This window comes from Desemzia sp. FAM 23990 (genome assembly GCF_045528485.1).
Classification (GTDB): domain Bacteria; phylum Bacillota; class Bacilli; order Lactobacillales; family Carnobacteriaceae; genus Desemzia.
Window position 1 is genome coordinate 1 of sequence record NZ_JBGQQW010000027.1, and the last position, 52020, is coordinate 52020.

At 39.3% G+C, this 52020-nt stretch carries 50 protein-coding genes and 1 rRNA gene; 11 read left to right on the forward strand and 40 right to left on the reverse strand.

The genetic code is table 11. The annotated features are described in order from the left end of the window. Window positions 1–360, reverse strand: a 16S ribosomal RNA gene (locus tag ACEN4I_RS10665); the annotation flags it as partial. 660 nt (window positions 361–1020) lie between these two features. Between ACEN4I_RS10665 and ACEN4I_RS10670 the strand changes: the two genes are divergently transcribed. Together ACEN4I_RS10670 and ACEN4I_RS10675 are read left to right on the forward strand one after the other, a co-directional pair. After that, complete coding sequence (locus ACEN4I_RS10670) at window positions 1021–1509, forward strand: hypothetical protein (protein WP_131832597.1); 489 nt, start codon at window positions 1021–1023, stop codon at window positions 1507–1509. A 163-nt stretch (window positions 1510–1672) separates the two neighbouring features. Beyond that, window positions 1673–2029 (forward strand): hypothetical protein, encoded by a 357-nt coding sequence (locus tag ACEN4I_RS10675; protein ID WP_407102961.1) that lies wholly within the window; start codon window positions 1673–1675, stop codon window positions 2027–2029. 110 nt (window positions 2030–2139) lie between these two features. On the opposite strand, the gene ACEN4I_RS10680 is transcribed toward ACEN4I_RS10675, so the two are convergent. The 5 genes from ACEN4I_RS10680 to ACEN4I_RS10700 form a co-directional block, all read right to left on the reverse strand. Continuing rightward, window positions 2140–2349, reverse strand: coding sequence for a helix-turn-helix domain-containing protein (locus ACEN4I_RS10680; protein ID WP_407097664.1), 210 nt, complete (start codon window positions 2347–2349; stop codon window positions 2140–2142). 10 nt (window positions 2350–2359) lie between these two features. Then, on the reverse strand, window positions 2360–2851 hold the full coding sequence (locus ACEN4I_RS10685) for a DUF2975 domain-containing protein (protein WP_407102960.1): 492 nt from the start codon (window positions 2849–2851) through the stop codon (window positions 2360–2362). Window positions 2852–3650: 799 nt separating this feature from the next. Then, entirely contained in the window at window positions 3651–4973 is a 1323-nt protein-coding gene (locus ACEN4I_RS10690) for an NCS2 family permease (RefSeq protein ID WP_407102959.1), read from the reverse strand. 172 nt (window positions 4974–5145) lie between these two features. After that, window positions 5146–5568: a lipocalin-like domain-containing protein gene (locus ACEN4I_RS10695; protein WP_407097661.1), complete on the reverse strand. Its 423-nt coding sequence runs from the start codon at window positions 5566–5568 to the stop codon at window positions 5146–5148. 26 nt (window positions 5569–5594) lie between these two features. Then, window positions 5595–6113 (reverse strand): cupin domain-containing protein, encoded by a 519-nt coding sequence (locus tag ACEN4I_RS10700; protein ID WP_407127742.1) that lies wholly within the window; start codon window positions 6111–6113, stop codon window positions 5595–5597. 326 nt (window positions 6114–6439) lie between these two features. Here ACEN4I_RS10700 and ACEN4I_RS10705 point away from each other — a divergent pair, with 326 nt between their 5' ends. After that, window positions 6440–7420 (forward strand): ornithine cyclodeaminase family protein, encoded by a 981-nt coding sequence (locus ACEN4I_RS10705; RefSeq protein WP_407127746.1) that lies wholly within the window; start codon window positions 6440–6442, stop codon window positions 7418–7420. A 62-nt stretch (window positions 7421–7482) separates the two neighbouring features. Here the strand turns inward: ACEN4I_RS10705 and ACEN4I_RS10710 are convergent, their stop codons facing one another. Next, window positions 7483–7848 carry a YccF domain-containing protein gene (locus ACEN4I_RS10710; protein ID WP_407102957.1) on the reverse strand — a complete coding sequence of 122 codons (366 nt, stop codon included), beginning with the start codon at window positions 7846–7848 and terminating at the stop codon, window positions 7483–7485. 280 nt (window positions 7849–8128) lie between these two features. Here ACEN4I_RS10710 and ACEN4I_RS10715 point away from each other — a divergent pair, with 280 nt between their 5' ends. Then, window positions 8129–8731: a hypothetical protein gene (locus ACEN4I_RS10715; protein ID WP_407102956.1), complete on the forward strand. Its 603-nt coding sequence runs from the start codon at window positions 8129–8131 to the stop codon at window positions 8729–8731. 295 nt (window positions 8732–9026) lie between these two features. Here the strand turns inward: ACEN4I_RS10715 and ACEN4I_RS10720 are convergent, their stop codons facing one another. From ACEN4I_RS10720 to ACEN4I_RS10740, 5 genes are all read right to left on the reverse strand, one after another. Further along, window positions 9027–9686: an undecaprenyl diphosphate synthase family protein gene (locus ACEN4I_RS10720; protein WP_407102955.1), complete on the reverse strand. Its 660-nt coding sequence runs from the start codon at window positions 9684–9686 to the stop codon at window positions 9027–9029. A 152-nt stretch (window positions 9687–9838) separates the two neighbouring features. Continuing rightward, entirely contained in the window at window positions 9839–10765 is a 927-nt protein-coding gene (locus ACEN4I_RS10725; protein ID WP_079650593.1) for a 2-dehydropantoate 2-reductase, read from the reverse strand. A 40-nt stretch (window positions 10766–10805) separates the two neighbouring features. Continuing rightward, on the reverse strand, window positions 10806–11852 hold the full coding sequence (locus tag ACEN4I_RS10730) for a PTS transporter subunit IIC (protein ID WP_407097658.1): 1047 nt from the start codon (window positions 11850–11852) through the stop codon (window positions 10806–10808). A 459-nt stretch (window positions 11853–12311) separates the two neighbouring features. Continuing rightward, the gene (locus ACEN4I_RS10735; protein WP_407102954.1) at window positions 12312–12989 is read right to left on the reverse strand and encodes a uracil-DNA glycosylase; all 678 of its coding nucleotides are present in this window, start codon (window positions 12987–12989) and stop codon (window positions 12312–12314) included. Between the two features lie 135 nt (window positions 12990–13124). Further along, entirely contained in the window at window positions 13125–14303 is a 1179-nt protein-coding gene (locus tag ACEN4I_RS10740) for a NupC/NupG family nucleoside CNT transporter (RefSeq protein ID WP_407102953.1), read from the reverse strand. 274 nt (window positions 14304–14577) lie between these two features. Here ACEN4I_RS10740 and ACEN4I_RS10745 point away from each other — a divergent pair, with 274 nt between their 5' ends. After that, window positions 14578–14799, forward strand: a complete 222-nt coding sequence (locus ACEN4I_RS10745) for a hypothetical protein (RefSeq protein ID WP_407102952.1) — start codon at window positions 14578–14580, stop codon at window positions 14797–14799. 85 nt (window positions 14800–14884) lie between these two features. On the opposite strand, the gene ACEN4I_RS10750 is transcribed toward ACEN4I_RS10745, so the two are convergent. The 22 genes from ACEN4I_RS10750 to ACEN4I_RS10855 all read right to left on the reverse strand — a co-directional run bounded on the left by ACEN4I_RS10750 (window position 14885) and on the right by ACEN4I_RS10855 (window position 40375). Further along, window positions 14885–16813 (reverse strand): carbohydrate-binding domain-containing protein, encoded by a 1929-nt coding sequence (locus ACEN4I_RS10750; RefSeq protein WP_407102951.1) that lies wholly within the window; start codon window positions 16811–16813, stop codon window positions 14885–14887. Further along, entirely contained in the window at window positions 16813–17496 is a 684-nt protein-coding gene (locus ACEN4I_RS10755; RefSeq protein ID WP_407102950.1) for a DUF4956 domain-containing protein, read from the reverse strand. Before ACEN4I_RS10755 ends, ACEN4I_RS10750 begins: the two co-directional genes overlap by 1 nt. Next, window positions 17489–18217, reverse strand: coding sequence for a polyphosphate polymerase domain-containing protein (locus tag ACEN4I_RS10760; RefSeq protein ID WP_407102949.1), 729 nt, complete (start codon window positions 18215–18217; stop codon window positions 17489–17491). The genes ACEN4I_RS10755 and ACEN4I_RS10760 overlap by 8 nt, the downstream gene beginning before the upstream one ends. A gap of 178 nt (window positions 18218–18395) precedes the next feature. Further along, window positions 18396–19634 (reverse strand): sensor histidine kinase, encoded by a 1239-nt coding sequence (locus ACEN4I_RS10765; RefSeq protein WP_407102948.1) that lies wholly within the window; start codon window positions 19632–19634, stop codon window positions 18396–18398. After that, window positions 19631–20305, reverse strand: coding sequence for a response regulator transcription factor (locus tag ACEN4I_RS10770; RefSeq protein ID WP_407102947.1), 675 nt, complete (start codon window positions 20303–20305; stop codon window positions 19631–19633). The genes ACEN4I_RS10765 and ACEN4I_RS10770 overlap by 4 nt, the downstream gene beginning before the upstream one ends. Before the next feature lie 205 nt (window positions 20306–20510). Then, complete coding sequence (locus ACEN4I_RS10775; RefSeq protein ID WP_407102946.1) at window positions 20511–20951, reverse strand: VOC family protein; 441 nt, start codon at window positions 20949–20951, stop codon at window positions 20511–20513. Next, on the reverse strand, window positions 20948–21703 hold the full coding sequence (locus tag ACEN4I_RS10780) for an NAD-dependent protein deacylase (protein ID WP_407102945.1): 756 nt from the start codon (window positions 21701–21703) through the stop codon (window positions 20948–20950). The genes ACEN4I_RS10775 and ACEN4I_RS10780 overlap by 4 nt, the downstream gene beginning before the upstream one ends. A 534-nt stretch (window positions 21704–22237) precedes the next feature. After that, window positions 22238–24184 (reverse strand): polysaccharide biosynthesis protein, encoded by a 1947-nt coding sequence (locus ACEN4I_RS10785; protein ID WP_407102944.1) that lies wholly within the window; start codon window positions 24182–24184, stop codon window positions 22238–22240. A 47-nt stretch (window positions 24185–24231) separates the two neighbouring features. After that, on the reverse strand, window positions 24232–24972 hold the full coding sequence (locus ACEN4I_RS10790) for a CpsD/CapB family tyrosine-protein kinase (protein ID WP_407102943.1): 741 nt from the start codon (window positions 24970–24972) through the stop codon (window positions 24232–24234). Further along, window positions 24962–25729, reverse strand: a complete 768-nt coding sequence (locus ACEN4I_RS10795; protein WP_407102942.1) for a YveK family protein — start codon at window positions 25727–25729, stop codon at window positions 24962–24964. The genes ACEN4I_RS10790 and ACEN4I_RS10795 overlap by 11 nt, the downstream gene beginning before the upstream one ends. Next, window positions 25722–27224, reverse strand: coding sequence for a lipopolysaccharide biosynthesis protein (locus ACEN4I_RS10800; RefSeq protein ID WP_407127744.1), 1503 nt, complete (start codon window positions 27222–27224; stop codon window positions 25722–25724). The genes ACEN4I_RS10795 and ACEN4I_RS10800 overlap by 8 nt, the downstream gene beginning before the upstream one ends. A 16-nt stretch (window positions 27225–27240) precedes the next feature. Next, a complete protein-coding gene (locus ACEN4I_RS10805; protein ID WP_407102940.1) occupies window positions 27241–28623 on the reverse strand; it encodes a hypothetical protein in 1383 nt (460 codons plus the stop codon). Between the two features lie 32 nt (window positions 28624–28655). Then, window positions 28656–29852: a glycosyltransferase gene (locus ACEN4I_RS10810; protein ID WP_407102939.1), complete on the reverse strand. Its 1197-nt coding sequence runs from the start codon at window positions 29850–29852 to the stop codon at window positions 28656–28658. 67 nt (window positions 29853–29919) lie between these two features. Continuing rightward, the gene (locus ACEN4I_RS10815; RefSeq protein ID WP_407102938.1) at window positions 29920–30951 is read right to left on the reverse strand and encodes a glycosyltransferase family 2 protein; all 1032 of its coding nucleotides are present in this window, start codon (window positions 30949–30951) and stop codon (window positions 29920–29922) included. Window positions 30952–30962: 11 nt separating this feature from the next. Next, window positions 30963–32186: a glycosyltransferase family 4 protein gene (locus ACEN4I_RS10820; protein ID WP_407096551.1), complete on the reverse strand. Its 1224-nt coding sequence runs from the start codon at window positions 32184–32186 to the stop codon at window positions 30963–30965. 42 nt (window positions 32187–32228) lie between these two features. Beyond that, window positions 32229–33428 carry a DegT/DnrJ/EryC1/StrS family aminotransferase gene (locus ACEN4I_RS10825; protein ID WP_407102937.1) on the reverse strand — a complete coding sequence of 400 codons (1200 nt, stop codon included), beginning with the start codon at window positions 33426–33428 and terminating at the stop codon, window positions 32229–32231. A gap of 66 nt (window positions 33429–33494) precedes the next feature. After that, window positions 33495–34526, reverse strand: coding sequence for an ATP-grasp domain-containing protein (locus tag ACEN4I_RS10830; protein ID WP_407102936.1), 1032 nt, complete (start codon window positions 34524–34526; stop codon window positions 33495–33497). Next, the gene (locus ACEN4I_RS10835) at window positions 34523–36103 is read right to left on the reverse strand and encodes a hypothetical protein (RefSeq protein ID WP_407102935.1); all 1581 of its coding nucleotides are present in this window, start codon (window positions 36101–36103) and stop codon (window positions 34523–34525) included. The genes ACEN4I_RS10830 and ACEN4I_RS10835 overlap by 4 nt, the downstream gene beginning before the upstream one ends. Further along, the gene (locus ACEN4I_RS10840) at window positions 36100–37749 is read right to left on the reverse strand and encodes a hypothetical protein (protein ID WP_407102934.1); all 1650 of its coding nucleotides are present in this window, start codon (window positions 37747–37749) and stop codon (window positions 36100–36102) included. Before ACEN4I_RS10840 ends, ACEN4I_RS10835 begins: the two co-directional genes overlap by 4 nt. Then, the gene (locus ACEN4I_RS10845; RefSeq protein WP_407102933.1) at window positions 37688–38701 is read right to left on the reverse strand and encodes a 1-aminocyclopropane-1-carboxylate deaminase/D-cysteine desulfhydrase; all 1014 of its coding nucleotides are present in this window, start codon (window positions 38699–38701) and stop codon (window positions 37688–37690) included. The genes ACEN4I_RS10840 and ACEN4I_RS10845 overlap by 62 nt, the downstream gene beginning before the upstream one ends. A 22-nt stretch (window positions 38702–38723) precedes the next feature. Then, window positions 38724–39689, reverse strand: a complete 966-nt coding sequence (locus ACEN4I_RS10850) for a GNAT family N-acetyltransferase (RefSeq protein WP_407102932.1) — start codon at window positions 39687–39689, stop codon at window positions 38724–38726. Next, the gene (locus tag ACEN4I_RS10855; RefSeq protein ID WP_407102931.1) at window positions 39686–40375 is read right to left on the reverse strand and encodes a sugar transferase; all 690 of its coding nucleotides are present in this window, start codon (window positions 40373–40375) and stop codon (window positions 39686–39688) included. The genes ACEN4I_RS10850 and ACEN4I_RS10855 overlap by 4 nt, the downstream gene beginning before the upstream one ends. Before the next feature lie 634 nt (window positions 40376–41009). Between ACEN4I_RS10855 and ACEN4I_RS10860 the strand changes: the two genes are divergently transcribed. The 5 genes from ACEN4I_RS10860 to ACEN4I_RS10880 all read left to right on the forward strand — a co-directional run bounded on the left by ACEN4I_RS10860 (window position 41010) and on the right by ACEN4I_RS10880 (window position 45885). Beyond that, window positions 41010–41810 carry a hypothetical protein gene (locus ACEN4I_RS10860; protein WP_407102930.1) on the forward strand — a complete coding sequence of 267 codons (801 nt, stop codon included), beginning with the start codon at window positions 41010–41012 and terminating at the stop codon, window positions 41808–41810. A gap of 270 nt (window positions 41811–42080) precedes the next feature. Continuing rightward, window positions 42081–42899, forward strand: coding sequence for a DUF3100 domain-containing protein (locus tag ACEN4I_RS10865; RefSeq protein WP_407096559.1), 819 nt, complete (start codon window positions 42081–42083; stop codon window positions 42897–42899). Beyond that, window positions 42886–43347: a hypothetical protein gene (locus ACEN4I_RS10870; protein ID WP_407096560.1), complete on the forward strand. Its 462-nt coding sequence runs from the start codon at window positions 42886–42888 to the stop codon at window positions 43345–43347. The genes ACEN4I_RS10865 and ACEN4I_RS10870 overlap by 14 nt, the downstream gene beginning before the upstream one ends. Before the next feature lie 15 nt (window positions 43348–43362). Next, window positions 43363–44565 (forward strand): M20 family metallopeptidase, encoded by a 1203-nt coding sequence (locus ACEN4I_RS10875; RefSeq protein ID WP_407096561.1) that lies wholly within the window; start codon window positions 43363–43365, stop codon window positions 44563–44565. 792 nt (window positions 44566–45357) lie between these two features. Beyond that, window positions 45358–45885 carry a DUF421 domain-containing protein gene (locus ACEN4I_RS10880; protein WP_407096562.1) on the forward strand — a complete coding sequence of 176 codons (528 nt, stop codon included), beginning with the start codon at window positions 45358–45360 and terminating at the stop codon, window positions 45883–45885. A gap of 36 nt (window positions 45886–45921) precedes the next feature. Here ACEN4I_RS10880 and ACEN4I_RS10885 read toward each other — a convergent pair whose 3' ends face one another. The 4 genes from ACEN4I_RS10885 to ACEN4I_RS10900 all read right to left on the reverse strand — a co-directional run bounded on the left by ACEN4I_RS10885 (window position 45922) and on the right by ACEN4I_RS10900 (window position 50542). Beyond that, window positions 45922–46779 (reverse strand): AAA family ATPase, encoded by an 858-nt coding sequence (locus ACEN4I_RS10885; protein ID WP_407102929.1) that lies wholly within the window; start codon window positions 46777–46779, stop codon window positions 45922–45924. 64 nt (window positions 46780–46843) lie between these two features. Beyond that, the gene (locus ACEN4I_RS10890; RefSeq protein ID WP_407096564.1) at window positions 46844–47815 is read right to left on the reverse strand and encodes a diaminopimelate dehydrogenase; all 972 of its coding nucleotides are present in this window, start codon (window positions 47813–47815) and stop codon (window positions 46844–46846) included. A gap of 110 nt (window positions 47816–47925) precedes the next feature. Then, on the reverse strand, window positions 47926–48300 hold the full coding sequence (locus ACEN4I_RS10895; RefSeq protein WP_407096565.1) for an iron chaperone: 375 nt from the start codon (window positions 48298–48300) through the stop codon (window positions 47926–47928). A gap of 337 nt (window positions 48301–48637) precedes the next feature. Continuing rightward, window positions 48638–50542, reverse strand: coding sequence for an endonuclease MutS2 (locus ACEN4I_RS10900; RefSeq protein ID WP_407102928.1), 1905 nt, complete (start codon window positions 50540–50542; stop codon window positions 48638–48640). Between the two features lie 375 nt (window positions 50543–50917). Between ACEN4I_RS10900 and ACEN4I_RS10905 the strand changes: the two genes are divergently transcribed. Beyond that, window positions 50918–51115, forward strand: coding sequence for a helix-turn-helix domain-containing protein (locus ACEN4I_RS10905; RefSeq protein WP_407102927.1), 198 nt, complete (start codon window positions 50918–50920; stop codon window positions 51113–51115). Between the two features lie 115 nt (window positions 51116–51230). On the opposite strand, the gene ACEN4I_RS10910 is transcribed toward ACEN4I_RS10905, so the two are convergent. Further along, window positions 51231–51596, reverse strand: coding sequence for a type II toxin-antitoxin system PemK/MazF family toxin (locus tag ACEN4I_RS10910; RefSeq protein ID WP_407096568.1), 366 nt, complete (start codon window positions 51594–51596; stop codon window positions 51231–51233). Continuing rightward, window positions 51586–51816, reverse strand: coding sequence for a type II toxin-antitoxin system PemI/MazE family antitoxin (gene mazE, locus ACEN4I_RS10915; protein WP_407096569.1), 231 nt, complete (start codon window positions 51814–51816; stop codon window positions 51586–51588). The genes ACEN4I_RS10910 and mazE overlap by 11 nt, the downstream gene beginning before the upstream one ends. Between the last annotated feature and the right edge of the window lie 204 nt (window positions 51817–52020).

Below are 52020 nucleotides of genomic sequence, written 5' to 3' on the forward strand. Positions count from 1 at the left end.
CCTCCCGTAGGAGTCTGGGCCGTGTCTCAGTCCCAGTGTGGCCGATCACCCTCTCAGGTCGGCTACGCATCATCGTCTTGGTGAGCCATTACCTCACCAACTAACTAATGCGCCGCGGGTCCATCTACAAGTGACAGCCGAAGCCGTCTTTCTTCCCAATGCCAGGAGGCATTAAGATCTATGCGGTATTAGCATCCGTTTCCGAATGTTATCCCCCGCTTATAGGTAGGTTACCCACGTGTTACTCACCCGTCCGCCACTCTTCTTTCTCGGTGCAAGCACCGATAGGAAGCGTTCGACTTGCATGTATTAGGCACGCCGCCAGCGTTCGTCCTGAGCCAGGATCAAACTCTCATAAAAGTTGCAGACCGAAGTCTGCTTATTTTAATGATGCTTGTAGCTCATTAATTGATTGCTAGCGAATAAATATTCACTAATTTGTTTGTTTTGGCACTTGCCAAAACTTCCTTACACGTTTGGTTCGTCTTACTTTGTTTAGTTTTCAAAGGTCTAATTTCGTTTGCGTCGTCTCCGCGACAACTACTTAATAATATCAGAGCAGCAATTGCTTGTCAACAACTTTTTTGAAATTGTTTTTTCTTATTTGGCTTTATTTAAGCCGTGTTGCCGTGACAACTTCTATATATTATCATCGATTTAAAAAATCGTCAATGGTATTTTTATACTTTTTTTGTTTATTTTTACATTCTATTTACTTTCATTTTACACCAATTATCGTTTTATAATATAGTAGAAACTTGATCACCTCTCTTTCTCATTTTTATTTAATTTCGTTGAATACAACTTATATTTCTTTTAAAAGTTCTCATTATTTTTATTCCTATATTCTAACTATCCGTTTTCTTATTAATGGAATGAGAGTGCTGCCAACGCAAATCACTTAAAATGAGTTTCACATTAAAAATAACTAAAAATCAAGTTTTTAGTTCTCATAGTTACTTTTCTAGCATAAGTATCGTGATATACTAACTTTTGGTAAATTACGAGGAGGAATAAAATATGTTAAAGAAACTAATGGGTCCACTAGCAGTAATCTCACTTGCTCTTTTTGCTTGCGGCAATGAAGAGGCTGACAACACAACAGATGATGTTTCTGAAAGCTCTGACTCTACTGTAGCAAGTCCTGATGAAATCATGAACCAGATCACCGAAAGCAGTTCAGCAGATGAACGTTCATCTGTAGCTCTGGATTTTAGTTCTGGTGTGGAATGGATGGATGCTGGTTATACTTCTTCTCCTTCTGAAGACGGTAGTTATTTAGTAACTGGTTACCTTGAAGGCGGAGATAAACTTTTCTTAGTTCAAGATGGTGAAGTTCTTGAAGAAGTCGCGTTATCTGATTCATTAGATTTTGAATATGCTATGGAACCTATCACTGAAACTCAGGTTTACTATTTTGTAGCAGATAATCGTTTAGAAGTTGGCCAAACAGATGTCAACTTAGATGAAGTTGACCGCGCTGAAAAGATTACATTTGCAGTAGAATAATTATTCTGTATTAATTTGCATAAAACAGTTCTCTCTTTTTTAAAAGGCAGAGGACTGTTTTTTATTTTAAAGGCATTCTTTCCACAAAATAGCTTCATAATATGAGTAGTCTTTACTTTATGCTATTATTAAGATGACAATTAACGATAAGGTGGTAGACTATATGCGAATCATCGGAATCCCTATCCTCTCTATTTTTAATACGATCGTTTCTATCTTACTAGCACTCCTAATGTATGGATTGACTCAATTAACTTTAGGTGTAGGCAATGGTGCCAGCGATAATTCTGCATTGGTTGGATACCTCTTTATCGCTTTAGCTATTATGGCACTCCTTTGGCTTGGTCTTTATCAGGTATATAAATACAATAGACAGTTGTGGCTTTTATTATTTGCTGCTGTAGGTATTATTTTAACTGTATTAAATTTTCGAGTGATTTGGTTTGTTCTCTTAATGTTGATTTACTTCACAGGTATTCTGCTGATCATTAGAGATAAAAATTTCAACGAAAAAGTATAAAAATTTAAAACCAGTGCCTTTCTCTTTTATAAAGAGACGCACTGGTTTTATTTTTTTGAACCTATCTCTGTTGCCATGTACTTCAAACATCGGACTTGCCGTGTCCACTTTTATTCATCCAGTGCGTATTCCAAGATATCTCCTGGTTGACAATCTAAAGCTCTGCACAAAGCTTCCAATGTTGAAAACCGAATTGCTTTGGCTTTTCCATTTTTCAAGATGGAGATATTCGCCATCGTTATCCCTACTTTTTCTGAAAGTTCGGTTACGCTCATTTTTCTTTTCGCCAGCATTACATCAATATTGATTCTAATGGCCATATTTTCCACCTCAGACTGTTAGTTCATTTTCAGATTTTAACTCAATAGCTTTTTGTAAAAGTATTTGAAGAACTGCAGCAAACAAGGCAACGACTAATGCAGCAAAAGCTGGTATCATTCCTACAATGACTAAACCAGGTGCATCATCCCATTGTGCTACAGCGAAAACCAATGGTGAGATCAGAATATAGAAACCACAAATGATTAGGGCACATTTTTTGATTTTCTTTAAAGCCGCTACAGATAATAAAGAAAAGGCTTTGTCGTGGTCAATATATGTTAACAGTTTAAATGCTTGATACAATGACGCATAATAAGGGATCATCGATAAAGTCATTCCAACCAGAACCCCTAGAATAATATACCCTAATCTAGCTCCCTTCAAAGCTTCTGCTATTGCCACTGTCCCAATCTGCAGCCATAAAACAACTGCTAATGCTAAAACCGGCACCCCCATCAATACAACTGCTATTTTTAATAAGATTGTAGATCCGTTTTTCATCAGACACGCCTCCTTATATTTCTTGAAGTTATCTTACCACATTTTTATCGTTTATCAATAAATATATATTGAATTTGAATAAATCTAAAGAATCTTTATTTGATCTTAAACAATTTTTCTTTTTTTACAAAAAGGATATTGCTGCAAACTATGTTACCGACTCATTTCTGCAAATTAAATCCATGTTCTGGCAAAATTTCCAACATACTTCTGCAGCTGGCAAAGATATTGTGTGACATATCAGAGCATACGGCTCTTTATGTAAAAGGAATTCCAAATTGTGGTCATCAGGAGTTGGCTACTAATGCTTTGTTGCACCATATTCGTGAATATCATCTTTTATTTTCATTAAGACGGATGAATATAGCTTATATTTATGAGTGATGTAGCGGAACTTTTTTGGAGCGGAAGATTCGCCCATCGTTGCAGAATGTGTATCAAGCAATAAGTACTGGGAAATTATCGCTATTATGTGTGAGTAGTTTGGTGGAAGTTGTAGTGCTTGGGGCGGGTGGCGTGTTTCGAGGACTATATCACGGGAACATTTGGTGCGATATGGTAGATGAGAGCTTATTTTGGACCATAAGTGGTCCAGTCATTTGATGATATGGTTGATGAGATAGGTATCAAGTACCATATAAATAAAAAGCGAGTATCGATATAGTATTTGAAGCCCTTCTCACTGCAGTTCCGCTTCAAAAAATATGTGCACAAGCTTGAAAAGTAGTATTAAACAATAAAAAAGCCAGCTGAACGAGCCTTTCTAAAAACAAGACCACGTTCAGCTGGGATTCGACTTTTATATAAAGTTCAGTACAAAGTATAAAATAAAGACAATAGACAGCAACACGGTAGTACCGGTCAATTCTTTTGTGTCATTTTTGACCACTTTCAAAAGCGTGTATGAAATGAAGCCAAATGCTATGCCATCAGCAATGTTAAAGGTTAATACGGTCATGATGATCGTAAACAATGCTGGAAAGGCATCTGAGAAGTCGTCAAAAGGGATTTTTTTGATATTTCCCTGGATCATGCTTGCTCCAACAATAATCAAAATCGGCGCAACAGCACTCATTGGGATAAGAGTCAATATCGGCAGGATAAATAAAGCTGGAATAAATAACAGACCCGCTGTCAGCGAGGTCAGCCCGGTTCTTCCTCCAGCTGCCACACCTGTTGCACCTTCAGCAGTAGTGCTAGTCGAGTTGCACCCTAGTACAGCAGAAGTTAACGTAGAAATCGCATTTGATAAAAAGGCTTTTGGCATCTTTTTTCGATCGGGCAGCATACTGAGCTGCGAACCCAAGTTTTGAAATAAGACCATCATTAGTAGTGCAAAAACGGCTATCCAAAAATCAAGCGTCGCCATGATGCTGAAATCAAATTGTCCGACTCCTTCTAAAAATGGGGTTAAACTAAATGAAAAATCCGTTAATTCAGACAGATTGACGACTCCTGTGACAATACCGATCAAAGTACCCGCTAAGATACTGATCAAAAAGTTAGCAGGGACTTTTCTTTCAAATAAAATGACTGCGATCAGCAATGTCAATAAAGTTGTTAACGGAAGAGGTTCACTGAGATTTCCTAAAGCAACTAAAGTTCCCTCATTGCCTACGATTATCCCACCGTCTTTCAACCCTAGAAACATAACGAAAAATCCGATAGCTACGCTCATACCTGAAACTAAGGTACCTGGAATGGCTGAAGCTAATTTAGGGGCTAATTTAGAGGCCGCAATCAGCGTGAACAAAATCCCTACTACCAGCACTACCGTCAGTGCTTGCGGACTCGTCAGTCCAAAAGCCCCCACCAATGTAAAGGCAAAAAATGCATTATCGCTCATTCCGGGTGTAATGATCAAAGGAGAATTTGCTAGAAAAGCCATCAGTAAACAGCCAACCACAGCACTGAAGACTGTTGCTACAGTTACTGCGCTGTAATCCATGCCTGTCGTACTTAATACAGAAGCGTTGACCGCAATAATATAGGATATCGAGATAAAACTTGTCAATCCAGCTAGTATCTCGGTTTTGATCGTAGTCTTTTCTTCTGGAATATGAAATTTCCGATTGGTAAACTCTTTTAAAGACCATGTTGTTTCGTGTTGTTTTCCACTCATGCTCGTGCCACTTCTCCTTTAATTTTGAGACTCATTACTCTTAAAACTAAATAAAGCTAGTTGACCCTTTTATTGATTCCATTATATCTGACAATGACTTGCAAGAGCGTAATTATTGGAAAATATTTAAAAAAAGAGCTGAGACACTATCATCTCAGCTCCTAAATCTGCTTTAATTCTCTACCGGTTTCCAGACTAATTGACGTTCTGGATGTTTTACATTTGTTAAGTATAAATTGCCATTTTCCGTTTTCACTTTACGCGGTTGCTTAGATCCCACATAAGAAGAGATCAAACTGACTTCTACGCTGGTTTCCAGAATTTCTTTCTCTTCATCGATCACAAAAGAGCCCGTATAAGCGTGATATCCTAAATCTGACATTTTTTCTTCCGCTTCTGTCAAAAACTGAAGAGTCGTGTCCTTATTTCTAACCACAGCCATAATATGAACAGAAATTCGATTTTCGGAGGTAAATAGAATAAAACCTTTAGCGTTTTTTCCAAGAGGATAAATAATTTCTCCATTCTTATCTTCTGATTGAAAAGAAACCAATTCCCATGTTGTATCTGCAATAATTTCTTGAATTTTTCCCATTGTCTATTTCCTCCTCAAAACCTTTGTTAATGGATGATAAATTTATCCCAATACTCTATGACTCCCCCTTGTATTTTTTCAACCGGGTCATATTGAGGGATACCCAGACGGGAAATCCTAGTTTTCATTGCTTCATAGTCCTCTTCATCACCAGTTTGCATGTCCGGTTCTTTACCTTCCGGATAGGCGCCGACAATTTGAAAATCATCTGTGGATTCGATCAATTTATGGGCTACTCCAGCTGGCAACAATACCACATCTCCGGTTTTAAAAGGATACACTTCCGCATCCGGTCCGCCTAGTTGAACTTTGGCTTCTCCAGAAATGCACGCTAATACTTCATGCGTATTTGAGTGGAAATGATGGTACTTAAAAATGCCGCCTACCCATCCATTAGAATAGCCGTTTTTTTCTAAAAAGGCTTGTACGTTTTGCCCTCTGTCTTCAGAGTGCACTAATTCTTTCACTACACCAGGATAATATAAAACAGGTAACGAATTATTTGGAAACGGTGCATTTTCTGCGATATCAAATGTTTCTACCATTGCTGCAATCTCCTTCCTTTTTCGTTTAACCTTATTATAAGGAATCTCTTTCTATTAGTCGAAGGATTCATTTGGTAAATGGGCTCGGTTGATGGAGTCAGGTGTTTTATTTCAACTAGACGATACGCTGAGCAGACGGGTCCTCGGCCGTCTAAAAAAAATACCATTAGCTTTACCATTTCCATGCTATAATAGACACATCAGGTGTTATGCAACACATACAAAAAGCAGTCGAATGTAGCATACAGTTTCTATCATTTTTACGGAGAACCTTTTCTCTGAATTAAAAAGGAGGAGTTATTCTGGAAGAAAAGAACACACTTTTAATCAATCAAAGTACGATCAAAGAATTATTAGATGTTGGAGATTTTAATGATATTGTACATAAAACATTCCAAGGTCTCGGTGACGGAACGGTCATCAATCCTCCTAAATTAACATTAGATTTAGGAGAAACGGGTGGTTTCCCTTCCTATGAAGGGTTTATGAACGCCATGCCTGCTTACATTGGATGGCAGGATATTGCCGGATTGAAGTGGGTCGGCGGCTTTTTAGGAGAGCGTAAAAAAGCCGATCTTCCTTACATTACAGCTATGATTCTGCTCATCAATCCTCATTTAGGCACCTTTACAGCTGCTTTAGATGGAGCTTATATCACCAATATGCGTACAGGAGCACAAACAGCGAATGCGTTACGCTATTTAGTCAAAAAACCGTCTATTACTATAGGAATGTTCGGTGCAGGTATGCAAGCTAGTACCAATATTCTTACTATTTCAAATTTATTTGATATCTCAGAATTGATCGTCTGGAATCATCGTCGTTCGTCTGCAGAAAAATTTGCAGAGGATATGAAAGATGTCGTCAGTGGAAAGATTCGCGTTGTTGATGATGCAGAAGAAGCTAGTCAAGCAGATGTGTTGATTACCGTAACTCCAGCTCAAGAACCGATCATCAAAACTGAGTGGGTCAAACCTGGAACGATTGTTTTTCCTCTGGGTTCATTCCAAGAAATCGAAGACGACTTGATTCTGAAAGCAGATAAAATCATTGTTGATCATGTCGAACAAGCTCTTCACCGCGGCGCTTTAAAACACTTGACGAATGAAGGCAAATTATCAGAAGACAATATTTTCACCACATTAGGCGAACTGGCTCTTGAAAAAACATCTGCCGGCGACTTGTCCAATGACATTACAATTTGTATCCCTATCGGAACTGGCGCGATGGATGTTGCTATTGCAGGTGTAGTGTACAAACGAGCTCTTGAAAAAAATCTAGGTGGTTCTTTCGATTTTGAAGGATAATCGTCAAAACCCAGCAGGGAAATGAATGTTCATTTCCCTGCTGGGTTTATTTTTTTATTTCATTATGTGCGGTAAATCTCTGAACCGACTGGTAACAGGGCTAACTTGGCATGCTTGAAGTGTTGCATCCCAAAAGGAGTCCCCACGATGGTCATACAGAAAATAATTCCTAATACGATTTCTTCCCCAACAATTGCAAAACCGCCAAGTATTAACCAAATAATATTGATGAACAAGGATGTTCCGCTGTCACTGAAGCGAATATCTTTTCCGAAAGGGGCCGCCGCCATTTTAGCAAATTTAAAACATTGTCTACCGATTGGAATCCCTACAATCGTAATGGACCATAAAATTCCTAAAATTCCCCATGACAGAAAACTGATAAACCCGCCTAAAATGAACCAAACTACATTTCCTAATACTTTCATGCATACTCTTCTCCTCTATAAATACCGCTATTCTATTGACTACACTATTCATTATAGAAAAAATTACATGGAATGGCATCGGTCTAAATGATGATTTTTTTCTTGTTGAAAGTAGGTCTTTAGACAAATTTATTTTTCAATGTCCCGATTTTTTCGATAGTCACTTCTACGGTTTCTGGATTTGATTGTGTAGTGCTCTTAATTGAGATAAAATAAGAATGATCAGTTGTTCATCAAACATGACTTGATTCTTAAACTACTCAAAAAGGAGCTCCCTCTTATGAACACACATAACATTGAGAAGCAAAACAGCCATTTAAACCTAGAAGATCCATTCGTACAACACATTTTCTCTCTTTATGATGACTATGCAGAAGTTCCTTACATCTCTCCAAAACGTGATCTAGAAGAGTGGTTGGATTTGGCCGAGATCGGCTCTGAAAAATTGGTTCCTAAACGCAACATGATTCGTTACGAAGAAGACCTTTTACCGGGACACTTGATTTTATTGTGGCGTATCAATTTTGGCACTTTTACCAATATAAGTGTCTACCCGAAATATTTCGAATACGACTACGGTATCAATGGCCCTCAAGCTCTAGACGAAGTTTTAGAGAAAGAATATGCGGCAGAACTTTCCGCAATGGACTCTTTGGATCATCTGAATGCAGCTCAATTAAAAGCCATTTTAAAAAAATTGGAAATAACGGGTTATTCTAAGTTGAAAAAATCTGAATTAATAGAGTTGAGTCGGAAACAATTAACTGAAGAACAGATTGCCCCGCATTTTAAAGTTAGAGGTTATGTTCTGACCGAAGCAGGTAAGCATATCTTAGTGAAACATCCTGAAGCAGTCGATCGTCACCCTAAGAAGAAATATTAGTATTTTCATAGAGAGGCGGCCACCACGTGAATAACGGTGGCAGTCTCTTTTTTTTGCGCGTGTAACGTAAAAAGGTTAGCTCTTTATTTTCAAGTAAGGTTCATTGAATTAGTATTAGACTAGATAGCTCTGATGTGCGCTCTCAGCGACATTCGGTACTTTTCTATCATCCCAAATGGTTCTGATACAGGATCTCAGCGACATTTGAGGCTTTAAATCGACTCAAATGGCTCTGACGCTATTCTTTTTACCAAAAAAGGTTGCCTCATTTTTGAGGCAACCCTTTTTAGATACATCATCCGCCTAATGTAATATCTTGGTCTTGATACCATTTCAAAGCACTGTGCACTTGTTCAATATTGTAATCAGGCCAAAGCTCATCGACAACATAAAAATCTGAGTAAATAGATTGGGTTGGTAAAAAGCCGCTTAGTCTTCTTCTTCCTCCCCAGCGAATAATTAAATCCATTCGAGAGATTTCTGAAGAAGCGATTTTTTTCACGATATCTTCTTTAGGATCAAAATCGGCTTGTTGAGTAGGGTAATTCAAATCCCAATTCCAACCATAATTAACCAGGAAATTGATTTTAATCAACCCCTTGCCAAATTTAGTCCGTTTGGTATAAGGCAGCAACTCTTCAGGGAACATTTTTGATTCTGTATTACCGATGACCAATAAATCGGCATCTCGGTCTTTCAATTGATTTACAGCATCTATGCAGGCTTGTTGAAAAGCTTTCGTTTGTTCTGAAGGACGTTTGGTGTTATCCACTGTAAAACCATAGAAAGTCATTTCTTTGATGCCCAATTCTAATCCCAAATGGTACAATTCCAGACCCGGCATAATCCCGTGCTGGTAACCTTCTTGCTTACCGAGGCCTTGGTTTTGTGCCCATCTTCTATTGCCATCTGGAATGATCCCGATATGACCAGGTAATCTTTTATATTTTGCCATTTACCACGCACTCCTTCAAAAAAATAGTTCTATTCCTATTATACGCATACTTTTTATGATTACCTAATAATGTGCGTTACTTGCAACATCCTTCCCTATTCTATTAAAAAAGGCAAGTCACAGAGAATGATCTCCTGACTTGCCTTGTCTATTTAACGTTCGATTCCTAAGATATCTTCTTTAGCATGGATCAGTTGAGTGATTTGTTTGCTGTAGGGTGCTTCAAATCCTTGTTTTTCGGATTCTTTAGCAACTAAACCATTTAAGAAGTCAATTTCAGTTGGGCGTTTATTCGATAAATCTTGGTGCATCGACGGGTAGTGTTCACCAACTTTTTTGGCCACCACTTTTAAGTAAGCCACTGTTTCATCTATATCCAGGTGTACTCCTTCCGTCTCAGCAACACGAGAGAATTCTTTTACAATTCCTGAAACCAAGTCATCAGTTTGAGAATTTTCAAAAAGTTCTTTGATATTGCAATCCAAGACAGAACATAAAGCATTCATCGTCCCATTCACACACGCTTTTCGCCAAGTCGTAAAGTGTACATCTTGACTGTATACTCCATTTAAACCGCATTCTGCCATCATTTTAACGACTTCACGAGTCCCTTGTTCTTCACTTTCATCAGCGTTTTGAACTTCAACCGGGCCTTCTCCCATAAAATGAGTCTTTCCGGGAGCGTCGATTCCACCAGTCCAGACAGTTGTTCCCATAATGATATTCTTTTTAGGAATATATTCTGAAATTGTATTGGCATGTCCTAACCCATTCAATAAACAAACTACTTTAGTATCATCTGTTAACAGGTGTTTGATCTGTTCCAACATATGTCTTAAACCCATTGATTTTGTGAAGATAAAGACTACATCAAATGTATCCTTGATTTCATCGGGTTTTCCGACGGGAATAGAAACAGTATCCTCTTTTCCATTTAAGGTAACAGATAATCCATTTTCACGAATCGCTTTAATATGGTCTTCCCAAAAATCTAATAGTGTAACGTTATTTCCGCCTTTTTGCATCATGTAACCAAATCCGCATCCTAAAGCTCCTGAACCTGCAATTGCTATTTTCATTCTAAAATCCTCCAATAATCTTTATCTGATTCATTATAAATTAATTTGAAGCGGGAATAAATTTAAAAATTTCATCTTCATAAACATGCATCACTTTGTTGCACAGTATGTCGATCAAGAAGCCTCCTACAAAAGGTATGATAAAGTATGCTAAGGCAACACTTACCAAACTACTTCCCATATTAAACGCTTGTATTGGTCCAACTAAACCGACGATTCCAAAACCTGCTGTTTGCGGTGTTCCTTGAATCGTTAACATGTACACTCCAATCCCTGAAACGATCGCGTTTAATACAATAGGCACCATGATTTTAGGGTATTTGATCAAATTAGGGATCATCATTTTCATCGCACCCAGTAAGATAGCTAACGTTGTTCCAGATTGGTTGATACGTAACGAACCGATAACCAAGATAGCAGTACAAGCGGCTACTCCAACTGCAGCTGCTCCAGCTCCTAATCCCGCAACACCAATGGCAATTCCGATCGCTACTGTTGAGATAGGCGAAATAATAAGAATAGCAAATGCTACCGAGATTAAAATAGTCATCAGCAATGGTTGCAACGTTGTGAAACTATTGATCAAGTTCCCAACAGTAGAAGTCACCATGCCGACGTAAGGAAGTATGATCAAACCAATCGTTCCTACCCCTGCTCCCACAATGATCGGCATAAGAATCAGTGTCAATGAGCCTAATCGACCTTGCAGTAAACGAGTCACATATACAGCGATAGCTGAGACGATCATCACATTGATCAAATCACCGATCCCCACTAATTGTACTCCTGCTTCAGTGACTTTATAAGCCCCTGACCCTAAAAAAGTTGCAGCTCCTATAATGACACTTTCCATTCCGTTCATTTTGAATTGCATGGCTACCAGAACACCAATAATAGCTGGAGTAATAAATTGCATAATCGTAACAACACTTGACAATAATACAAATACAGAACCGTATGGAATAAGGGCTTTAAAAACAGAACCTAGTATAGCATTAGCAATCAGTCCAATAACGATCCCTGAAGCTGTTCCTCCTAAAACTTTGTTTAAATAATCTTTGGCTGTATATCTCATATTCTCTTCCATCTCGATCAACCTCTCTAAATTTTTATAAACTGAATAATGAATAAAAAGCCTAATGACTAATTAATAATTTCACAAATCTTTTTAACAAGGTAATTTTATCACAATGTATGAAATAATTCAATCTCAAATATTTCTTTCTTCTTCATTAAGCTCTCATTTTTCAAAGTTTTAAAAATTTCATTTGCCAGCAAACCATGTATTCTTTCCTTTTAAACATATTGGTCTAGGACGATTAAGACATATTCTCCCTTTTTTATTAAACCTATAACGATTATCGGTACATTGTGTATATTTTAACAAATAATGAGAATTCTTTCATATATACTCGCTTTTATATGTGAGTTTTTTTAGAAACATTCAAGTCATTTAAAGAAAGCATTCAAAAATACTGCATATAAAAAGAGATTTCTTATCAGAGCTATGCCACCCACAAAGAAATCTTTTTTCATATTTAACTAGTTATTTGTTTTCATGCCTGTCCATGTTTTCCAACCATTTTTTCACTGCATGCATGTCTTCATGAATCTTTGACTCTAACTGTCGATTGTAAAAGATACTGGCAGGATGGTAGGTACATAAAACTGGATACTTTTTGTCAGTCCACTGATAAGCAGTATCTTCAAGATCTGCTAAATATTGAACCGATGTCATCAGCACTTTTCCGTGAAGATCTTTTACTGCAGCTTGTTTTCCAAGCACTCGCTCAATGGCGGATGTTCCCAGCAAAATAATCAACGGTGCATCGATATGACTGATTTCATAGTCAGTCAACGGCGCGTGTGCCAATACTTCTTTACGATTTGGTTTGCGATTGTACCGCTTTAGTTCTTCCAAACCAGTACGTTTATTGAGTTTTAAGCGGTCTTTGAATGGTCGACTATGAAAAACACTGGTAATATACGTATTTTCTCTGGATAAACCAGCTGTCTCCAAAGATCTCATTAATTCGATTCCAGCTCGTCCTGCAAATGGCGTATCTTCAACTGCCGTTACTTCAACTGCACCTGGAGCTTCTCCAATCAATAATGCTTTAGGGTGTTCTGGGCCTTCCCCGCGGATAAATCCTTCTACAGGAAATCCTGCAGCTCGTTGCTGTGCTAAATTTAATAACTCAGTCGGCAAAATTGTTTTCAACATCTGATCACCTTCCTTACTTCACTTTCAGATTAGCACATTTCCACCTCAAAAAACATTGTTGCAGTCTGACAGAACCCAAAAAAGAGGCTAAGACATTTTTTGTCTTAACCTCTTTCGAAATCTCAGCTGATATTATTATAAAAACAATCCGATAAACATTGCCGATAATACCGGTACGATAAAGCCACCCAGCATTCCTCTAAATGCTAAATTGGAAAGATCATTTTTTCGATTTGGGGCAAATACAGTCAATCCTGTTACACAAATCGCAATACTAGAAAAAGCTCCAAAGCTTCCGACAGCAATGGATAACATCGCTACAGCTCTGTCCGACAATTCTCCCATCATCGGTGCTAAATCTGCGTATGCCACGAATTCATTGATTGACAGCTTAGTTCCTAACACTTGTCCAGCGATTCTTGATTCAGCACCATTTAATCCCATTAACCAGCCTAATGGCATGAAAATATAACCTAGTAATTGCGTAAAACTTGTTCCGACTAATCCCAAGATACTATTCAATAAAGCTACGATTGAAATACCAGCAATCAAACTGGCACCGATTCCAAGCACCATTTGTAAGCCATTGTTGATTCCTTCTGCCATGGCAGAAAAGACAGACGTGTTATCGCCTTTGCGGTCCAACGTTACCTCAGATACCTGACTGATTTCTGTTTCAGGCGTCAACATTTTAGCCACCAACAGCGATCCAAATGGAACCATAGCTGTCGTAACTAAAAGCCATTCCATCGGGATTCCCAGCAAATTATACCCAACTAAAATAGAGGCTGACATAGAACCCATGCCCGATACTAATACCGTCATCAATTCCGACTTGGTCATTTTAGGCAAGTATTTAGCGACTAAAAATGGCGATTCTGTTTGTCCCAACAGCATATTGGCTACCGCTACAAAAGATTCAGCTTTTTCGGTACCTGTTAATTTCCCTACTGCTCCGCCGATGATTTTTACGACCCAACCAACTACTCCTAAATAACCTAGAATACCTGTTAAGCCGGATAAGAAAATAATGACACCCAAAACATCAATAAAGAAATAGCCATTTCCAAATAAATCACCAAAAACAAATGACAATCCTTCGTTGGCAAAACTGAATAATTTCGTTACTCCCGCTGCCAGTTGTTTGATTAACCAGCTTCCTATAGGGACTTTAATTAAAAATAAGGCCAATACCAATTGGGCTGCTAGGGAAATACCCACTGTTTTTTTATTGATGGCTTTCTTATTATCCGATAATAAATATAAAACTCCCAACATGACAATAATACCTATTAAGGTTACTAATCTACTCATTGTTCTTGTACTCCATTTCTCTTCACAGTTCTTTTGATTGTGCATTTATTCTAGTTAATCAGTGTCCCAACGCCTTTGCCTCCAATTTGACCTTTTTACTTTATTTAGAAATAATCACAACTTCCCATACTACCATATTTTAAACAACTCTATCAAATCAATTTTAGTTCTGATTGCGTTCTCGGTATATTTATTTTTTCTAGGCTAAAATAATGCATATTCGAAAAAAATATTTTATAATAAGAAAAATATTATGTATAAGGAGGATCTTAATTTGTTAGGTTTGGTTGATGAACTCCAAGCAAACTATGAAGCGATCACTCGCTCAGAGAAATTAAGTGAGGACCGAAAGATCCATTTACTTAGCAACATACTGACAGATATCGAACACATTTTTTGGGAAATGGAAGATGACGAGTACTCTCTTTATGAAAACCAGGAAAAAGCTAAAACTCTACTGGACAATATTAAAAGAAGTATGGGAATCGACATTTAAAAAGAGCTTGCAGAATAATTCTGCAAGCTCTTATTTTATTCCTTCTAGTGACTAATGACTCAAGAAGTCTTTCTCGCTAGAAAAGCTACTCTTCTGATTCACTCTCACCTGGTCGTTGCATACCGCCAATATCGTCAGTAGGAGGTTGTCCCATACCACCGCCACCGTTTCCGCCAGGTTGCTGCATGCCGCCACCCATTTGACCAGTAGTTGTTCCTGTTGTAGTAGAAATGGATTCTACTGTTATTTCAGAAGTTTCATCAGCAACGCTCACTGTATAGGTTTCACCTACCGTTAAGTCAGCTGAACTGAATTGGATAGAGGTAAAGCTTTTGTTTGCTGTCCAGCTCAACACAACATTTCCTTCTGCATCACTGATTTTTATTTCACTACCTGCTTCATATGTGGTATCAAATCCATATAGTACACTCGCTTGAGTAGAATCTTCTGAGAAAGTTACTGCCATTCCAGAACTTCCTGAACCCATTAAAGTTCCGCCAGTAATCACGGTCTCCCCATTTGAGTCGATCGTTCCATTTCCATCATTTTCCGGACCGCTGACTGTCACGCTGCCTCCTGAAATTTCAAGTGTTCCGTTTGAATCTAATCCATCTCCACTGCTATCTACAGAAATCGTCCCTCCAGAAATAGTTAAGTCGTTCTCACTGTTGCTAGAAAACGGATCTTCACCAACGCCTGTATTGCTTGTAGTAGTCGTGCCGCTTGATGCGTTCATTCCATCATCACTTGCAAGGACAGAAATGTCCCCAGCACTGATTGTAATGGTTTTGCCCTCAATACCTTCGTAACTTTCTGAAATGGCAACATTTGCACCATTTAACACTAAGTCGCCTCCAGCATGCACTCCATCGTCTCCAGAAGCTAACGTCAACGTTCCACCTGCAAGCGTTAAATTGCCGTCACTGTGGATTGTATCATCAGCTGCATTGATTGTGATCGTTCCGGTATTTACGATCAACTCACCTGCTGTTTTCAGCCCTTTCGTACTGACCGAATCCGTAGCATCAGCATCTGCACTGTCTTCTTGCTCCTCTTCCATTTGCATAAAGAATGCTTCGCCTTCAGAAGTTTTAGCTACAGCGTTCTCACTGCCGCCACCTGCTGTAATGTCAAATGTACCTCCGTCAATTTGCAATAACGTTTCCGCTTGTATAGCATCTTGTTGAGTCTCGATGGTGAAACTTCCATCAGCAATATAAACAAATCCTCTGCCAACTTCTTCTGCGTTATCGGACTGAATCGCATCAGCTCCAGTGGTTAAAGAGAACGTACCGTCTTTTATTTTGACTGCATCTTTTCCGGACAAGCCTTGACCTGTCGCAGTAATCGTGTAAGTACCGCCAGTAACGATTAAATCATCTTTTGAAACAATCCCGTGATTGGTATTTCCATTTATTGTCAAATTCCCTGAACCGTTCAGCGTTAAATCTGATTTACTAAAGATGGTTCCATCAATATTTGAGGCATCCTCCCCGGTACCAATAGTCGCTGTACTGCCCTCTTTGTCTGTCAGGGTATTCTCGGAACCTTCTGCTAATGTCACAAATACTTTTTCGGCTTCTTCAATCAAAACAGGCGCTGTTGTAGTAGAAGTAATATCCACTCCATTGAAGATCAAATGAACTTCTTCTGTATCAGGAGCGGTAACTTTTATTTGCCCATCAGATAAACTTCCGCTGACCAGATAAGAGCCTCCTGTCGTAATAGTAACTACATTCCCTTCTACTGTTGCGCCTTCATTGCTGCTGGTACTTTGATCATCAGCCAATTCAATAGTGGTTACATCTGATTCATCATAACCAACTTCAAGATCGTCTGAACTAAAATTTATCTCGTAATCAGCGGAGCTTTGTGATGTTCCTGTAGTTGCTGTAGTTGCCGTTGCTTCAGTAGATTCAATAGATTGTGTATCAGAAGCCGTTGCTTGACATCCTGCCAGCACCCCAGTAAACAGTAGAGCGGTTGCCAAAATAGTGCTGAGTTTATTCTTCATTACAATTCTTCCCTTCCTGTAACTGAACGACCGCAAACAATTTCCAAGTTTCCATTTTTGCAACGTAATTCATCGATCAGTTCTTTTTCTAACGAAGCATCTTTCAATTCAATCATGTATTCTAAACGAAACAGACTGCCCATATTGGTTGTTTTCACATTCATCATTTCATGAGTAGAGAGGTATTTTTCAAAAATTTCTTCAAAAATCGTTGTGTAATCTACGTTCTCTGGTAAAGTCACTCTCAACCAGCGGGCATTTTCATTCATTTCGCCAAAGCTGGATGAATTCAGCCCGATCATAACGGCACAAATGATGATCGCAAACACGACTGATATACCAATGTAACCCATTCCAGTAGCCAGACCTATGGCCATCGCCAAGAAAATACTGGCGATTTCTTTTGCTGAACCGGGTACTGACCGGAACCGTACCAAGCTGAAAGCTCCCATAACCGCGACCCCAGCTCCGACATTTCCATTGACCAGCATAATCACCATTTCAACAATGGCCGGCAAGAGGAATAACGTAACGACAAAACCTTTTGAATAGTGATTGCGGAACATATAGGTCCAAGCAACTAACCCGCCTAAAATCAAACTGGTGACTGTACAGATCAGAAAACTGGAGATAGAAAAAGTTGTAGCACTCTCGATATATAAGCTGTTAAATAATTCATTCATTGATGACAAACCCTTCTTGATTGTTTTTTAGATAATCTTGGTACCCATTGGCATATTTAGAAAATTTAGCAGGATAAATCTGCATCTCAGATAATAGACGCGCGAGCCAAATGGGCATAGCTCCGCAAATTTTGATTTCCATTAACAAGGAACCGTCCGGTAAAATCGGCTGTCCATAAGACCCCTCTGCTAACGATAAGTGAGTCGTCCGATACAAGATCTCTTGATCAAAGGTTATCCGGATACTGTCATCCAGTTTTCCGGTATAAGCCATCCTCTCATAAGAAATATACATCGCTGGTTTTAGATCCGGATAAACCGCTAAAATAGATTCAAATTCATGCATCATTTGTTTATTGGCAACAGGAGCTGTTATTTCGTGATGCCCTAGAAACCGTTCAGCATTTTTTAAATGCATGTCCGTTCTGCGTTTGTACACCACCCCTTTAAATTTTTTCTTGATTTCAACATATACTGGATCTGTTTTACTTGGAATACCATAACTTCGCAAACGAACTTTCTCTTTATAGATGGGTTTGCTCATGGATTGACGAATCAAATACCATTTCTCTGTATCGTAGTAAACATTTGTGATCAAGTGTTTCCCATATTCATCTAATTGCATATAGGGTTGAATAGCTTCAAGAAAGTCATTCCACTGCTCGTACGTAATTAAGTACTTGGTTTCCTTTCTTTCAAAAGTACTTTGATAATGACTCATGATTGATTCCTCCTTTGTTCGATAGATATACTATAATTCCTCAACCTTAATTGAAACTTAAGACACCTTTTTTTGTTCCGACAATAAATAAAGCCTGTAAGAAACTCTTCACTGAGAGCTTCTTACAGGCTTTATTGTTTAATGTATCAGGACCAGTATTTTCCCAGCCCTTACTTATCTATTTAGTTGGCAAAATCACTTCAAAAGAAATCGTATGATCTTTCAGAGGAACTGCTTTGATTTGACCATGATGATTTTCCACGATCGTGGCCGCTAATGACAAGCCTATTCCATAACCGCCTTCACTATGTTTTCGGGCCTGATCTTCCCGATAAAAACGATCAAACAATTGGTCAAATCGTTTCGGCATTTCATTGACGGTATTAGTGATCTGAAGTTTTATTTTATTTCCTGCTTGATGGTCTAAACGGACGTTAATGGTCCCAGGTTGCTGGACATACTTATTGGCGTTATCCATCAATAATGAGCATAATTTATTCATTGCTTCAGCATCCGCTTGGATCATCACATTTGGTTGAATAGTCAGCGATACCTCAACTTTTTTCTGCTTTCCGATGCGAATATAAGGTTCAGCTGTTTCCAGTACGATTTGCGAGAGATCAACTGATTCGATATTCGGTTGATACCCTTCTTCTTCCATCTGCGTCAGCTGAAGCATACTCTCCATCAACCCATTTAAACGCTGGATTTGTTTGTGTGTACTTGCTGTCCATTCGCTGTTTCCATTCAGCATTTCCTGAACGTCATTATTAGCCGAAATAATAGCCAATGGCGTTTTGATCTCGTGACCGGCATCCGTGATAAACTGCTTTTGACGGTCGATAGTCTGCTGAACAGGTTTAACGATTTTTTTAGAAAAATAGAATACCAGTACGAAAATAAACAGCAAACTAACCATTCCAATCAATATGGAGTTGCGTAAAAAGGATCTCACCAGCTGCAGATCTCGCTGACTGTCCACAAACACCAGCATCAAGGTGCCGTCCGCTTGCTCCACTACCTGATAACGAAAATCGCCTACATAACCTTTCTCTTTACCAGAAGCTAAGACGTCTTCCGCATAAGACTGACCCGTTGGGGAATCGATCGATCGGATACGAGTGGTATCAATTTGGAGAACTTGTTGTTCAGCATTCGCCAGTGCTATAAAATAACGAGTCTCAAAAGGCGTTTCAGCTGATATTCCTTGATCAGGAGGGGCTCCCATTCCACTATCTGGTATCGTTTCTTCTGGAAAATCTCCTCCATTATTTATCAGGATCGATACTATTTCATCTGTTCGTTCCACAGTATGGAGATAATTGGTCGTGTTCAAAACGATCAATACCACAGACATGACCAAAAAAACGACTGCCATCGTGACTAGAATAAATTTTCTTCTTAGTTTCTCGATCATTCAGCAACCTCCAGGGAATATCCCACTCCGCGAGTAGCAACAATTTTGACGTGGACTTCCAGCTGCGCCAATTTTTTTCTTACATTGCTCAAATGAACCCAGATGCTATTCATTTCGATTTCGGAGTCTAACCCCCAAATCCGCTCGATCATCTGCTCGGCTGAAAAAAGCTGGGTTGGATTTTCAATCAATAATTGCAAGATTTGAAATTCTTTGTTCGATAACTTCAATTCTTCTTTGCCATTGCTGATTCGAATCGTCTCACAATTCAACTGCAGATCTTCGAACGTCAGTATTTTAGCTTGCAAAATCGTTTTACGCCGAGTCATTGCTCGAACACGTGCCAGCAATTCTCCCATTGCAAATGGTTTCGTCAAGTAATCATCTGCTCCCAGATCCAACCCCTCAATTCGATCCTCAATGGCTGATTTGGCCGTCAACAATAAAATAGGCGTTTGGTGGCCTTCGTTTCGCAATTTATCTAACACTTCCAGCCCAGACAGCTTCGGCATCATAATATCCAAAATAATACCCTCATAATCGGCTAATGAAGCATACTCGTAAGCTTCTTCCCCATCATGGACACTATCTACTGCATATCCTTGATTTTCTAGAATGACTTGAATGGCACGAGCCAATTCTTGTTCATCTTCTGCTAACAGTAATCTCATGTACAAAACTCCTCAATCACATCTTTTGATTAGCATATTCTACCATACTAAAATGTGCAAGAGGATTGTTGAAAGAAAAATATCGATGGGCTCTCTTATTAAATAGGTAGGGTCCTATTCTCAGAAGGCTCTTATCCGACGAATAGCAGCCCTCTCGAGCAGTAAAAAACATATAAAGAAGTTATCCATTCTTCTACTACAATTTCTATTTGATGATCAGCATATCATTGTCATCAAATTCCCAATCTTCTCCGTAGGCCACTTCCCAGTAGATGCCATCAGGATCTTGAAAATAACCGCTGTATCCACCCCAAAAAACGACTTCCGGCTTTTTAACGATCAACGCTCCCGCTTTTTCTGCCAGAGCAAAGATCTCGTCCACTTCTTCTTTTGATTTCCCATTATACGCAAGTGAAATTCCATTGAATCCTTCTACAGGACTCATCGGCTGAGGAGACTGGATATCTTTGATTAATTCTTCCAAAGGGAATAACGAAATTTTAGTCCCGTCATTATTGATAAAAACCACATCAGGCGATGCTTCCGTTCCAATAACTTTCACATCAAATCCCAATCCATCACGGTAAAAACGAAGTGACTTCACAATATCTCTTACACCTAACGTAATCAAATTCAATCGATTCATGTATTTTCCTCCTGAGTTAGCATATTCCACACTTTCTGTAAAAATTGGCCGCTTTTTTCTTTCACTACTACATCAAATCGATTCATTCGATCTACATCCGTTTGATTGATCAGTATAGAATGATCTCCCCGAAAATCATCAATCAAATAAGCCGCGGGCATGACATTCAGACTTGTCCCGATAACCATTAATAAGTCAGCTTCTTGAATAGCTTTTATGGCACCGCTAAGCACTTGCTGATCCAGTTGATCTCCATATAACACAATATCAGGTCTCACTACATTACCTTTACTTTCTACTGCTATCCCTTTTTCATCCCAACGTACCTCTTCTTTTGCGACGGATTTATGGGTATTGACAGATTTCCATTTGGTCGCATTGCCATGTAATGAGAACACTGTTGAACTCCCAACAGCTTCATGCAAATTGTCGATATTTTGCGTTACTATCGTCACTTGCTTCCCTTTTGCTTCCAGCAATTGAAAAAATTGATGCCCAAAGTTGGGTTCAGCATCTGGAAAATCTAACGTATTACGGTAGTTTTCAAAAAACAGTTCCGGATATTGTTCAAAAAAAGGCACACTTAGCGCTTCTTCACCAGTATAGTGTGTGCCAGATAACCGATCAAAAAAACCGCCTGCTGAACGAAAATCCGGCACTCCACTTTCTGTACTGATTCCCGCTCCCGTGAAAGCCACAATTCGTTTTGAATCTTGAATCATTTGCGCTGCTTTGTTTACTTGCTCGCTCAATTTACCATCCTTTCAGATTCTCAAAACCACTTATTTTTATCCTCTTTTTTAGTTACAAAAACTGCCAAATTATCTAAGGTCAAGTTCCATCCATCTTCATGGTCCTGTTGAGATATCTTATTTTCTTCTGTTTCTCCGGCTTAAGCATACTCCGGATCTAAATAAGTTAATGTAAGCCGAAATTTCCTCCCTCCCCATGGTTCAAAAAGATCTAGGTGACCACTCATGCCAGCAGGAGGGGGCCCCACCTTTTTTCCTTCCGTTCAACTTCAGCTCTTATTTTTATTTCATTATATCGAAAAAAGCAGCTAAAATAACTTAAAACCCCTTGTACTTTCTATAAGGATTCTACAACATTTGACGCTGGCGTTCCTATAGTTTTCCCTAAGCAACCCACAGGCCGGAGAAAATTTCTTACCATCGCTAGAATATAAAGAGCCTCTATTAGCTGCTTTTACGTCCTGCTATAGTTATAGAAAAAGCGAACCGCAGATGATGCTTAAAGTCTCCGGTCCGCTGATGGTGCATTTCTAATTAAGCTAACTGTTTCTCTCTGACAATACCTTCTATTTCAGGCTGTTTTTCTTCTTTAGGCATTTGTTGTTGATGAAGCCTTGCATAGGTAATCAGATCATCACGCAACGTTTTTTCATTTTCGCCTTCTATCATTTGTAAAAACGCTACGATATCTGTTAGTGGTTTCTGAACTGCTTTTCCGACAAAAATTTTGTCAAACACTTTTTCTCCAGTATTCTCACTGGCGATTAACAGTTCTTCATACAATTTTTCGCCTGGTCTGATTCCCGTTTCGACCACTTCGATCTCGTTGTCTGTATAGCCGCTGATCTGCACCATTTTTCTGGCTAAATCAACGATTCTGACAGGTTTACCCATATCCAGCACGAAAATTTCACCGCCTTTTGCCAATGCGCCTGCTTGGATGACCAAACGACTAGCTTCCGGAATCGTCATAAAGTAACGGGTCATTCGAAAGTCTGTCACAGTAACAGGCCCTCCCGCTTTGATTTGTTCCCTAAACAATGGTACTACGCTTCCTCTGCTTCCTAATACATTTCCAAAACGGACAGCTGCGAAATTCGTACCGCCCGGCTCATTCAAACTTGTCACGATCATCTCTGCCAAGCGTTTAGTAGCCCCCATAACGTTTGGAGGATTAACGGCTTTATCCGTTGACACCATAACAAAAGTTCCTACACCAGCTGCTTTTGAGGCTTCAGCAATATTCTTTGTCCCATAAACATTATTTTTAACGGCCTCAGCAGTATTCAGTTCCATCATAGGAACGTGTTTATGTGCCGCCGCATGATACACAATATCCGGTTTGTACAGCTTCATCACTTCAAACATTCTGGCACGATCTTTAACATCTGCAATCACGGGAATAATCTCAATTTTCCCACCATATCGTTTGTTCAACTCGCGATGGATTTGATAAATAGAATTTTCTCCATGACCTAAGAGGATCAATTTCTGAGGTGAAAATGAAGCTAAAATCCGACAGATTTCAGAACCGATTGAACCGCCGGCTCCACTGATCAATAAGGTTTTTCCGCTTAATTCTCTAGCTAATTGTTTCGTATCTAACGTAACTTCATCTCTTCCTAATAAATCAACTACATCTACTTCACGAAAACGCTGGACAGATAGTTTGCCGCTCACTACATCTTCAATCGAAGGCATCAGATTGACTGTCGCTTGACTTTGGTTGCACAATTCAAGGATTCTCTCCAGATCCTCAGGCACTAACGAGGGAATAGCAATAGTGATTTGTTCGATCTCTTGAACAGCTACCAAATAAGGAATGTCTGCAGTCCCACCTAAAATAGGAACCCCGAATACACGCATGTGGTGTTTAGCCGCATCATCATCCACGATTCCGATCAACTGGATCTCAGGTAAATGTTTCTGGCTGTTTTTGATAAATAAGCTGCCGCCGTCCCCAGCTCCTACCACTAAAGTCCGTATTTTTCTGACGGGAACTTGGCGTTTCTTCTTAAAACCGTCCATTTCACTCTTAGCTTTAACAAAAACAAACTTGCCGCCTGTCACTAGAAGCGACAAGAAATAAACCAGCAGAATAAATTGGACACGTGCACCGCTCGTTAAAAATAAAGATAGAGTAGCAGAGATCGCGATAGAAAGAGTAAAACCTCCCATCACTTTGATCATTTCTTTAATATCCGTATACCGATAAATCATCGCACAGGAATCCGTCCAAAGTGAAAATACACTGTAACTGATCCAAATAGTGGTTAAGAAGAAAAAGGCAAATGGAAGTGGGATAAAAAGCAGGTTTTCTAAAAAGATGTAGGCAACCGTCCAAGAAAGAAAGAGCAACAGGTGGTCTAACCCTAAGTCTATCCATTTTCTTGCGATGGGGTAACGTAAAAATGCGGGTTTATAAAAAACCGTTCGAATATCTTTTTGCGGCATATCTTTTACTGGCCATTCTCTCTTCATATCTATACTCCTCCATTCGTCTTTTGCTGAATCATATGGGGACGATATCAATTTTCAGTTTGACTATAATAAGTACCAGACATTTTTTTATTTCGCGGCTTGTCATTAAAGACCGCTCCAATGACATTCGCATGAACACGCTGCAGCATTTCTTTTGCTTGCAAGACTTCATTTAGATGAGCTGAATCATGCCGGATCACAAAGATGGTTCCGTCAACTTTGCTCGCCATGATTTGAGCATCTGTAACAGGCAGAATAGGCGGTAAATCAAAGATAATCAAGTCATAATGTTCCTTAAAGTACTGCATCAAGATATTCATTTGCTTAGAAGCCAACAACTCAGATGGGTTCGGCGGCTGAATGCCGCTGGTCATTAGAAACAAGCGCTGGTGTTCTAAGGGATAAATGACAGAAGCTGGATTGGGCCTTTCATCCGTTAAAATAGTGGACAACCCTTTTTGATTGGAAACTTGAAAAATACTGTGTAACGAAGGTCTACGCATGTCTGCATCAACCAACAAAACTTTTTTTCCTTGAGAGGCAAAGAGAACAGCGACATTGATAGCAGTTGTCGTTTTTCCTTCATTCGGCCCACTCGATGTAAATTGGAGCGTTTTCAGCTTTTTATCTACCATTGAAAACTGAATATTGGTGCGCAATGTTCGATATTCTTCAGCGATAAAGGATTGTGGTCTCGTCATCGTTACGATCTCATAAGCTGTATTCCTTGGTTCTGTTTTCTTTTTATTGAACAAGTTATTGAGCACTTGGGGAAAGTTATCGAACATGGCTGGGCTCCTTTTCTGCTCGCTCATTTTCTTCTATCTGAGCGTTATTGACCGACTTTTTTTCTTCTTCTGCTCGTAGAACAAAGGCTTTGGGCATTTCAGAGATTGTTCCCAGCTGAATCCAACCCAGCTTTTCTGTAATCACTTTTTCATCATGGATCTTCGTATCCAGCATAACTTTCATCAAGCTGATACTGATTCCAACGATCAGACCGATCATTGTCCCGATCAATACATTAAAATTCGTACGAGGCGATATCGGTGTGGAGTTGATCTTAGCCGCAGATAAGATCGCTACGTTTTCAACATGTAAGATATTACCCACGTTTTCTTGGAAAGTCGTCGCAATCAAATTAGCTATCTCAGCCGCTCTATCGGGACTGTCATCCACTACTTCAATCTTGAAAATCTGCGAGTCTTCTTGAATAACGATAGACATTTTCTCTATCAATGCTTCTTCTGTCAATGGTTCATCCAGTTCGCTCAACACTTGATCAATCACCACAGAATCTGTTAAAATATCGCGATACGTATTGATGATTTGGATGTTCGATTGGATATCATTCAAGTCCATGTTTCCTTCTTCTGTATTTGGACGATTGACAAGCAGCTGTGTCTTAGCTTGGTACTGGGGGGTGATCAGGTAAACAGTCGTATAATAAGACAACGCAAAGCCTAATATTCCTGTACATAAGATGACCAGCCAATTTTTCTGAACAATTTTAAGCAACTCGATGAAGTCAATTTTTTTACTCATCGTATTCCCTCCCGCTTTTCGTAATCGTTAGTGGTCTTTCTACTTGTTTTCGTCTCCATATCAATTCTTTTGCCGCAGCCAACAAATAATGGATGCTGCTCGTTTTGATCATCAGGGATGCCCCAAAATAGAACGCTGCACCCGTAGTAGCTTGTAAAATCAATGTAGTTAAACTGCCTAGTTGCAAATACCCTAGCGGATAAACAACTATCCCCATTGCAACGGAGAGCAGCAGGTAAGGCAAAATGGTCATCAGTTGTTCCTTTATACCATAGTCCAATAATTTTTTATTCGGTCGAGCATTTAAAATAAACGTTGTGATAGAAATGACCGGCTCGAAAGCAACAATGACATAAATACCAAATGGAATACTAATGAACAGGCAAATTAGACTCAAGACCCTTTTGATAACTTCCAATTTCAAAATCAAGTCGCTTTTTCCAAGAGAAGATATGGCTACAATATTGGTAATGTGCAGAGGATAAAAGGCATAGGCTAAACTGATCAGTTGGATCAATGGAACAGAAGCCAACCATTTATCGGTCAGCAGAGTGGTTACCAGTGCCTTTGAACAAATGATCAATCCCGTCATCAGCGGGAAAATAATCAGGGAACTGACCTGTAATGAGCGCTTCATCATTGATCGGATATGCGGCTTATCCTCTTGACTAGCGGACATAACGGGGAATAAAACAGTGGATAAGGAGTTATTGACATTATTGACGATGATACTGGGGAATTGATTTGCGCGATTGTAATATCCCAGCATAGTGGGACTGATCACCTTTCCAATCACCAATCCGTATGAGTTGGTGTACAAGGTGTCCAGTAAAGTTGATGTCAGCATCTTCCAACCGAAAGAAAGCAGTTTTTTGATGCGTTGAAATGAAAAAATCAGCTTTGGCCGCCAGCTCACTGTAAACCATAATACGAAAGTGTCAATAAAAATGTTGGAGAGCTGCTGCCCAACTAATGCCCAGACACCAAATCCTTCATAGGCTAGATAAACGCCTACGACACCAGAAATGAGTGTGCCGCTCAAGCTGCTGAAAAAGAACTTTTTAAATTGCAGTGTGCGGGAAACAATGGCGTATTGGATCGAGTTTAAGGGGCCGCAAAATAAGGAGAGTGCCAGCACTCGGATAACGGGAACTAACTGGAGTTTGCCATAAAAGCCGGCAATGACAGGGGCTGTCAAAAATAAGCAGATATACAGCAGAACGGTTAAAAAAGAACTGAAATAAAAAGCTGAAGCGTAGTCCAGTTCATCTATTTCTTTAGCTTGGATCAGCGCAGTCGTAAAACCGGTCTGAATAAACACATTAGCCAAAGCGATAAAAATAGCGATCAGAGCGATCAGACCATAATCTTCGGGAAGAAGCAGACGAGCCAACATCAATTGAATGATGAATTGGATAACCTGATCTCCTCCTCTTTCCAAGAGTTTCCAGACCAATCCGGACAATACATTTTTTCTAGTCGCTGTTTCCTTCATTTGCTCATTCACTTCCTTAGTGGTCTGAACGAATCATCGCCAACCGATTATTTTCTTCTATCTGAACAGGTTTTGCCAGACTGTTAATGCCGATCAAGACTAAAAAGAGATGAACGCCGAAGTAATGCATGATGAAGGAATCTAATGCAAAGTTGGCGATCAGCAGCAACAACAGTGTAATGGATGAATAGTGGAAAAAGGATAAAGAGGTCTGCCGCTTCAGATTAAAACGCAAAATGGAGTTCATTTGGAAAAAGAGCTGCAATACAATCAAGATTCCCACTATTCCTAAGTAATACCAAGCAATGAGATACATATTATGTGAAATCTCACCATTCAAGTATTCTCCAGTGACACCATTTCCAAATACCATCAATTTAAAGTCTTCTGTTATTCCGTACAAATAGTGGAGCCAAATTGTGGAACGTCCTGTAGTTAATGAGGAAGCATCTGTTCCTTGACTTAAAAAGCGGAACAGAAAGGCTTCATAAAAGTAATCTTTTGCGTAGATAAACCCCACTGCCAATAAGCCTGTCAACAAGAACAAGACTTTGATCAATTGCTTCAGATCTGTTTTGACTAGTTGCAGCAGAAGAAACGTCAACAGTAATCCCAGACTCAATAAAAACATTTTAGAAAGAGACAAAAGGCCAAAGATGATGAGCAGCAAAGACAGCAAGTAATCAATCAGCTTTGCTTCTCTTGCCAACACCAACATCACCAGACAAGATAAACCGATCAAAATTTGGATCGCATAGTAATTGGGGTCAATGTCGAGTCCTGAAAAACGGCTATACAGTTGTCCTTCTGTATTGACTGTGTATGCAGTAGCGTAGCTTTCGAGATAAGTCCTGATCCTAGGAATGAATGAACCGAGGAACGTTATCACGCTGGAGACCGCCAGTCCCGCAGCATAGGTTCTGGCACAACTCTTGAACGTATCGCGCTTTTCAATGAAGATCACTGCTAAATAAACTGCAGCAAAAGTTGCCAGGAAACTAACCGCCCCTTTTAAAGAAGTCGAAGCATTCAACATCAATGAAAAAAGAATATAACCTACAAAAAGCAGCATACTGATTAAGTAATAAGGCGGAATTTGAATTCGATTCATCAAGATCGTCATCAGCATGATCAGACAATACATCATAGTAATGACCGTAAATAAGGAAGTCTGAGTAAAATGAAACTTGATGGCATACGCCCACGGTGTAAAAAACAACAGCAATTTGATTTTATTCTCTGGCTTTTCCAACAGCATTCCTACCCCTGCTGTTGCTAAAAAAAGAATTAAAAAGAGATTGCTTCCTGAAATCATTTTAAGTAGTACAAACAAGGTGCCAAAAAAACAACTCATACTGCTCGCATTGACGAATGGTGTTTTGCTTGATTCTATTTCCATAAGGACTTCACCTCTTCTGTTCTAACTGCTGACTATCCCTTCTTTTCTAATACGATATCCAGCTGCTCCATAGCCATTTGATTCGTTAGCGGATGTTTTTGAATATAATTTTTAAGTTGCTGAATCTTTGCAGGATCTTCCAACAGCCTTTTCAGCTGTTGGTACAAATCTTCGATATCCATTTTAGTGATGATTCCGTTGCAGCCCGACTCAACTTGCTCTGCAGCTGCTGCATAAGGAGTCGTAACTACTGGAACACCTAAGATCAATGCTTCATTGACGACCATTGGATACCCCTCATATTGTGACGTCAGTACAAATAAATCACTTTGCGCTATTGCAGGGTACGGATTCAACTGTGAACCGCGGTATACGATAAAACGCTCTAGTCCAGCCAATTGAATTTGTTCTTGATTGCTTTTTAAATCTGGCCCTTCCCCAATGATCTCCCAATGAAAGTTCGTTACCTTGTTTTCAATCAACTTTTTCCCAACTTCTAAAATACGATCCAGCCGTTTTTGTTGATTATCGATGCGAGCTACTGTCACTAGTTTTATAAGTGGCGTATCAAGAGGGATCTGCATTGCTGATTTGATAGACTGTGCTTTTTCTAGAATCTCTTCTAAAGGAAAAAAGTTGTAGACCGTTCCAATTTTACCGGCATATTCTGGTAAAAATTGTCTGAATTTCACAGCACAAGCTTCCGAAACACAAATGATCCGATCGAAATTTCCATATACTCGGCGGCAATGATCTACTTCAAAATGCCCTTCAAATGGATCGTTGTGAATCCAAGCGATCTTTTGTCGAGCTTCTACAAAGTCTGCTACGTATTGATTGGTTCCTTGATTGAAGTAGCCATGTGGGATATCTGTAAAATAGGAAATCGCAACATCATAGCCCCCAAACGTTTTTTGACGCTTGAACAAATCAGCATAGAATCTATGAGGATTTTTAATCCGAACTGCCATTGTTAGTCCTAATCGATACCAATAATCGAAACTGTTTTTTTTCTGGGCTAGTTTATGATAAGGCGTAGCCACTAACTGCAATCCCTTAGTACCTTGGTAAAAATTCACTTCTGGAGGCACTTCTGAAGCATAGTCCCCAGTGCCGAATAAGAAAAGATCGATCGTATGTTGTTGCTTGACCAGTTCTTTTAATGTATTGATCAAAGCAATCTGGACACCACCTTGCTGCAAATTTTGTCCAACAAAGAGAATTTTCATCTTACTTTCTCCTTTCCCGACATAAACGCCATCAACATTTATGTTTTTTTATCTTCCATCAGTAGACCTATCTTTTTACGAGCCTTGAAGCAGTCGGCAGTAAAAATCGGGTCGTAAGATAAAATAAGTGTGTGCGTCTTTTTTTTATCAGCTGGTAATAAACTCGTTTGTAGCGATTCATTTTCTCTTCTTCCATGTAAGGGAAACATCCTTGCAGTTCTTGGTGTCCAAATAGTTCCTTCAGCTGCCGAATCGTTGCTCGATAAGAAGCCGGGTTTTCTTCTGAACAAATATTTAATGCCTGCCATAAGCTGATAGAGACCTGCCTTCTGCGCAATTGCTGCTCCAATGATAATTCCTGACTGATTGGCTGGCAATACTGATCAATAGCAACTGTGGCACTGTCAAAATTTTTATTGGGTTGGAATCGACTCGTGACAGATTCAATTTGTTTTCGATAGCCGTATACGTGCTGGTCACTCAAATAGCAACAGCTGGTTGAATGAAGCAGGTACATGACATTGAATAAACCATCTTCATTTAAAGCCACTTCTTCTTGAAACCGAATGTGATGCTGCTTGATCAATGCTCTTTTGTACAAAGCTGCCCCCACCGATCCAAATAAGATGCCGGATAAGGTCCCATCGTCGATCAATTGTGACCTGAGCTCTGTTACAGGATAGATTCCTCCTGGTATTCGGGGTCCGCGATAAACTTTTCGATCATTGTAGAGGTAAAAATAATTGGCAAAAACAACCTCTACTTGTTTTTCTTCGAGTGTTTGAACGAGTATCTCTAACGCCTCTTCAATCAGCGTGTCATCAGCATCCAGAAAAGCAATGTATTCACCTTTTGCCCATGCCAGACCTAGATTTCTAGTTGCCGAGACTCCTTCGTTTTCTTTATTGATCACAGTGACTCGTGAATCCTGTTGCATAAAATGCCGACAAATAACCGCTGAGCTGTCAGAAGATCCATCATCTATTAGCAAAACCTCGATATCTGTCAACGTTTGTGCTAAAACACTTCTAACACAAGAAACTAAAAATGCTTCAGCATTGTAAATCGGAACAATGACACTCACTTTTGGATTGATCATGTTTAACACCCTCATCTTGTCGTTTTCTTTTGTTCTGAGGTCAACGTTGCTGCGGTCAAAGACATGGAGATCGCCGTCTGCAACGTTTCTTGATAAAGAGTTTTCATTTTAAGCGAGATCGTGTTGATGCCGTATTGCTGTACCAGCTCTAAGCTCTGAGCTCCAAATGATTTACGCAGAGCTTTTGATGCATACAGCTCCTTGATTGCTTCAGCAAACTGAGCCGCTTCTTCTTCGACCACAAAACCGTTTTGTCCGTTGCGAACCAAATCTCGGTTTCCACGGCAGTTGCTGACTACTAAGGGCAGACCAGTTGCCATTCCTTCCATGATATTGACGGGCAGTCCTTCTTGTTTGGAAGAAGAAACTACGACATCCGCCATCTGCATCAGTTGGTTCACATCTCCACGGTAGCCTAATAGTTCAACTTGTTCTTCCACCCCAAGTTCACTGATTTGGTGAATATACTGTTCTCTTTTATCTCCTTCTCCGACCAACAGCAGCTTAAGATCTGCTATATCCGGTGCCAGCAACTTTGCAGTTTCAATAAGTACCCGTTGATTTTTCCGGGTGCACAATTCGCCGACATAAATCAGAATAAACGCCTCTTTTGGGAAACCAAGTTTTGTTCTGACCTCTTTTCGAAGTGCATCATTCGTGGGGATAAAACGCATTTGATCGATCCCTACTCCTTCCATCATAGTCAGATAACCGACTTTAAATTTGCGAAGGTGAGCCGCTTCATAGTCTTCTCCATTAATAGTGATCAAGCAGTCGGTATAACGCGCTAACCATTTTTCAACTGGATAGTACAACAGCCAATTTTTTCTAGGAGCCCCATTAAAGAAATGAAAACCATGAGCCGTGTAAATAACTTTTGTGCCGCTTTTCCGAGCTTCTGCAGCAGCCAGTCGAGTCAACACACCTCCTATTGGTGAATGGCAATGGATCAAAGCATAGTGTTCTTGGTCAAAGATTTTTTTGATGTGAAAAAATACTTGCAGGTTGGTTTTTTTCAATGGATTTCGGTCTATTGCAACATCAAAGACCGTTACGCCTTTAGCTTCTAACTCTTTTCTAAACTGTTGGTTCCGGCCTGTTGGCTTTTCACTGTCTTCAGCAAAATTAGCTAGTACGTGGACTTCAAGCCCCATTTCTTGCAGCAAGCGAATGTTGTCGCGATTAAAAGATGAGATCATAGGAGCGATGGATGCCATCACTAAAGCTTTTGACATACTGGATTCCTCCTTTTTCAATGAATGGTTGAGATAAGGAAGTTAGTAATCAGAGAATGCTGGTGTTTTGATGGTTGGTGCGTAGATTGGTTGAGGATTAAAGATTTGATGGAGTGTTTCAATGACACGGTATTGCTCTTCCAGTCTCAAATTGCTTCCTGAGGGAAGACATAAGCCCATAGCAAACAGTAAATCAGATACAGGACTCGTTCGTTCATTATGGCGATAGAACTTAGCTTGTTTGAACAGAGGTTGCAAGTGCAGTGGTTTCCAAAGCAAACGCGTTTCGATGCCCACTTCGTTCATCAGCTGCATCACTTCAAACGGCTTTTGCTGAATGATAAAGGGATCAATCAGCAACGTCGTCAGCCAACGATTAGAAACAGACCCTTCTAGTTCAGGCATGAACCGGATTCCTTCGATGTTGTTCATTTCCTGTGTATAAAGATCGAATACTGCTCTACGGCTGGCTACTCTTTCTTCCAAGACTTGTAATTGAGCAATCCCAATACCTGCTGAAATGTTGCTCATCCGGTAGTTGTAGCCTATTTTTGAATGTTGGTAATAAGGAGCTGAGTCTTTAGCTTGAGTAGCCAAAAATCGAGCTGTTTCGACTAATTCTTTATCGTCCGATACTAGTGCTCCTCCACCAGATGTAGTAATGATTTTATTCCCATTGAAAGAATAAACACCGATTTTACCTAATGTTCCGCTCTTTTTATCTTTATACGTTGAACCTAAGGACTCAGCAGCGTCTTCTATAATCGGAACGCCATATGCATCCGCAACTTCAAGCAAGGCTTCCATATTGGCGCTTTGTCCGTATAGATGGACAACAATGATGGCTTTTGGCAACTGATTCTCCCGCTTAGCTGTTTTTAAAGCTCTAGCTAGGGCAATAGGCGACATATTCCAAGTGTTTGGCTCTGAATCAATGAAAGCCAAGTCGGCTCCTAGATAAAGAACTGGATTGGCACTAGCAATAAAAGTAAACGTAGAGCAAAATACTCTATCCCCTTTTTGGACACCCAAGACAGCTAACGCTAGATGAATAGCAGCAGTTCCTGAGTTGGTCACTGTAGCTGCTTTTGTTCCAGCGTAATGAGCCAAGTCTGTTTCAAATTGATTCACATTCGGTCCAAGCGGGGCGATCCAATTGGTTTGAAAAGCTTCATCAATGTACCTCAATTCGTTTCCCGACATATGCGGGGAAGAGAGTAATATTCTTTTTGGTTGCTCCATAGCGTTCACTCCTGTTTCGTCTATTTTTATTTTTAACCGCTTTTCATCAGAGCGTTAAACAACGAGTCAGCTCTGAGAAGAAGCGGCGTCTGGAATTGGTAAGGAAATCATCATCTCTTTAGGCAACTCTGCTGCTGGAATAATCTTGATCTCATTGTATTTGGCCATATAGATATCTGCTTCATACTCTCCTATCTGAGAAGGATTTACTTTTCCTTCCAGATTATTGAGGAGCATGCGAGGAAAAGATACGCCACAGCCATAAGCGTGCGGATAGCCGCCGCCGAAGCGCGGGTTGATTTCAGAAATCACATACTCATCTCCGACTTTGAATAAATCAATATCCAGCATCCCGGTCAAACCGACCTTCTCAACAACAGATTGAATAAGATCAAATAATTTCCCCTCTTTTATAGAACGGGCTTTGTCTGTCTCTCCGGCACGCATTTTGATTTTTTCCTTGGTGAAAATAGAGACCACTTTTCGAGAAAGCAAATCAACATAAACATCTGCCCCTATTTCAATACCATCCATAAATTCTTGGATCATCAGATGATCGTCACATACCATCAAGTCTTCCATTTCATCACTGGAATGCACTTTATGAATCTGCATACTGGCACTGCCATCATAAGGTTTTATAATGACCGGAAAAGAGATCAGCCCTTTTCTCATATCCTGTAAAAATTTATGTTCTTCCAAATAACTTATTGGAGTAGGAATCTGTGCTTGCGTCAAAAATTCATATAAAGCATACTTATTAAAGCACATCGCAACTTTTTCTACATCTGAAATAATAGGGATCGTGCCGATGGCTAAAAAGTCTTTTTTGTATTTCGCCAACAAATTGAGTTCAGGATCGATTAAAGAAAAAACAGCTTTGATCTTTTTTTCTCTACACAATGACAACAGCGTCTCTAAATAGTGCTTGTCTTTGATAGACGGAACAATTACCGCCTCATCGGCTTCATAGAGCGCTGGAGCAAGCGGACTGGAATCAGCTGCAACGACCTTTCCTTTACCAGCTAGTTCTTGTCTGAAATACGCTACGATTTTATTGCGTGTACCGCAACTTAGGATAAGAATATTCGTACTCATGATTTAACTACCTCCTGTCTTTTATACGATCGGTTTCTAACTGTTTCTGGTAACGTTTTGGGCTGCTTTTCTAGTCCTGTTCGATATTTTTCCATCTGTTTGGCAACTCCCCAAAGAAAAAGATAGGAAGGGAGCCCCGGATTTGAAACGCCATCAAATTCAATCTCTTTAAAAGGAACTTTGATTCCTAAGCGATGAAGCAATACACCACTATAGATTCTTTTAGTATTCCAAAAATACTGAGCCCAACGGAAAATATTTTGATAAGATTTTCGTCTATGGGTAAGAAAATACGTGTAAAAAGAGTGGTACGAATGAGGAGACATCCGTTTTTTCAAACGATTAGAATTGTCATAGCGATAATTAAAACCAGCACCGGCCTTTTTAAATCCAAATTCTTCCCGATTCACTCCTCTTGTTTCAACCATTCTTCTAGGAATAGGTCGATCATAGTCCCCACCCACCGAATAGGGCTCCATCTCTGATGATTGTGATATTTGATCTAACGAAGGCCACTGTACTGCCCCATAATAAGGAACAGGAACCAAGATGTAATCTGCTTTCAGTCGGTTTTCTACTTGAGAAGTTCCTGCGAACACAAAATCATTAAAGCGCAGATCGTTATTAACATCTAGTGCATTTTTGCCCCAAACACAATCACCGCGGTGTCCAATAAAAACCAATTTCCTTTTAAATTCCTCTTCAAAAGCTGCATAAACGATCCCGGTTCCCAAATCACCTGAAGAAACGAATTCAGATTCAAGGAATTCTTTATTCTCTAGGTACCTATTGGCATCTTTTTGAATGATGTGAGGATAATTTAATTGTCGTGCTACTTCTTCTCCAGAATCTGTTGCATACTTTTCAGGCTGATTAAAGGTCACTGCTATCTCGCAGCCGATTTCTTTAGCCAGAGCAGCGCAGGCTGCAGAATCGTACCCTTTTGAAATGGTAGTGACTAAGCCATAAGTAGTTAACCTTTCCGATACACTGGCATTGTCTCTCAAGCGCTTCAACGCAGTTAACAAGCGATCTTCATAGTCTTTGAAGTCAGCAAACGGCTCCATATCCCTTTTTTGCTGAACTGCCATTTCCAATTGGCTGTTCACTAGAAAATTGCAATGATAAAACAGTTGCAGCCGCTTGTTTCCAACCAGTGGAATCCATTTTTTGACTGATTGAAGACCGTTTAGAATCGTGTTGAGGTCTTCTTCATATCGAGAATAATGTCCGTCTAAATGGGTTTCTGATTGAACGAGAATAAACGGCAGCGAGTTTGAGACGTATAAATTTCTTTCAACTCTAACAGCATACAACCGTTCTAAAGTATGCGACGGAGTAGCAAATAAAAGTTGTTCCTCACCCTCCCTTGTTACATGCTTTCCCCCCGACCCCATCAGAAAATCGGCCAAATCAAATTGAAAACTTGTAAACTCTCCATCCCACGCACCTTCTACAAAACCTTCTTTTCTTGTTTCAACTTTACTGCCATGAGTTAATTCCACAGCCAGCGTTTCTTTTTCAATTTTGGCACACCAAGCTAAGGGTGCGATGCTTTCTGTTTCAATAAACTTCATCTCCCTCTCCCCCTTCCAGTCTCTATCTCTATGGCGGCCTTTTCTAAATGTTGGTTGCCATTTTCGCTGAAGACGGCTTCAGTGTGCCTATTTCCATTCCGCAGCACTGTTAAACGTTTTTTATATTTCTTTTCAAATGCACTATGGTACCTTTTCTGGATTTCTTGAACGCCCCAATGAATCAGAAAAGCGGGAGCACCCGGATTTGTCTCACTCTCTGCATTTGGCATAGTGAGATTACTTTCCACTCCAACCTTTCGCATTGCCACATGAAGGTAAACATTTTTTGTATCCAAAAAATAACGAAGCCAACGCTGTAAATATTCCTTATCGATTTTGCGATGACTTTTGTAATACTGCTGATAAGAAACAAAAGAGTTTTTCGACATTCGTTCTTTCAAGCGTAAAAAGCTGTCATAACGATAATTGACTCCTACTCCCTTTTTCTCTATCCCAAAGGATTCTCTGGGGATCCCTGCTGTCTCTAAGATTCTCCTAGGAATGGGCCGATCATATGAACCGCCAACAGAATAGGGCTGCATTTCAGGTGAATTGCTTAGTTTCCATAAACTTTTCCATTCAACACCGCCGAAAGTCGGAAGTGGCGTAAAAATATAACCCACTCGCAGCCGATGCTCGATAAGTGATACACCCGTCATAACGTCATCTGGAAACCGAAATTCCGCATTGGCGTCTGAGCGGTCTTTGCCCCAAAATTCGTCTCCTTCTTCTCCAAAAAGTACAATATTATCGGCCATTTCCTCTTCAAAAGAGGCATATACGACACCACTGCCTAACTCACCTGTAGATACAAATTCGGTTTCTGTCAGCTGTTCGTTGGATAAATAATCCGAAGCGTCTTTTAAAATGATGGAAGAATACCCTAACTGCTGTGCAATATCCAGTCCACAGTCTTCTTCATAAGTAATTGGTCGGTCAAAAGATAATGCTGTGTCACAACCAACTTCTTTTGCGAGAACAGCACAAGCGGCTGAATCATAGCCTTTGGAAATGGTCGTTACAATTCCATAAGAAATGCGCCTTAATGGGCTTTTTGCATTTTGGACAAATTGTTGGAGTGTCTGACTTAAGAGGGTTCGGTAGTGAGAGTAACTTTCAAAAGGTTCCATACTAGGCTTCTTTTCTTTACTGATGGAGAGCTGACCATCAATGACCAAATTACAATAATAGTGCAAGAAGAGTTCTTTGTTTCCCTTTAATGGAATCCAGTCTTTGTAGTGGTACAGTCCTTTTAGTATTGAGTTCAAATCTTTTTCGTAATCCATATATCGAGGGTTCAAACGAGTGTGTGCCAAATGCAGCGCAAACGGCATTGAGTTGGAAACGATCAATTTATTTTTCAAGCGAATAGTGTGCAATCGATCTAATGTATGGCTGGATGTAACAAACATAAAGGACTTTTTGAATGTTTTTTGATTCATTCTTCCGCCTGATCCATTAAAAAAATCGGCTTGATCAAACCGTCCTTCTGTGAAATTACCTTCCCATGCACCTTCTACAAAAAACTCCTTTTGTGTCTCAACACTTCTCCCATGATAAACGACTACATCAAGTGTACCTTTCTCAACAATTGCTCCCCATGCCATTTTCGGAAGCTCTTGCAGTTCGATATAAGTGATCTTCATTTCTCACACTCCTTGTAAGACAGTATTTTTGAAAATAATCAAAGAATAGAGGATTACTTCCTGTGTGGATAAATAAAATTGTTTGGTTTTCTATTTGATGCTCTTTGATATATTGCATCATGCCCCAGTAAGCTTTCCCAGTATATGTGGGATCTAGTGCAATGCCTTCGTGAATAAAAACCTGCTTGATAACATCAGTAATGTCCTCGTGATGCTTACCATAACCACCTGCTCGGTAATGGTCATCAAAAATGACTGTTTCCTCTAAGATGGGTGGTAATGAGCAACTTTCCAGATAAGCATTCGCTGATTCCAGTACGACCGGTCTTCCGTTTTCCACATCTCTTGCAATACTGATACCGACGATTTTCTTTGAATCTTCAAACAACCGATTGCCGCAAATTAAACCAGCTTGGGTAGTCCCCGTTCCAGAAGCATGAAAAATCCTATCAAATGACATACCTTTTTCAGCTTCAGTTGCCTTGATTTCTCGATAGGCATCCACATAAGCTTGTGTTCCATTGTTTCCATGTCCACCACCTGGAATAAAATAAGGCTGCAGACCATCGTGCTTCAATTGTTCCATCGTTTGCTGAATCGTTTCCCTGACTTGGGATAAAGGGGTAAAAATCAGTTTTGCATTGAGGGTCTCAACGAGTTGCTGATTCATAGTGGGGGTATTTTGTGAAGAGGGAGAAATAATCAGACAAGGATAACCTTTTGCTGCTGCAACCGCAGCAATAACTCGGCAATGGTTGGAACTGCTGCTGCCATAAGTCACCAGACAGTTCGCTTGCAGTTGCTCCATTTCTTGGATAAAGTAGTAAGCTTTACGCGCTTTGTTGCCACCGAAAGATAGGGGTATCAAATCTTCTCTTTTGATGTAAAATCGATTGTGTTGGAAATCTTCTGTTAGTGGCTGAATCGGTGTCGGTGTAAAAAACGGCTCCATCTGCTTTCACCTCACTTCGTACTTATTTGCGGTATGCGGGGAAATACCCTTCTTGCACATCGCTCGCCTGCTCAACCAATTGATCATAAACACCTTGGTTGCGAACTTTTGTGCCTCGATAAAACGGATAACTTTTTACTTTAGCAGTAAACCGTTTTTTGTACTTCTCCAGACTGCTGCCGGCTTTAGCCGATCCGAGATCAAATAATCGTTTGCCGTAAGCTTCTCCATAACTGGCAGCTTCATAAATCAGCAAACTATTCGGTTGAAGGTGTTTGTATTCAGGATCTGTGGCAGCAAAGTGGTAATGGACGATATCCTCCCCTATTAACAGCATGGCTGCTGAGATCACTTTTTCATTTAATAGAGCTACTGCGAATACCACTTTGTCTGGGTAAAAATCAAAATAACGCTGTAGAAATCTTTTATCGAGCTGATAATATTCGTTGAATTGTTGTTCTTTTGCTGTCATTTGATACAGTCTTAAAAACTCATCAATAAAATCAGGATTAGAAGTAAAACGTATAATGACGTTATTTTTTATGGCTTTTCTGATTTGCTGGCGTAAAGCTGAGCTGTATGCTTCATTAAAAAAATCAGTTGTCAGGTCTGTACAATACACTTCTCCAAAATAAGAGATCGTATAGTCTTCTTCAAACCATTTCGCCTGATTCAACCAAGGGCTGAAACGAATGTATTCAGCGATGATATGTTCACGAGTACAATAATCGTCAAAAGCTTTACTAAATTGATGAATCAAAACCTTTTCTTTTCCCTCTTGCGCTTGTTCGATCCAGATACCTCCTTGTCCACGCGGAGTCACTAAATCATAATATTGTGTGCCATCTACTATTCCTGCTGGACGTTTGATAAAAGGGTAAACTACACGCCCCTCTTCTCTTTCAAATAGGAAATGAAGTGTTTCTCCTCCTTCTTTGTCCTGCTGAAGCACACCCCATCCTTTATCCATGTAAATACTTTTTATCATTTGATAACCTCCTTGATCTTTTCCTGTTGATTTATTGGTGAGCTTCCCACTGAATTTTGTTCGGGTTCTTTCTCAACAAACTTAACGGCTGTTTTGACTATGAGAAGCAGATCTGTCACAAAAGAGAGCGTTTCTAAATAATGGATATCTTCTATCATCCGCTGATCCCACTCCACATTATTCCGGTATTTAATCTGAGCAGATCCAGTCAGACCTGGTTTAATCAAAAATCGATTTTTAGCCCACTCAGGATAAGCCTTGTATCCGATATATGGTGCATATGTCACTGGGGGCCTTGGACCAACCAGTGACATATCGCCTTTTAAAATATTGATCAATTGCGGCAGTTCGTCTAGGCTGGTTGTGCGCAAAAACAAACCGACTTTGGTGATACGTGCGTCCTTAAAGCTGTGAATCTGCAGTCCGCTCCCTATATGCTCAGCGCCAACAATCATTGTACGGAATTTAATGATCCGAAAGGTTTTGCCATATTGGCCGATACGTTCTTGCAAAAAGAATACAGGTCCCTTAGAATCCAAACGAATCAGTGCGGCAATCACTAGCAGAGGCAATAATAACATCATCAATCCTATGAAAGAGAGCGTAATATCCATTAGACGCTTGATATAGCGTGCATAAAACGAACGGTGCTTAAAATTTAACGAAGAAATTTTCTCCATAATCATAGCTATCACACCTTTTGGTAGATTTGTTTTCAAGGGAAACTAGTAGGAAGGAGATTGAAATAAGCGGATTTAGTTAGAAGAGATTTACAATGATTAGCTAAATAAACGAGGGTATACTAAAAAGAGGTCGATTCGGTTAAACCAAATAATATGGATAAAAAAGAGTCTTTAAAATATAAGGAGAAGAGTCAGAACTTGTGAAGCATTACAATGAGAGTGTATGAAAGAATTATCCAGACTGGATAAGAAAGAAAAGCTGCTATCTTAGGGAAGATAAGCAAGATGGTTTGAAGCGAGGTGAAAATGAGAAAATTGCCATTTCTTTAAGTTGGCACAAGTATAGCACGCTTCATTTTATGAATGGAAGCCATTACACTGGCAGGACATCGTTTTGTCACAAAGATATGTCTAAAAATTGACAAACTTTATTGAAAGATCGAGCTTGTCCATTTGACGTGAGGCTCCGTAAATCTCCCTAACTAGATCATAGAGTTGTTCTGACTGGCGCTTATTTCCTCTACAAATGAAACAAAATGAGTTTATAAGTCAGTCTTTGTCTAGCTTAAACCAGATTGATTTACATCTTATTTTACGAGCGGTACTATAAAAACAAGAAAACAAGGAGGTCTTTTTTATGACAAAAGTATCTTATAAACCCCTATTAGCTCTTGGGGTATGCGGTATACTACTTGTCGGCTGTTCATCAAACCCAGAATCAGAGTCGGCGGAATCCTCTTCACAAATAGAAGAGTCACAAAGCAGTGAACCTGCCAGCAGTATGAGTAGTGACTCCGAATCATCCAGTAATCAGGAAGAATCGAGTGATACATCAGAAGAAGAAAATGAATCCTCAGAATCGGAAGTCGGTTCTGAATTGGAAATGGATCCGGCTGTTGTGTTATTGCCGTCTTATTTGCCGGAAAACAGCAGCGCCAGTATCGTAACCAATAGCGAAGATGAATATACAATAGCTTACACTGATGAACAAGGGAACGATTTGGCTGCTGTATCGGGAACCATTTATACAGATGCCGATACTGCTTTAGCTGAAATGGAAGCCAAAATGAACGGTGCTGTTTCTGTGACACCCAATGAAGAAACAGCTGTTGAATTAGGTTACGATGTTACTGGTTATGGAGAAGGCGCTGCAGGAAACCAATACTTCAGTTGGGAAGAAGGCAATTGGGATTTCACCATTCACTCTCTAACTATGGATGAAATGGATGCGCCTGGAATAGCCAAAAAAATCGTCGCTTATTTGGAAGAAAATATGCTTCCTGCTCCAAGCGAAAAAGGGCTGATACTCATTGATTATCCACAAGGTGGAGACACAGTATCTGTGGATATCATGTGGCAAAAAGAAAACCGCGTTTACGAACTTTCTACCAGTCAAGTACCGTTGGAAGCCTTAGAAATGGTTGTTTCAATGAAATAACGTAAATGTTATTAGAATAACTCTAAAAAGAGTCTTTCAAATCGATTGCGGTCGATGTGAAAGACTCTTTTTATGGTATTAATATTAGAATTCAAACGATGCATTCATTTTAAATTCATTTTTATGATAAAAAAGATTGCTCTTAGATCTGATTAGATGTTAGAATAGCGATTAATATTAAAAATATATTAAATTAAAATGTGTTAATCTTTAATCTGCTAATTAATAACGGCAGAAATCGTGATTAGCAATCATTTGAGGAGGATGAGTATGGAAAAGAAAAAAAGCTGGCAAAATTATCCACTGCAGATCATGGTGTTGATCTTTACCGTGATTGCTGAGCTGATCGGCACACAACGTATACCTTTAGGGAGATTCTCTTTCACCTTGGCGCCATTGATTTTCTCTATGATTTTAATGACCTTATTTTATTTAATTCCCAAGCAAAAAATCGTTACAGAAAAAAGTACTCATCATGCTTCTGAAATGATGGCTTTAGCTGGCGGATTATTGCTGGCTAAACTAGGGGTTTCCAGTGGTGCTGCCATTGAGGAAGTATTCGGAGCGGGGATTCCTGTTATTCTACAAAATCTAGGAGAAGGTTTTTCATTTGCTATCGGACTGCCGCTCGCTGTTGTAGTCTTCGGTATGGGCCGCGAATCTATTGGTATGACATTCGGAGTAAGTCGTGAAGCAAACGTAACATTGATCTCAGAAAAATACGGCGCTGAATCACCAGAATTCCGTGGTGTGATGACGAACTATATCGTTGGGACCGTATTTGGTGTGATTGCGGTTAGCTTCCTAATGTCTGTTTTAGCAGAGCTGCCGTTTATTTCCCCTATCTCCCTTTCGTTAGCATCAGGGATTGGTTCAGCTTCTATGATGGTGGGAGGATTAGGTACACTGTTGGAACGCTATCCAGAAATGGCTACTGAATTGGAGGCCTATGCGGCGATTTCGAATCTGGTTTCCTCAGTCATCAGTATTTATACCGCGTTATTTATTGGTCTGCCTCTGACCGAGCGTGTGTACAGCTGGCTGGATCGAGGAAAGAAAGGACAAGTGACTGAATATGGAGAAAGCTAAATTAAATAATAGAATGATTTTAGACTGGTCAATGGCTCTTTTGATCTCTGGTACGATAGCTCTTATCGGAAATGTTCTCGGTTATGGAGCCACAATTACTCAATCGATTTTCGGTATTCTTTGGTTATTATTGTTTACACTTTCGGGGCTGATTTTTAAACAGATCATCCCTCTAAATTTACCCGCTATGGCATACATTTCGTTTATCGCCATACTTTTTTCAGTTCCCATTTCGCCTGTTTCTGATATGGTGATCACACATGTAGAGCAAATCAGCTTACTAGCATTATGTACTCCTATTTTGGCTTATGCTGGGGTATCGATTGGTAAAGACTGGCCAGCGTTTCGCAAAATCGGCTACAAAGGAGCAATCGTCAGTATTTTAGTCATCATGGGCACAGTATTGGCTTGCGTCATTTTTTCAGAAATTTTATTCCGTATGTTCTAATAAGGAGGATTTAGTTTGGCTCAAATAGATGTGATTCAATTGGCAAAAGACACTGAAGCAGATATCATTCACTGGCGGAGGGACTTGCACCAAATTCCTGAATTAACGCTGGAACTCCCACGCACAGTGCAATATGTCACTCAAGTATTAGAAACATCCGGCATTGACTACGATGCTTCCTATGTAAACGGCAATGCTGTTGTCGGGTTGATCAAAGGGACGAAATCTGGCCCCAATAAAGACCGAGTGTTAGGCTTGCGTGCCGATATGGACGGATTGCCGGTCCAAGAACAAACAGGTCTCCCTTTTCAATCGATCAATCAAAATATGCATGCTTGTGGTCACGATGGACATACAGCCATGTTACTGGGCGCAGCAAAAATTTTACAAGAAAACCGTCATCTCTTTAGCGGCTCAGTTAAATTGTTGTTCCAACCCGGCGAAGAATATCCCGGCGGTGCTAAACCGATGATTGAAGAAAAAGTATTGGAAAATCCTAAAGTGACTCGTGTCCTAGGATTTCACGAAGGACAAATCGACCCGCATACACCAAAAGGCAAAATCGGGTATAAATTCGGACCGATGATGGCTTCCATGGATCGCTTTCTCATTGAAGTCAAAGGCAAAGGTTATCACGGTGCTTATCCTGAGCTGTCAGATGATCCTGTGAACGCTATCGGATACTTGATTACCGCAATCCAATCGATTAAGAGCCGAAACTTAAGAGCCATCGATCCTGCAGTGGTCTCCGTAACACGGGTGGACGGTGGTTTTAATCAAAATGTTATTCCAGATAATGCAGAAATTGAAGGCACAGTACGAGCATTTGATGATGCCATCCGGCAAAAAATATGTGCTAAGTTAGAACAGATTGCTAAAGGAGTCGGAGAAACATTTGGCGTGGAATGCACTGTAACTTACGACTACAAATACCCTCCTGTCATCAATGATAACGACGTAACCGCTGAAGTTGTCGGTAATTTAAAAGAGATTTTCGGCGATGATGTGCTGACGGAAGTTCGTGAACCTTTGATGGGCGGGGAAGATTTTGCTTTTTTCTTGCAAGAAGTTCCGGGGACATTTCTCTTTTTAAGCAACCCGCGTGAAATTGAAGGCTCTTTCCATGGTCATCACCACCCGAAATTTGATATTGATGAAACTTACTTATATATGGGTACTGCTTCCTTTGTGCAAGAAGCTTTGACATATTTAGAATAAAGAGTCTTAAAAACAGAGTTGTCTCAAGATAAAATGAGGCAGCTCTGTTTTGGATTGCATAGGGCTATTTTGGCTAAGTAAAGTGTTTTTGTGCGTTTGCTGAGCGAATAGCGTCCATTCGGAGTGAGGCGAAGTATTCGGATGGCTCTTACTAGGTGAATAACATCTATTTGGGGTGGCACGAAGCATTTGAATGGCTCTTACTAGATGAATAGCATCCATTTGGGGTAGACAATGCCTCCCAAATAGCTCTTACTTGGCTAATAGCGTCCATTTTGGGTAGACGATGCCTCTCGAATGGCTCTTACTTGGCTAATAGCATCCATTTGAGGTGGCATGAAGCATCCGAATGGCTCTTACTAACCAAATAGCGTCTATTCGAAGAGGAACGAGGCATCCAAATGGTCCTTACCTTTACTAGACAAATGTCTATTTGCCCATTCAATAAAAAACGAAGCTGTTTCACTTTTTGTGTACTTAACAGGAATAAGGGCTTGATCGAAAAGAACTAGCTAATATAAAGGAACCACTCTATTCAAATTTACACCAATGTTCTTTAAAGAAATCATAATACGTGCGCACATTGTCCAGTTCGGTCCATTTTTTGACATCTACAGGATCACTATAAAAATCATATATTTGAGTCTCTTTAAATGCCAGCAGAAATGGCTAATACGTGGAAATTAACAGTGCGGGGCTGTTACTATTTAACAAAAGTATCTCTTTTCTGTATAATTTGAATACACTATTACTAAATCAAAATTATCAACATTTAATGAAAGGAGATAAAAAATGTTTACTAGCGACTCTTCTTCACTCATCCGGATTCTTGTTGTGGGCACTCTTTCTTATATACTGATTCTGCTCGTTTTGAGAATTTCCGGCAAACGTACCTTATCTAAAATGAATTCCTTTGATTTCATTGTTACTGTCGCGTTAGGCTCTGTATTAGGAAGCATATTAACGAGTCAAGATATTGCCTTGGTGGATGGAATACTGGCTTTTGGCCTGCTTGTCTTACTCCAATTTATCACTTCATGGCTTTCAGTTCGTTCAGATTTTTTTAGTCAGCTAATCAAATCGTCCCCTAAGTTACTTTATTACGATGGACAGTTCAATAGATTTTCTATGAAAAAGGAACGCGTTCCTGAAAAAGAAATATTACAAGCCGTCCGTTCAAATGGTTACGCTTCTCTTGATGAAGTAAGGGCAGTTATTCTCGAAACAGATGGCACCTTTTCAGTTATCAGCAATTCGTCTAATGAAAAACCAACTATCTCAAGTCTTAAAAACGTAAAAAAAGGGAAAGATGATAATTGAAATCCATTTTCCGTCTTATCTCTGGTCACTTACATGTTACTCGAACTCCATCCAATGTTCTTTAAAGAAATCATAATACGTGCGCACATTGTCCAGTTCGGTCCATTTTTTGACATCTACTGGATCGCTGTCTAAGTCATAAATCTTAGCCCCTTTGAGCGCTAGCAGAAATGGCGAATGCGTGGATATGACAAACTGACAGCCAAAGAAACGCGCATAATCTTCTATCAGCTGCATCAACTCCATTTGCCGTTTAGGGGAAAGGCTGTTTTCCGGCTCATCAAGAAGGTACAACCCATTCTCTTCTATCTTTTCAGTGAAATAACGAAAGGCGTTTTCTCCATTAGAATATTCCCGGACATTGTCCATCAATTCATTGCGAACGTATTTGGACTGTGTCTTCCTCCTTGCATCCACCACTCGGCGGAGTTGTTCATAATCATCCAATGATTTCATTTGAAACTTAGAGTATTTATTTTCCAAATATTCTTCAAACAAATCTTCTCGTTTATAATCGATTCCCTCATTAAGATTCCGAATGTTTAAAATATAATCAAACACATCATCACTTGTGATAATACGGCTATGAGCAGGAATCGTCTGCTCTAATTCTACAGAGCAATAGTTCAAATAGTCTGAAAAAAAATTCGATTGATTAAATACTGCCTCTCGCTGCAGCTCTGTTTTCTTTGCAATGATATTTAAAGCGGTCGTCTTGCCTGAGCCATTTCCTCCATATAAAATCGTGATTGGTTCGAAATCAATCCGTTCAAATCGGTGCTTCGGCATGATTTGAAAAGGGTAAAATGAGTCGTAAACCGTTCGCTTGATGGCATTGAAAAAATTAAACTCTACTTCTGCATCCGGAAAGGTAAAGTAATCTAGGTAGCCCACAGCTGCACCCTCCTTTTATGTACAAAAATCTCAACGAAACCGGTCCGCTGAGATTCTATGTTGATTACAGTAATTCTCTTCTTAATTCTTCTCCAGATTTAGGGGAAAGATAAGCTGGTGCGATATCAAAAACTGATTTAGCTCCATAATTGCCTTCTTTGTCTAGACGGTGTGCTGCTCGCGCATAAGCGATCGCTGCAGCTGCAGTGAATTGAGGATTACTTTCTAATTCCAAATTAAATTCGTACACTGCCATGTTTTCATCATCCGTATAGCCACGACGAATTACGCGTCCGCCATGCGGCATACCTGTGTGCTGTTGTTTGAACTCAGCTTCATCAATAAAGTGGACTTCTGTTTCATAGCCTTCAAAATAATCTTTCATGGTAGAGATACTTTGAGTAATAGCTTCCTGGTCTGCCCCCTCATCAGCCACCACATAACAAACCCGTTTGTGTGAAGAAGTTTTGGTATACGAAACGTCTTTGCCATCTTTGATTTGGGAGATCAATTCATCATTTGGAATCGTATATTGCACACCCATTTTGACGCCGTCTACACGTCTGATGGCATCGCTGTGGCCTTGGCTGACTCCTTTGCCCCAGAAAGTATACGTATTTCCTTTTGGCAACACTGCTTCCGCCACTAAACGGTTCAATGAAAAAAGACCAGGATCCCAACCAGTGGCAATTACTCCAACATTATTGTTCGCAAGAGCTACCTCATTAATACTGTCAAAGTGAGCTGGAATCTCTCCGTGGTTGTCGTAACTGTTTACTGTCGTAAAGTCTTTTTGCAATTCAGGAGCTTGTTCCGGAATATCTGAACGAGAGCCTCCGCAAAGGACCAATACATCGATTTTATCTTTAAATTGTTGGATATCATCTAAGTGATAGACTGCTGATTCACTGGCTACTTGAGCAGGATTTCTTCTTGAAAAAATCCCTAATAATTCCATGTCTGGGTTAAGCTTTAACTCCGTTTCGACACCTTTACCTAAATTTCCATAGCCTACAATACCGATTTTGATCGTCATTCTGTTTCTCCCTTCGAAACTATCTGATTTCTTGTTTTATCTTATAGTTTATTATAGCTAAAATACCCAACTAAAAAACAGCAAAACATAAGAAAATTATTCAGTCCTAGTTACTTATTTTTTGCTTTAGTTAGATTCTCTTTTACACGAGTTTTTATCATTTGTCTGATTAAGTCATATGGAATAGGTTTTGAAAGTAGAAATTGGACAGATCCTTTAGCGTGTCTGTAGGGTTTTAATTGCTCTTCAAATTTGGCAATGCCGCTTGGAGTAGGATAAAAGCCAATATGATTTTTATAAGCTGCAAAGTGAACCAATACACCCTTGTACGAAAAAGTCGGCATCCCATAACTGATTTTTTCTTGTGCCTCTGGCGCTTCCTCTTTCACGATAGCTCGAATTTTTTGCAAGATTTCTTGCACTTCTTTAGGAAATTCTTGAATGTACTCTTCTACTGTTATTGGATTTTTTTTGGTATCAGACAAAATGATCCCTCCTATCATTCACTAGATGCTTATTACTGATATTGTACCTTTATCTGTTGTATTATCAAAAGGAAAATAGTCATCGGCTAATTTTTTTATACCAATAGCTAAAAGTAGGTTAATCTGCAATGGTTCAAAAACGTGTTGCTGTTTTTGAAATTGGAATAGCTTTTAATTTTATATTTTATCGACAAGACGAAAGTTTTCCATCTAAAAAATAATCTATTTTTTATTGAATGACCTCTATTTGAATTGCACTATAGACTAAAAAAACACTAGAACCTCTAAAACATTATGCTTAGAGATGCTAGTGTGAATTTTTTTATTCAGTTAGCCTTTATATTCTGTCATCTAATTTTCTTTCTTTCATCTCTTTGTCTAATTGTTTTTGGGCTTTTTTGGATCCACGATCTAAGTCTCTTCGTGTTTTTCTCGTTTGGTACTCAGTAAACAAAATGTCCAAATCATATCCTTCTGGGTACAGTTCATTAGCTGAAGTTAACAGTTGGACTCTTTGTCTCGGTACTTCTACAACTTCTTTATTAAAATAAACATAAACGTTATCTGAACCCTTGTCTTCATATACTAGCCCTTTTTGTTGGCTTTCTGTCAGAATAACACGGTCCCCTTTTCCTAATAAAATCTTTTTCTTTGTGCCAGTTTCGAACTTCACTTCACTTTTCCTAAAAGATTTTTTCTGGGTTGGATAATCTTTTTTATCCATGTATTTTTTTGCTTGTTTAATCAATGACGAAGCCATATTAACTTTTTTAGCAATCCACAGAGCTTGGCTGTCGCCACTTTCCCCCAAATGAAGAATAAATTTAGGCGTTAATGTTTCTCGATCAAATTCCATTGCTGCTGGAATAAAATCCTCATGTTCTTCAGCAAAACGTTTAATTTCTCCATAATGGGTTGTCGTAACGACCAAAGCTCCTTTAGCATATAATTCTTCCATAATCGCGATAGCTAAAGCTGCACCCTCGTTCGGTTCCGTCCCGCTGCCAATTTCGTCTAATAGAACTAAAGTATTTCTTTTTGTCTTATTTAAAATAGAAGCGATATTGTTCATATGTCCAGAAAAAGTACTTAATGCATTTTCCATACTTTGCTGATCTCCAATATCCACAAATACTTCATCGAATACTGCTATTTCCGTTCCCTCTGCAACAGGAATCTGTAAACCAAACATTGTCATCAAAGTTAATAAACCAACTGTTTTTAGCACTACAGTCTTGCCTCCAGCATTTGCTCCAGTAATGACTAACCCGCGATGTTCTTCACCTAAAGTGAAATCTAGCGGAACCGATCCTTTTGGTAAAAATGGATGGATGCCTTTTTTTATGGCAATAGTCTCTGATTTATTCACCAATGGAGTGATTCCATTGATTTCTCGGCTATATTTTGCTCGCGCAAAAATCATATCAAATGCAGTGATCGTTTCTATAATGAATTCAATCGTAGTTTCATTCTCAGCCAGAAAACCTGTTAACTGAGCTAATATTTGATATTCTTCTGCAACTTCTTCGGCTTTTAACATAATCAGCTGTTCATTTAGTTTCGCTATGGCCGCTGGTTCAACAAAGACTGTTGTACCTTTATTGGATTGTTCAATCACACTTCCAGCTACTTTATTTTTATAGCTTGACTTGATTGGGACTGTGTAACGTCCGTCTTTTTGAACTATTATACCGTCTTGAATCTTATTCTTATTACTCGAATGCTTTAAGAACTTCGTTAACTTATCTTGAATCTCTTTTTCATTTTCCCGCACTTGCCTACGTACTTTTCTAAGACTTCTTGATGCATCATCACTGACCTTTTGGTGCTGGATTTTTTGATAAATCTCTTCTTCGATTTCTAATAAGCTCGGCAAACTCTTACTATATTGGTAAAGCAGCGGAGTTTGATATTGGTTTTTATCAAAAAACTGCTCGATCATACGGCTACTTCTAAGGAAATCAGCGTATTCAATCAAGTCCCCTGGAGACAATACCATCCCATTTTTCACTTGCGTCATTAAAGCGTCAATTCTAATTAGTCCCATAAACGGCACATGCTGATTGCTTTCCAAAATCAAGCGAGCTTGCTGTGTTTCTTGTTGCCATACTTTTACCGTTGCTAAGTTCGTTTGTGGTGCAAGTTTTTCAATTCGGATTTTACTGTAATGTCCAATCGCTCTAGATTGAACTTCTTTTTGAACTTTATCAAATTGTAATTTAGTGAGTGTTTCTTTATCCATTCTTCTCTCCCTTTCGATGAAGAGATACCTGTCCCAAAACAAATCATTAAACCTAGAGGGTACAAAAAAAAGACCATAGTCATACATACTATCGTCTTTAGAATACAATATTTTATCTATCGACAGGTATCACTTATAAGCATGCCAAATAAACTGATAGTTTATCGGCTATTCAACTTACTGGTTAGATACCTGCTACACTCACAAAAAAATCCCCATTCGTCTAGGTTTATATTTATTCTCATTTAGAACTATAGCAAAAAAAACATTGTTCTGTCAATGAGTCATTTAAAATGATTGCGTTAAAATTCTATACAAAATATTTTACACTCTCCGGCTCCTGATAGGATATATTTAAATTAACCGTCCATTTTATTGCATCAATTTCATCTAAGATTTCTTAAAAAAAATATTGAGCAAACAGAATTTACTGAAAGAACTCAACTTTCTCAAGTGCAAATTGCCAGATTTGAAACTTTGGCTCATATTCCTTCTATTGAAATAGTAGCTAAAATTGAAAATTCATTAAATTTAGAACTTACATTTATTGATAAAAACACTAAAAACCCATAAGCGCTCCAAGATAATGAATTAATCTTGACTAACTGAAATAGAAGTCCCCACCTATTGTGCTGAAGAGGGTGACTTCTATTTTGTTTAATTAAAATACAAAAATCCTCATGGAAACTTAAATTTTGAAAGAAAAATTATACATAAACATCTGAACAATGTGGTAAAAGTTTTCTTCTTCAAGTCTATCTATAAATTGAATATGTCTATTTGCCTGTTCTGTATAATCTAATGAAAAAACTTGATTAGTATTTACTTTACTAACAGCTGTTCCATTAGCACGCAACTTCTCTGATAAAATTGGGATGAGAAAAACTTTTTCCTTTTCTGTTGTTGTAATCGGACAAACAATAACAAGATTGGTAGCTCGATTATAGTCATCACTACTCATTACAAGTGCAGGACGTCGCTTATTAATCTCATATCCTTTAGACGGTGCAAAATCAATGATGACTACATCTCTCTGCTTCGGTTTATAACCCATCTAGTTCTCTTTCAGTGGGCATGTAATCAACGTTTAAATCTGGAACATAAAATTCTCCATCTTGAGCATTTTTAAAAGGGTCTTCAATTTTAGGTATCATCGTAATTGCACCATTATCTTTTTTGATAAAAAAGAATTCTTCTCCTTCTTTAATACCAAACGAACTAGGAATAGTAATCATAATTGAATTGCCTTGTTTTCTAGCTTTTATCGTAGTCATTAATAGCCCCTCCATTTCAGCGTTATTATAACACGTAATTACTACCCTTTACAATTAATTAAGTAGTTATCCTTAATATAATGCCTACTGAACAATTGGGCTAATTTGAAATGGAGAAAAGTTCAATAGAACTAAACAGCTTTTTTTCCGATTTTTCAGTTGTCCAAAAAAAGAGCGCAAGCGATTGCGATTAATGTTATCTAC

Coding starts and splice junctions, on each gene's coding strand:
- ACEN4I_RS10790 (WP_407102943.1), bottom strand. CDS start 24,972: ATGTTCGATAACTTTCCCCAAGTGCTCAATAACTTGTTCAATAAAAAG.
- ACEN4I_RS10825 (WP_407102937.1), bottom strand. CDS start 33,428: ATGGAGCAACCAAAAAGAATATTACTCTCTTCCCCGCATATGTCGGGA.
- ACEN4I_RS10725 (WP_079650593.1), bottom strand. CDS start 10,765: ATGAAAATAGCAATTGCAGGTTCAGGAGCTTTAGGATGCGGATTTGGT.
- ACEN4I_RS10695 (WP_407097661.1), bottom strand. CDS start 5,568: ATGGGAAAAATTCAAGAAATTATTGCAGATACAACATGGGAATTGGTT.
- ACEN4I_RS10680 (WP_407097664.1), bottom strand. CDS start 2,349: ATGGCCATTAGAATCAATATTGATGTAATGCTGGCGAAAAGAAAAATG.
- ACEN4I_RS10710 (WP_407102957.1), bottom strand. CDS start 7,848: ATGAAAGTATTAGGAAATGTAGTTTGGTTCATTTTAGGCGGGTTTATC.
- ACEN4I_RS10815 (WP_407102938.1), bottom strand. CDS start 30,951: ATGATCAATCCAAAAGTGAGTGTCATTGTTCCGATTTACAATGCTGAA.
- ACEN4I_RS10900 (WP_407102928.1), bottom strand. CDS start 50,542: ATGGATAAAGAAACACTCACTAAATTACAATTTGATAAAGTTCAAAAA.
- ACEN4I_RS10750 (WP_407102951.1), bottom strand. CDS start 16,813: ATGAAGAATAAACTCAGCACTATTTTGGCAACCGCTCTACTGTTTACT.
- mazE (WP_407096569.1), bottom strand. CDS start 51,816: ATGACTACGATAAAAGCTAGAAAACAAGGCAATTCAATTATGATTACT.
- ACEN4I_RS10775 (WP_407102946.1), bottom strand. CDS start 20,951: ATGAATCGATTGAATTTGATTACGTTAGGTGTAAGAGATATTGTGAAG.
- ACEN4I_RS10800 (WP_407127744.1), bottom strand. CDS start 27,224: ATGAAGGAAACAGCGACTAGAAAAAATGTATTGTCCGGATTGGTCTGG.
- ACEN4I_RS10865 (WP_407096559.1), top strand. CDS start 42,081: ATGGAAAAGAAAAAAAGCTGGCAAAATTATCCACTGCAGATCATGGTG.
- ACEN4I_RS10715 (WP_407102956.1), top strand. CDS start 8,129: ATGAACACACATAACATTGAGAAGCAAAACAGCCATTTAAACCTAGAA.
- ACEN4I_RS10685 (WP_407102960.1), bottom strand. CDS start 2,851: ATGAAAAACGGATCTACAATCTTATTAAAAATAGCAGTTGTATTGATG.
- ACEN4I_RS10880 (WP_407096562.1), top strand. CDS start 45,358: ATGTTTACTAGCGACTCTTCTTCACTCATCCGGATTCTTGTTGTGGGC.
- ACEN4I_RS10670 (WP_131832597.1), top strand. CDS start 1,021: ATGTTAAAGAAACTAATGGGTCCACTAGCAGTAATCTCACTTGCTCTT.
- ACEN4I_RS10740 (WP_407102953.1), bottom strand. CDS start 14,303: ATGAGTAGATTAGTAACCTTAATAGGTATTATTGTCATGTTGGGAGTT.
- ACEN4I_RS10700 (WP_407127742.1), bottom strand. CDS start 6,113: ATGGTAGAAACATTTGATATCGCAGAAAATGCACCGTTTCCAAATAAT.
- ACEN4I_RS10755 (WP_407102950.1), bottom strand. CDS start 17,496: ATGAATGAATTATTTAACAGCTTATATATCGAGAGTGCTACAACTTTT.
- ACEN4I_RS10735 (WP_407102954.1), bottom strand. CDS start 12,989: ATGTTGAAAACAATTTTGCCGACTGAGTTATTAAATTTAGCACAGCAA.
- ACEN4I_RS10690 (WP_407102959.1), bottom strand. CDS start 4,973: ATGAGTGGAAAACAACACGAAACAACATGGTCTTTAAAAGAGTTTACC.
- ACEN4I_RS10770 (WP_407102947.1), bottom strand. CDS start 20,305: ATGAGATTACTGTTAGCAGAAGATGAACAAGAATTGGCTCGTGCCATT.
- ACEN4I_RS10820 (WP_407096551.1), bottom strand. CDS start 32,186: ATGTCAAAAGCTTTAGTGATGGCATCCATCGCTCCTATGATCTCATCT.
- ACEN4I_RS10870 (WP_407096560.1), top strand. CDS start 42,886: ATGGAGAAAGCTAAATTAAATAATAGAATGATTTTAGACTGGTCAATG.
- ACEN4I_RS10675 (WP_407102961.1), top strand. CDS start 1,673: ATGCGAATCATCGGAATCCCTATCCTCTCTATTTTTAATACGATCGTT.
- ACEN4I_RS10785 (WP_407102944.1), bottom strand. CDS start 24,184: ATGAAGAGAGAATGGCCAGTAAAAGATATGCCGCAAAAAGATATTCGA.
- ACEN4I_RS10795 (WP_407102942.1), bottom strand. CDS start 25,729: ATGAGTAAAAAAATTGACTTCATCGAGTTGCTTAAAATTGTTCAGAAA.
- ACEN4I_RS10890 (WP_407096564.1), bottom strand. CDS start 47,815: ATGACGATCAAAATCGGTATTGTAGGCTATGGAAATTTAGGTAAAGGT.
- ACEN4I_RS10810 (WP_407102939.1), bottom strand. CDS start 29,852: ATGAAAATTCTCTTTGTTGGACAAAATTTGCAGCAAGGTGGTGTCCAG.
- ACEN4I_RS10760 (WP_407102949.1), bottom strand. CDS start 18,217: ATGAGTCATTATCAAAGTACTTTTGAAAGAAAGGAAACCAAGTACTTA.
- ACEN4I_RS10840 (WP_407102934.1), bottom strand. CDS start 37,749: ATGAAGATCACTTATATCGAACTGCAAGAGCTTCCGAAAATGGCATGG.
- ACEN4I_RS10730 (WP_407097658.1), bottom strand. CDS start 11,852: ATGGAAGAGAATATGAGATATACAGCCAAAGATTATTTAAACAAAGTT.
- ACEN4I_RS10855 (WP_407102931.1), bottom strand. CDS start 40,375: ATGATTATGGAGAAAATTTCTTCGTTAAATTTTAAGCACCGTTCGTTT.
- ACEN4I_RS10910 (WP_407096568.1), bottom strand. CDS start 51,596: ATGGGTTATAAACCGAAGCAGAGAGATGTAGTCATCATTGATTTTGCA.
- ACEN4I_RS10835 (WP_407102935.1), bottom strand. CDS start 36,103: ATGAAGTTTATTGAAACAGAAAGCATCGCACCCTTAGCTTGGTGTGCC.
- ACEN4I_RS10850 (WP_407102932.1), bottom strand. CDS start 39,689: ATGATAAAAAGTATTTACATGGATAAAGGATGGGGTGTGCTTCAGCAG.
- ACEN4I_RS10720 (WP_407102955.1), bottom strand. CDS start 9,686: ATGGCAAAATATAAAAGATTACCTGGTCATATCGGGATCATTCCAGAT.
- ACEN4I_RS10765 (WP_407102948.1), bottom strand. CDS start 19,634: ATGATCGAGAAACTAAGAAGAAAATTTATTCTAGTCACGATGGCAGTC.
- ACEN4I_RS10830 (WP_407102936.1), bottom strand. CDS start 34,526: ATGAGTACGAATATTCTTATCCTAAGTTGCGGTACACGCAATAAAATC.
- ACEN4I_RS10860 (WP_407102930.1), top strand. CDS start 41,010: ATGACAAAAGTATCTTATAAACCCCTATTAGCTCTTGGGGTATGCGGT.
- ACEN4I_RS10805 (WP_407102940.1), bottom strand. CDS start 28,623: ATGGAAATAGAATCAAGCAAAACACCATTCGTCAATGCGAGCAGTATG.
- ACEN4I_RS10845 (WP_407102933.1), bottom strand. CDS start 38,701: ATGGAGCCGTTTTTTACACCGACACCGATTCAGCCACTAACAGAAGAT.